The organism is Microcoleus sp. FACHB-1515 (assembly GCF_014696105.1).
Lineage (GTDB): Bacteria > Cyanobacteriota > Cyanobacteriia > Elainellales > Elainellaceae > JAAUTJ01.
This window is the reverse complement of the sequence record NZ_JACJPO010000020.1, coordinates 1-56,984: the sequence shown is the minus strand read 5'-3', so window position 1 is coordinate 56,984 and position 56,984 is coordinate 1. Positions and strand designations below refer to the sequence as shown.

Below are 56,984 nucleotides of genomic sequence, written 5' to 3'. Positions count from 1 at the left end.
GAACGTCAATCCTGCGGATGCGCCTGAAGTGACCAGCATTCAACTCGGCTTCATTCCGATCGTTGAAGGTGCGCCGCTGATTGTCGCTCAAGAAAAAGGATTCTTTGCCAAATATGGCATGACCGGAGCCACAGTTGCGAAACAGGCAAACTGGGGTGCAGCGCGTGACAACGTCGAAATCGGCTCAGCAGGCGGCGGCATTGATGGCGGACTGTGGCAAATGCCGATGCCGCACTTGATTAGCGAAGGCTTGATCACAAAGGGCAATCGCAAACTCCCAATGTATGTGCTGGCGCAACTGAATACGCAGGGTAATGGCATTGCGATCGCCAACAAGCACACAGGCAAAAATATCGGTCTCGACCTGACGAACGCCAGAGATTACATTCTCGGACTCAAATCGGCTGGAACTCCCTTCAAAGCTGCCTATACTTTCCCTCAAGCCAACCAAGAATTTTGGATTCGCTATTGGTTTGCCGCAGGCGGAATTAATCCGGATACTGATGTGCAACTGCTGGTTGTTCCGGCTGCTCAAACAGTGGCAAACATGCAGACGGGCACAATGGATGCCTTCAGCACAGGCGACCCCTGGCCTTACCGAATTGTCAACGACAACATTGGCTTTTTGGCAGGTTTGACCGCAGAAATGTGGCAGTTCCACCCTGAAGAATACCTGGCAATTCGAGGTGACTGGGTCGATCAGCACCCCAAAGCAACTCAGGCCGTTTTGAAGGCTGTGATGGAAGCGCAGCAGTGGTGCGATGATCCGGCCAATCGCGCTGAACTGGCAACCATTCTTGCTGGCCGTGAGTTCTTTAACCTGCCCAAAGAAGTTTTGGAAGGACCGCTGAAAGGTGTCTACAAAATGGGCGACGGCAAGCCGGAGGTGAACAACTTCCAGAGCGGCCCCCTCTACTGGAAAGACGGTCGCGGCAGCGTCTCCTATCCCTACAAGAGCCACGACCTCTGGTTCATCACCGAAAGCGTCCGCTGGGGCTTCATGCCAGAAAGCACCTTGGACAACGCCGATCGCATCATCAACGCGGTCAACCGCGAAGATTTGTGGAAAGAAGCGGCTCAGTCTTTAGGTGTTGCCGCCGCCGATATTCCCACCAGCACCTCGCGAGGTGTCGAGCGCTTCTTCGACGGTAAGGAATTCGATCCGGCCAATCCGAAGGCCTATCTCGAAAGCTTGGAAATCAAGCGCGTTTAACTCTGAAATTCACACTCATTCACCTGGATCGCGCTTCCTCACTGCTTAATTACTGGAGAACTTAGAAAATGGTTGCCGTTTCACGCCGCCCCTCACGCTCGATCGACTTTCGCAAGGTAGTCAACAACGTACTGCCGCCCCTGGTTGCGATCGCTCTGTTCCTTATCATCTGGCAGCTTTTCTCAAGCTCTGGCCTGACCCGCCTGCCGGGACCTGCCAGCTTGATCACCGATGAGCGCACCCGCGAAATGCTGCTGTATCCGTTCTTCGATCGCGGCGGTTTGGACAAAGGCTTGTTCTGGCAGACCTTGGCGAGCTTGCAGCGCGTTGCGATCGGCTATTCGTTGGCGGCGATCGTGGGCATCGCGGTCGGCATCGTCATCGGCCTCAATCCGCTGATTAACAAAGGCCTTGACCCGATCTTCCAATTTTTGCGGACGGTTCCGCCTTTGGCCTGGGTGCCGATCGCGCTGGCTGCTTTGCAGCAAAACGAACCCGCTGCTTTGTTCGTGATTTTCATTACGGCGATCTGGCCGATTCTGATTAACACGACAGTCGGCGTTCAGCAAATTCCGCAAGACTACATCAACGTCCGCCGCGTGCTGCAACTCTCGAACCAAAAGTTCTTCTTCAAGATTCTGTTGCCCTCTGCGCTGCCTTACATCTTCACAGGTTTGCGGATTGCGATCGGTCTGGCTTGGCTGGCAATTATCGCCGCTGAAATCGTGATGTCGGGAATTGTGGGAATTGGCTTTTTCATCTGGGATGCCTACCAAAACAACTTCGTCAGCGAAATTATTTTGGCGCTGTTCTACATCGGTGCGGTGGGTTTGATTCTCGATCGATCGATGGCTTGGCTGCAAAACAAAATTGTGGCAAGCGATCGCCGCTAGTTCCGATGATGTTTGGGAGGTGCGATCGATGCCTCCCAAACATCCCTAACTCCTAATCGCCAACTCCTCATTCCTCAAGTGCCATGACTGCATTCGTCGCTGTAGACCAACTCGAAAAAACCTTTCCGCTCGCGGGAGGCGGAGAGTATATCGCCCTCAAAGGCATTGATTTACAAATTCGCAAAGGTGAATTTGTCTCGCTAATTGGACACTCTGGCTGCGGCAAGTCCACCCTCCTGAACATGATTGCAGGTTTGGATTTGCCGACCGAGGGAACCGTCTTGCTCGAAAGTGAGCAGGTGAAGCGTCCCGGACCCGATCGCATGGTCGTCTTCCAAAACTATTCGCTCCTGCCTTGGCTGACCGTCCGCCAAAACATCGCGCTGGCCGTTGATGAAGTCCTCTCGGATCTCTCACCGGAAGAGCGCCGCGATGTGGTTGAAAAGCACATTAAGCTCGTCGGTTTGGGTCACGCTGCCGACAAGCCGCCCGGACAGCTTTCGGGGGGGATGAAGCAGCGGGTGGCGATCGCTCGTGCCCTTGCTATCCGTCCGAAACTGCTGCTGCTCGATGAGCCGTTCGGCGCTCTCGATGCGCTCACCAGAGGCAATCTGCAAGAGCAACTGATGAAAATCTGCGACGAGAACCACGTCACAGCCGTAATGGTGACGCACGATGTCGATGAAGCGCTGCTGCTGAGCGATCGCGTCGTCATGCTCACGAACGGCCCCGAATCGAACATCGGCCAGATTCTCGAAATCGACATTCCCCGCCCGCGTCAGCGCATGGAAGTCGTCAACCATCCCAGCTACTACAGCTATCGCAGCGAAATTATCTACTTCTTGAATCAACAGAAGCGGATCAAGCAGCTTCGGGCACGCAAGCAAGGGGCGATCGCGCGTCACGGCTTGGAGAAGGTGAATTTGGAAATCGGGTTTGTGCCGCTGACGGCTTGTGCACCGCTGGCGATCGCTAAGGAAAAAGGCTTCTTCGTCAAGCACGGTCTTGAAGAAGTCTCGCTAGTGCGGGAAGCAAGCTGGCGCGGTATCCGGGACGGAATTGCAGGCGGCTACCTCGATGCAGCCCAAATGCCTTCTGGTCTGCCGCTGTGGATGACCTTGGGCGGCAACGACAATAAGCCGATGCCTGTTGTTACCTCCTTGACCGTGACGCGCAACGGCAACGCCATTACCCTCGCCAAGCGCTTCTATGATCAAGGCGTTCACAGCCTGCCTGCCCTGAAGCGAATGCTGCTAGAAACGCCGGATCAGCGACACACGTTCGGCATGGTGCATCCGGCCTCAATGCACAATTTGCTCTTGCGCTACTGGCTGGCAGCGGGCGGCATCAACCCAGATAAGGACGTGAACCTGACGACGATTCCGCCTGCTCAGATGGTGTCGAACCTGCAAGCCGGAAACATCGACGGCTACTGCGTCGGGGAACCCTGGAATTTGCGGGCAGCGGTGGAAGGCATTGGGTTTACGATCGCCACCGACCTGGAAATCTGGCTCGGCCACCCCGGTAAAGTGCTGGGCGTCCGCGAAGATTGGGCAAACGCCTATCCAAATACGCACATCGCTCTTGTCAAAGCATTGCTGGAAGCTTGCCAGTTCTGCGCCGATCCGAATAATGCTGAGGAAGTCCGCCGAATTCTTGCCCAGCGCGAATATCTCAGCACTGACCTGAGCTACATCCAGCTTGGCGACGACAATCCGAACGTCTGCACGCTTGACCACCCGATGCGCGAATTTGCCCACCACCAGTTTCACGGCGTTGGCGTGAATCGTCCGAGCCGCACCGAGCAGTTGTGGATCATGACGCAGATGGCACGTTGGGGCGATACGCCGTTCCCGCGCAACTGGGTGGAAGTGCTAGAGCGCGTTTGTCGCGTCGGTGTGTTCAGCACCGCTGCCCGTGAACTCGGTACATTCGATGTCAGCTACAAGCGCGGTCCGATCAAGCTGTTTGACGGCGTTCAGTTCGACACCGATGACCCGATCGGCTACCTCAACAGCCTCAAGATCAAGCACGACATCTACATGGCCGAAGTCCATCTTGACGCGCCCAGAGTCGCGGTTTAACGAACGACAAAGTAAGGGTGGATGAACGAATTTTTCATCCACCCTTTCAAGGATTCGGAACTCATGCGAAATTAAGAAGCATAAGGCTAACCATGCAGACTATCAAAACGACCGACATGACCCAATCGATCGCGCAAACTCAAGCTTCCGCAACCGTCGATCGCAGCGAATTTTTGGCGATCGATAACGTCAGTAAAGTCTATCCCACACCGACAGGCAGCTACACCGTTCTTGAAAATATCAGCACTGAGATTAAAGAAGGCGAATTCATCTGCCTGATCGGACACTCTGGCTGCGGCAAAACCACCCTGCTGAACATGGTGTCGGGCTTCAACATTCCGACGACGGGAGAAGTGCGTCTGCGCGGTCAGCGCATCACGAAACCCGGTCCCGATCGCATGGTTGTCTTCCAAGGCTATGCCCTGCTGCCCTGGCTGACTGCCTTCGAGAATATCTACCTCGGCGTCGATCAGGTCTTCCCGAACAAGTCGCAAGGCGAAAAGGCCGCGATCGTGCGGGAACACCTGGCAATGGTGGGCTTGGCCGATGCTGCCGACAAAAAGCCGCCGCAGCTATCGGGTGGAATGAAGCAGCGGGTTGCGATCGCGCGTGCCCTTGCCATCCGTCCGGAAGTGCTGATTCTGGATGAACCGTTTGGCGCACTCGACGCGATCACCAAGGAAGAACTGCAAGAAGAACTGCTGAAAATCTGGAACGACCACAAGTGCACCGTTCTGATGATCACGCACGACATTGACGAAGCGCTGTTCCTGGCCGATCGCCTGATCATGATGACGAACGGTCCTGCCGCGACGATCGGTGAAATCATCGATATTCCCTTTCCGCGTCCGCGCGATCGCGCCCGGATCATGGAAGACCCGGAATTCTACAACCTCCGCAACTACGCGCTAGATTACCTCTATCGTCGCTACGCTCACGATGATGACGCCGAGTAAGGCTTCACAGTTGCTCAAAACCTGGTTCAAGGCGCGGCCACTCGTTCTGGCAACGATGCACCGCAAAGAAGAAGCGATCGCACCAATTGTTGAAGCTGCGCTGGGAGTGCAAGTCGTCCTCCCAGAGGGCTTTGATAGCGATCGCTTTGGCACGTTTGCCGGAAATTGGCCGCGCCCTGCCGACCAGCGCACCACTGCTTTGATCAAAGCGCGGGCTGGGCTAGAACTAGTAGGCGGCGATTTGGCGATCGCGAGCGAAGGCAGCTTTGGCCCCCATCCTGTTATGCCGTATCTGCCCTGCGATCGCGAGATGGTGGTGCTGCTCGATCGCCGTGACGGACAGGAATTTATTGTCGTGGGTGAAGATCTCACGGTCGAGACAAATTTTCGCCGCGAGACGATTCGATCGCCAGATGAAGTGGAAGCCTTTTTGCAGCAGGTCGGATATCCCAGCCATGCCGTGATTGTCAAAACGCCCGGAGGCGAAGTCTTCAAAGGAATTACGCGCTGTAGAGATCTACGAGCCGCCGTTGACCGCTGCTTGCAGCAAGATGGAATTGTCATGCTGGAAACGGATATGCGAGCGCTCTACAATCCGACGCGAATGCTGGCGATCGCTCGTGCTACTCAAGACTTGGTCAGCAAGCTGCAACAGATTTGCCCAAAATGCAGTGCGCCCGGATTTGCAGCGATCGATCGACTTCCCGGACTGCCCTGCGGATGGTGTGGTCAGCCGACGAGTTTGACGCGATCGATTCGTGCCCGCTGCCAGCGCTGCGAATTTTCGCAAGAGACTTTGTTTCCTGATGGGGTGCAGACTGCTGACCCGATGCACTGTGCATTCTGCAATCCTTGAATGATTCGATCGCTCAACTGCAACTGAGTTGAGCAGGCGATTGCCGCGAATTTTTTCACGATCTACCTATGGCAGGAGGAGGTGAATCGATCGATTCATTCTCTTGAGTGAGTTGACTGCAATCGGGGATCGTTAACGTAGAGACAAAGCGTACAAATACTTAATGAGGAACCAAAATTATGAAACGCTCTGTTAGCAAATTGGCTGGTGCGGCTGCATTGACGCTTGGCTTGGCCGTTGTGCCCGCGACTCTTTCCGCTTCGGCCACCACCACCGCTCCTGCGGGCAACGCAGGCGGCAGCGCTGCAACTACCAACACAAATCCTGCCACCAGCGATCCGGCAACTGTGCCTTCTCCTGACGCCACCGTCAGCCCTGCTGCACCCGGACAAGCCGTTGGTGACGCCGTGAACGACGCCGGACAAGCCGCTGGCAATGCTGCGAATGATGCTGGAGCCGCTGTTGGCAATGCTGCTAACGATGCTGGACAAGTTGCAGATGAGGCGGTTGATGAAACCACCGACAACAACTTCTCGGATGGAGATTGGGGTCTGTTGGGTCTGCTCGGTCTGTTTGGTCTGTTCGGTCGCCGCAAGCGCACCGTGACCGCTTACGAAGATCCGGCTGTTCGATCGACCACGACGAACCGCTACTAAGTTCGCTCGATCGCTCCCGGCGAAGTAATGGCGAACGGGAACGATCGCAATCCAGGTAGAATCTGCTGGTAGAGACGCTGGTTTATAGTGTCTCTACCATTTCGCGTTTTTAAGATTATGGATGCGACTCAAGCCGTTTCTGCCTCAATTCAAATTCAAGCGATCGAATCTGCTGATCTCGATCGCTTTCTCGATGTTCCGCAGCGCGTCTACCAAACCGATCCCAACTGGGTTCCGCCGATCCGCAGCAGCATCGCCAAAGAGCTAGCGCCCGACAATGGCTTTCGCGAATACGGACGGCTGCAAGCGTTCATCGCCGTTCAAGATAACGTTCCGGTCGGGCGAATTGTGGCCGCTGTGAATCAGCGCTTAGTCGATCGCGAACAGCAATCGATCGGTGTGTTTGGCTATTTCGAGTGCATCGAAGATTTTGCGATCGCGCAGGCTCTTTTCGCGGCAGCTTGTGACTGGCTGCGATCGCAGGGCATGACCAGAGTGCGGGGGCCAATTGATCTATCCACTCACAATCGCTGCTTGCTGCTGGCCGAAGGCTTCGACTCGCCGCCGCTGCTGATGATGCCCTACAATCCGCCCTACTACGGAGAATTTTTGGAGCGGGACGGCTGGGAGAAAGCGAAAGATGCGTATGCCTACAAGCTGCCGCTCGATCGACCTTTGCCGCCAGAATTCGAGAAGGGCTACCGGATCGCCAGCAAGTCCGGCGTTCAGTTTCGCCCGCTCAATCTCAAAGGCGAAGCGTTTACCGCTGATGTGGAAGCGATCTACACCCTGTTCAATGAGGCGTTTGCCAACAACTGGAGTTCTGCCCCGCGAACGCTGGAAGAATTTATGGAAGAGGCGCGATCGCTCCAGTCCGTTGTCGATCCGCAAATCTTTTGGCTAGCCGAATATGAAGGCAAGCTGATCGGTTTATTCATGGCCTTGCCGGACTACAACATTGCGCTGAAGCGAGTCGGCGGCAAGCTGGACTTGATCGGAATTCTCAAGCTGTTGTGGTATCGCCGCTCGATCGATCGCGCCCGTGTCTTAGTGATCGCCTCTTTGCCGGAACATCGTCGCCGCATGGTTCCACTTGCGCTGATTCACTTGGGCATGAACGGCGGCATCCAGCGCAAAAAGCCGTACCAATGGGCAGAACTCGGCTTTGTCTATGAAGATAACTGGCCGTCGCGCAAAGTGATCGAAGCGACCGGAGCCACGATCTACAAAACCTATCGCGCTTACGAAAAAAATCTATGAAAGCACTCGTCACCGGAGCGAACGGCTTCACCGGATCGCACTTGGTCAAAGCGCTGCTCGATCGCGGCCACACGGTTACGGCATTCGTGAGGAAGTCGAGCCAGATCGATCGCATCGCCAATTTGCCGATCGAATTTGCCTACGGCGACATTTGCGATCGCACCACCCTCGAAACTGCGATGCAGGGAATCGACTGGGTGTTTCACACTGCCGCCTATGTCGAGTTGGGCTTGGTGGATGCCGCCAAGATGGAGCGCACCAACGTCGATGGCACGGCGGCAGTTTTGGCAGCGGCAACGGCGGCCAAGGTGGCGAAAGTCGTGTATTGCAGCACGATCGGCGTCTATGGCGATACGCAAGGCGAAACGATCGACGAAACCTTTAAGCGCCGCCAAACCGATTTTTCTTCGGCTTACGATCGCACCAAATTTCGAGCGCAGCAGTTGGTCAATCAAGCCGTCGCCCAAGGTTTACCCGTTGTCAGCATCATGCCGTCGGGCATTTTTGGCGCAGACGATCCGCATTTTGGTCCTGTCATGGCGCAGTTTTGCAAAGGCGGGCTGAAAGTGTGGGCGGGCGGCGATCGCATTACGGGAATTGTCCATGTCGATGACTTGGCCTTGCTGATGATTCTGGCAGCGGAAAAAGCACCAGCCGGAGCGCACTACATCGCCTCGACTGCCGACATGACGACGCGCGAGATGTTCGACTTTCTCAGTCAGCAAACGGGAATTCCGGCTCCTCGTGAAATTCCAGAACCGATCGTCCGATCGATCGGCAATCTGCTCGACCCGATCGGGCGCATCTTCAACTGGCAACCGCCAATCAGCCGCGAACGAGTGCATTATCTTTACGATCGCTGTGTCCGCGTCGATGGCAGCAAGGCCAGAAGGGAACTCGGCTGGCAACCGCGATCGATCGAGGCCACGCTGCGAGACAGTCTGCCAGCCAAAATCTGACGATCGAATCAAGCCAGGATGACCTGCAAGCGGTAATCTAATCAGCATCGATGCTTGAGCGCTGTTATGTTTGCCCGATTCCTGCGTGTTGTGCTGCGATCGCTGCTGCCCCTGCTGTTGCTAATTGGCCTCTCCGGTTGCAGTTTGCCGCGTGTGAGCGCCGAGGAGCGATTGTTTCTTGATTTGTCGATCGATTTCCTTTCAGCCTACGAACTGCCGCGCACGGATTTTGAGGGAACGCCTGTGCGCGGTTTGTCAGGTATCACTTACGATCGCCAGCGCGATCGCTTTTATGTGCTGTCGGACGATCGCAGCGATCAAGCTCCCGCCCGCTTCTACACGATGAAGCTCAACCTCGATCAAACTGCGGAGTCGCCGCAAATTGCCAGCGTCGAGTTTGAGCAGGTGACGACGTTGCAGGCGGATGGGGAAAGTTTTGCCAGGGGGTCGATCGATCCGGAGGGCATCGCGCTTTCTCCCCGTCAATCCGTGTTCATCTCCAGTGAGGGCGTAGCACGAGACGGTGTTGCGCCGTTTATCGATGAATTTGATTTGGCAACCGGAGAGCGGCGAGAGCAACTGCGAATTGGCGATCGATTTTTGCCCAAAACCGTGAACGACCAGCCGCAGGGCGTTCAAGATAACCTTGGCTTTGAAGCGCTGACGATTAATCCAGGTGGCTACAGTACCGCTTGGCTAGAGCCGTTTCGGTTGTTTGCGGCGACGGAAGATATTTTGGTGCAGGATCTCGATTCGGAGGAGGTCGATCGCGAAGCGCTCCCGGAACGGTATCGCCCCCGCTACAGCCGCTTTCTGCACTATTTAATCGGTGAACCGCAAACGACGCTGATTTCGGAACATCTCTATCCGATCGATCCGCCGCCGCTGGGTGCAGCCACCAATGGCTTAACTGAACTGGTCGTTCTCGATCAGGCCGGACATTTTCTGACGCTAGAGCGCTCTTATGGATTGGCGGGATCGGGCGCGAGAATCTATCAGATTGCCACAGGCGGCGCAACGGATACTTCAGGAATTGTGCGGCTGCCAAGCGATCTAACGGGCATTAATCCGATTCGCAAGCAGCTTGTGCTCGATTTGGGGACATTAGGAATTGAGCTAGATAATTTGGAGGGGATGGCGATCGGGCCGCAGTTGAACGATCGATCGATTAGTTTGATTTTGGTGAGTGACGACAACTTTAATGATGAGCAAGTGACACAATTACTGCTGTTTCGCCTGCGCGGAGTGGATAGTGAGGGGTAAGTTTTTGCAAGGATTTCACCCTCTGTACTTCCAAAGGGATTGCTCGGTGCGCTGTCTAAGACCTTCTGTTGTTGCTTGGCTTCCTAAATCCCTAGGTCGTGTTTTCAAACCGCATGATCCTCCCCAATCCTCCTTCCAAAGGAGGGAGTCATCCTCAAAGTCCCTCTTATCAAGAGGGATTTAGGGGGATCTCAGTCGAGAAATCTAACCACCAAGAGGTTTGAAAACACACCCTAGACCCTAACCCCCGAACGCTTTTCTACCGACGCCTCGATACTCCTCAACGCACTTGGATTCGAGAAAGCTGAGTGCGCTGGTAGTAGTGAGCGAGAATCTGCTGATAGTTGTTGCCTTGGCGGGCGAGGGCATAGGCTCCATACTGGCTCATGCCGAGGCCGTGTCCGAAACCGCGTCCAACGACTTGAAAGCCAACGGGAGTGGAGGGGACGGATTCAGTGCTGGCGATCGATCCCAGGTTGGGGGCGATGCGGAAATAGGTGCTGCGGAGGTTGAGGGCTTGGCGGATTTGGTCGCCCGTCATTTCGCGAGTTCCGGCACTGCCGACAACCAGCATGCGGCGGACGCGGCGATCGCCAATCATTTGCACAGGTCGAAACTCCAAAACCGTGCCGATTCCGGTAATGCGAGCGCTCATTTGGTCGGCGCTAAAGGTTTCTTGCCATTGAAAAACGGGAGCGTCGGTGTCGTAGTCTTCAACGGCTCTGAGGTAAGGAAGAGCTTGCACCCAGACATCTTCTGAGTTTTCCGTGTGGCCGCCCGAAGACGAGTGGAAGACGGCGTTGATGATTTGTCCTTGGTAGGTGAGGACTTGTCCGGCTGTGGCATTGACGGCGGCGATCGTGCTGGGTGCTTCTTCTTCCACGCCTTGATAAAACTGCCAGCGGGTCGTGTCGCCCATATCAAAAACGCTGTTTGCGCCGCTTTGTCGCTGATAGAGCGCGTAGGAGCGGGCGGCAACGGCTTGGGCTTTGAGCGCTTCTAGGCTCCAGTTGGTGGGCATTTCGCCGCCAACAACGCTGTAAAGATATTCTTCAAGATCAACGTAGTTTACTGCTGTCAAGCCGTCAGCGGTGGGAACCACGAGGGTGCGTCCGCGATACCATTTGCTGTTGCTGACCTGAGTTCCGATCGAAACCAATCCGCTTTCACCGCTCGGCTCAACCCAAAGCTGCCCAGTGCGATAGCTTTGCTGGCCGTTGTCGATCAAGATTGCGCCATTGCCGTCCGATCGCGCTTCGACGGCTTGACTGGCTCCCAATCTTGCCAGCACTTGACCTTGGGCATCTTTGACAACGGCAGGCGTGGAACTGCCGACCACAACCGAACTGGCATCCTGCTCGATCGCCACGCGCAACTCTAGCTCTGCGGCTTTGGCAGGTGTGAGGGAAACCAGCCAGAGCAGCAGCGTCAGCCACCAAGATTGTTTGCCCAAACGCAAAACGGTTTGCAGCCAGCGGGACGAGGGGATAGCGGTTTGTGCAGCCGTCATGAATCTTCACTCCTCCTAAAGAAGCTGTGGTTGTGCAGCGATTGTCTGTCGATCGCCAGGTGTCAAGTTCACAATTTCGTTGCAATCTTAATCAATCTACTGCAAGTTCTGTGAACTTGCGGCGAATTTTGCATTGAAAGTTTGGCAATTGTGAATCACCGAATGCCGAGACTGAGGCGATCGCTTGGATGTTTCCGCGATGTTTGCGCTGCAATTGCCACGAACTACTATGGAAAAAGGTGATTTAATCAGCGTCAACCGTGCAAATTACGTTTTTGGGAACCAGTTCTGGCGTGCCGACGCGATCGCGCAATGTCTCCAGCTTGGCGCTGAGGCTGCCGCAGCGATCGGAGGTGTGGCTGTTTGACTGCGGCGAAGGCACACAGCACCAAATTCTACGCAGCGACGTTCGCATCAGTCAAATCACCCGCATCTTCATCACCCACATGCACGGAGACCATATCTACGGCCTGATGGGACTGCTGGCAAGCTGCGGACTCGCCGGAAATCCCAGCCGCATCGACATCTACGGTCCGCCCCGCCTTGAAGACTACTTGCGGGCAGCCGGAAAATTTTCCCAAACTCACTTTGGCTACCCTGTCAAGGTGCACACCGTTCAGCCCGGCATCGTGTTTGAAGATGACGAATTCACCGTAAGCTGTGCCGCCCTGGAACATCGCGTCCCCGCTTTTGGCTATCGCGTCACCGAAAAAGACAAACCTGGACGCTTCAACGTCGAAAAAGCGATCGAACTTGGCATTCCTTCTGGCCCCCTCTACGGCAAACTGAAGCGCGGCGAAACTGTCACTTTACCGGACGGTCGATCGATCGACGGCTCCACCCTCTGCGGCCAAACCGAAATCGGACGCAAATTCGTTTACTGCACCGACACCATCTTCACCGAAAACGCCATCCCGCTCTCCCAGGATGCCGATGTTCTCGTCCACGAAGCGACCTTCGCCCACCAAGACGCTGAACTCGCCTACCAGCGCTTACACTCCACCTCCACAATGGCCGCCCAAGTCGCCCTCCTCGCTCAGGTGAAGCAATTGATCATGACCCACTTCAGTCCGCGCTATGCTCCCGGCAATGCTATCCAGCTTGAAGATCTGCTGACCGAAGCGCGATCGATCTTTCCCAACACGATCATGGCGCACGACTTCCTCACCTACAGCATTCCCCGCCGCACTGAACAAACCTTGGCAGAAGCAGGGATTGGAAGTTAGAAGAAGGCAAGGACAATTCATGCAAAAAAGCCCAGCGATCGCTCACTGGGCTTAGCCAATCAAGTCAGCACAAATTACTTGTTCGGCTGCGGCGTCATCCGCAGATAGGGCTTAATTTCCGTGACGCCTTTGGGGAATTTCTCGCGAGCTTGGTCGGTCGGAATCGACGGCACAACGACGCAGTCGCCGCCATCTTCCCAGTTGGCCGGAGTTGCCACGCTGTAGCCATCGGTAAGCTGAAGCGAATCGAGGACGCGCAGAATTTCGTCAAAATTGCGTCCTGTACTGGCCGGATAGGTGAAGGTGAGGCGCAGTTTCTTTTGCGGGTCGATGATGAACACCGATCGCACCGTCAGCGTATTGTTGGCGTTCGGGTGAATCATGTCGTAGAGATCCGACACTTTGCGATCGGGGTCGGCCAAGATCGGATAGTTGAGCGTGGTGCTTTGCGTTTCGTTGATGTCGCCAATCCAGCCTTTGTGCGATTCGGCGGTATCCACGCTTAGCGCAATCACTTTGGCATTGCGCTTGTCAAATTCGGGCTTGATCTTAGCCACCATGCCAAGCTCAGTCGTGCAAACGGGCGTATAGTCGGCGGGGTGCGAAAACAGCACTACCCAGCTATCGCCTGCCCAATCGTAAAAGTCGATCGTGCCTTCGGAAGAATCTTGCGTGAAATTGGGAACTGTATCGCCTAGTCGAAGTGCCATGTTCTGACTTCCTGTAACCTCTAGTACAATCTCAAAAAGCAAAAAATGCTGAAGCTTACCGAGATATCATCCCACAAAAAGAAGCGAGCAAGTGCCTTAACTCCAGTTTTCCGATTGGAGTATGGCACTTTGCTATTTTAGCGCAGCGATCGATTGACACTCCGCTCAACAACTTTCGGCGCGGACTGTCGCTGTCCCAGTGCGATCGTGAACGACCCCGCCACCACCAAAACTGCGCCTGCAAATCCCAATCGGGTAATTTGCTCGGCAGCGATCGAATTGGGCAGCAGCTTGGCCGCGATCGCAACTGCGCCCAGCGTCACGATCGGCGTTAGCGATATCACGGCACTGACGCGAGACGCTTCCCAATGATTGAGCGCTTCGGCAAACGCGCCGTAAGCCAGCAGGGTATTCAAAGCAGCAAACATCAACATTCCCCACTGAAACGGCGTTAAATCTAGTAGCTGTTCTGGCGAGCTTAATGGCGTAAATATCAGCGCACTTCCACCGTAAATTACTAACATAATGGTGGCAGAAGGTAGCTGTTGCAAAAGCTGTTTTTGCGCCAGCGCATAGATCGCCCAAGTTGCTGCGGCTAAAACTAGAATTCCGCTGCCTAGCAAATAGTTGGGCGAAGCAACGGCTAGTTCGCGAAGCTGATCGTTGAAAAATAAGCTCATTCCAGCAATCAGCAAACTGAGTCCAAGCCATTGCGATCGCGTATAGCGCTCCTTGAAAATCACCAGTCCGCCCATTGCCAAGAAGACAGGCGAAAGCTGAATAATCACCTGTGAATTTGCAGGCGAAGTGTTAATTAAACCCAGCACAAATAGCAGGTAGTTTGCTGCTAGGAAAACAGTGGCGATCGCCAGCAGTTCTAGGCGTGCAGCTTTGAGAATTTTCCAGCTTGGCAACTGGCCGCGCAGTCCCAAAAATCCAAACAGCAACAGAAACGAAACCAGAAAGCGAAACCAAGTGACGGTGTAGGGATCGATCGCCTGTAAAGCAATCGTGAGGGCGATCGGCAAAACACCCCAAAATGAAACAGTCACTAGCGCGAGCGCTAAGCCCAAACGCCAGCGGCCAGAGTTTTGATGAAGCGGCATTGGTATCCTGTTTGAAGTGGTAGTTTGAAGCGGGGCAATCGCTGTATTGAATTTTGCAGCAATTTGTAAAGTTTTTGTTCTCTTTTGGACGAATGATTTCAGGTGAAATTCTGTCAATCGATTCACCTGATAGTAGGATGACAACCTATCGATCGGTTGAGGTGCGATCGCGATTCGATTCGCGAGAATAAACTTAATTTGATTCTCATGCCGTAATGATTTTGTTTGAGTTCGTGATTAGTCTAGCGCTGTGGCTTGTAAACCTGCTTCAGCCGATTATTGTGCCACTGTGTTTTTTATTCGCTTGGGGACTAGTTGGCATGTCGGTTTGGAGTGTCTGGTCTGCCTGTCGAGATGGTGTTAAAAACACGCGACGAATGCACCAGATTCCCTGTGCAAACTGTCAGTTTTTTACAGGGGATTATCACTTGAAATGTGCAGTTCGTCCGGATATTGCCTTGTCAGAATCGGCGATCGGCTGTCGCGACTACGAGCCGTTCTAACTTCAATCAATTCAATAAACGAATGCTGATTAAAAAGCTGAATGATTGCCCGGAATTTGTGGCGGGAGATGGAACGCAATTGCGCGAATTGCTGCATCCCGACAAGCAGCCGATCGACCTGCGCTACAGTTTGGCTCATGCGATCGTTGCGGCTGGGCAAACTTCAATTTTGCATTCGCTCACAACCAGTGAGGTCTACTACATTTTGAGCGGACGGGGCGAGATGGAGATTGATAGCGATCGCCAAATCGTGGAACCTGGAGACGCAATTTACATTCCGCCCCACGCGAAACAGCGGATTACGAATACTGAAAACGAGCCGCTGGTGTTTATTTGCATTGTTGATCCGGCTTGGCGGCAGGAAGATGAAACGGTTTATTGAAGAACAATCCACAAACTGTTATTTGTCAAGTCAAAAAAATCAATAGTTTCTACAGGAATTATTAGAATCTTTAATATATCCCTTTCACTGATTTAGGTGAAATGTATAAGAGATTACAGAATGAGCTTAATAAGAATTGATGAAATCTTAAGCATTCCATCTAAGATCAACGCTGTCTAAATTCTTGCTTTTCGCGACGTTAATCGATCGCTGGCTAGCTGAATTTCTGGCATCTGAGCCTTCAAGCCTTTTCTTGCAGGTTGCTCTACCGTTGTGCTGCTAGCTGTCGTCGGTTAAGCGGCTTGCTTTGATGCTTTTTCCTCAAGGAACCCATTGCTATGTCTAGGTTTTTGTATCGAAGGAGAGGTAAGCGGCCTCTCGATTTGCGGGCGGTTGTGCCGTCGATCGCCACTGTCCGCAAGCTGGGCGACGTGAATGCGATCGCTCGACTCACCCCCACTTGGCAAGCTTGCATTCCGCTCGCCGTTCTAATCGTTTTGGTGGCCTGCTTCTCGGCTTCTGCCCAAGATGCCGCCCCGACAACGGAAGAGAGCTTGGCAGAACTCAAAGTCGGCCTGGATACGATGTGGGTGATGGTTGCAGGAATGCTGGTGTTCTTCATGAACGCGGGCTTCTGCATGTTGGAAACGGGCATGTGCCGCCAGAAAAATGCGGTCAACGTGCTGGCGAAAAACCTAATCGTGTTTGCGCTTTCGACGATCGCATTTTGGGCGATCGGCTTTAGCCTCATGTTCAGCACAGGCAATGGCTTCATCGGCGGCTTGGGCGGCATGTTCCTCGCAGGCGCAGACAACAGCCCCGCAACGGGCGACGCCTACCAGGGCATTTTCAGCTCGCTAAGCTGGACTGGCGTTCCCCTAGCGGCGAAGTTCTTCTTCCAGCTTGTGTTTGCCGGAACCGCAGCGACGATCGTGTCGGGTGCGGTTGCTGAACGCATCAAGTTTGTGGACTTTTTGATCTTCAGCTTGCTGCTCGTCGGAATTGCCTACCCAATCACCGGACACTGGATTTGGGGCGGCGGTTGGCTGGCTGGCGCTGGTTTTTGGGATTTTGCCGGATCGACGGTTGTTCACGCAGTCGGCGGCTGGGCAGCACTGATGGGCGCGGCCATTCTTGGCCCCCGCATCGGCAAGTACAACTCAGACGGCACAGCCAACGCGCTTCCCGCTCACAACATGAGCATTGCCACCTTGGGCGCTCTGATTCTGTGGCTGGGCTGGTTTGGCTTTAACCCCGGTTCGACGATGGCTGTTGGCGACGGCAGCTACATCGCCCACATCGCCCTCACCACCAACACCGCAGGCGCATTCGGCGGTCTTGCAGCCACGATTACCGCTTGGCTGCTGTTGGGCAAGCCGGATCTGTCGATGATCATCAACGGCGTTCTGGCTGGCTTGGTAGGCGTTACGGCAGGCTGTGCTTTTGTGGATGGCTTTGGTGCAGCAGTGATCGGCATCATTGCTGGAATTCTTGTGGTGTTCGCAGTTGGATTTTTCGATCGCCTCAAGATCGACGATCCGGTCGGCGCGATCTCAGTTCACTTGGTCAATGGTTTCTGGGGAACGCTGGCAGTTGGCTTGTTTGCCCTCGGTCCCAGTGACGCAGAAGGCGCACTTTACTCCGCAGGTCCAAATGCTGGATTGCTTTATGGCGGCGGCATTGCTCAACTGTGGCACCAGTTTGCAGGCAGCTTGGCTGTGGGCGGCATGACTGTGTTGCTCTCGACGATCTTCTGGTATGCGCTCAAGGCGATCATGGGCATCCGCGTCACCGAAGAAGAGGAAATGATCGGCCTCGACATCGGCGAACACGGCATGGAAGCTTACGCAGGCTTCACCAAAGACGCAACGGGCATGGCATCAGGCATGTCTTACCCGTCTTCTAGCGCTCGCATTGTGGATAGCAATCCATAGTCGATCGACTCTGAGAACTCAACAGCAGCTTCCAAACGGGGGCTGCTGTTTGCCTTTAACCATCAAGAAATATAGAGCAAACTTCATTAAACTCTACGCAGATTTACCTATGCCAATAGAGATATAAAAGCTTTATTACGGTTCCTTGAAAGAAAATAATTTGTTATCGCCCATACAGTTTTACCCCGATCGAAATTGATGCAATGCAAAGTTGAAGCAACTTTCGGCGTCAAGGGGTAACTGAACTTGCTGAAAAAATTCTTATTTGCTGGTGCGATCGCGTGCGGCTTGAGCTTGTTCATCATGAACAGCGCTTTCGCTCAAGATGCACCGACGCTTGAATCAGTCGCAGCGGCAGCCGCCAATGCTCAGGTATCCGCTGATACAGGATATATGCTGACCTGTGCGGCAATGGTGCTGCTGATGACTCCGGGTTTGGCATTCTTTTATGGCGGCTTTGTGCGATCGCGCAACGTTCTCAACACCATGATGATGAGCTTTTTGCTCATGGGCATTGTCAGCGTGACCTGGGTGCTGTGGGGCTACAGCCTCGCCTTTGCACCGGGAAACCCGCTGATTGGCGGCTTAGAATGGCTGTTTCTGCACAACGTCGGCTATGAAACCACCGACTACATGCAGACTGCGGGAGCCGGAACGGTGGCAAGCTATGCCCCAACGATTCCGCATCAGACATTCATGATCTATCAGGCCATGTTTGCGATCATCACCCCGGCTTTAATTTCGGGGGCGATCGTCGAGCGGATTAACTTTCGGGCTTACGCTTTGTTTGTGCTGCTGTGGTCTACCTTCATCTACTCCCCAATGGCGCATATGGTTTGGGGAAATGGTGGCCTGCTGGGACTGTATGGCGGCATCGGCTCGCTGGACTTTGCAGGCGGCACGGTCGTTCACATCCTTTCTGCCGTTTCTGCGCTCGTGGCCGCGTTCGTGATTGGTCCTCGCAAAACCTATCCCAATCAGCCCGCGCCGCCGCATAACGTCACCTACATTTTGCTGGGTGCAGGTCTGCTCTGGTTTGGCTGGTTTGGCTTTAATGCCGGAAGCGCGTTGGCCGCTGGCTCGTTGGCAACGGCGGCTTTTGTCTCCACCAACACTGCCGCAGGTGCGGCTACGCTCACCTGGCTGATTCTGGAGACGGTTTTGCGTGGCAAGGCGACCGCAGTGGGAGCTGCGACTGCCGCTGTTGTGGGTCTGGTGGCGATCACGCCTGCTGCGGGTTTTGTCGATCCGATCGGTGCAATTTTGATCGGCAGCATTGGCGCGGTTTGCTGCTTTTATGCCGTCAGCCTCAAGGCCAAGCTTCAGTTTGATGATTCACTCGATGTGTTTCCGGTTCACGGCGTTGGCGGCACGGTCGGCGCACTGCTGACTGGCATTTTTGCAACGAAAACGGTGAATGCAGCGATCGAAGGACACGAAGGCTTGCTGTTTGGCAATTTCCGCCAGCTTTTCCTGCAAATCGCTGGGGTCTTGATTGCCTACATCCTGGCAGCGGTTGGCACGTTCGTCATCCTCAAAATTCTCGATGCTACCGTTGGCCTGCGCGTTCAGGAGGAATGTGAGTTCCAAGGACTCGACATCAACGAACATGGCGAAGAAGGCTATGGCGAAGAAATCGGCTTGGGTTCACGGTTGGAAGGTGATCTGGGCTTAAGCGGACCTTCCGCAGAACTACGATAAACTCGATCGCATCTTGTGCAACTTGCGCCTACACTGTAATACACCAGTCTGAAGCAATTCGGGCTGGTGTCTGTTTTGGCGACGATACCCGCTATGAAATCGATGCGTGATCGCCCGCTACGTCCGCTCAAACCCAGGTTGCGATCGGCCAAGCCGTCGCGCTGGCAGTCTCAACCGCTATGGGTGCTGGTTTCGCTGCTGGTCAATGGCTTTTTGCTCGCCATTTTGATGCTGATCGCCCTGCGCGATCACAGCCTGTCTACGACTGCACCGCCTGCTGTTCCGCCACCGTCTGCAATCGCCGCCATGCCTGTTACGAACACCGCTCAATCGGCCAGCTTTGGAGAGCGACAGCAGCTTAACTATCAGCAATGGCTGGATTTATTGCAGCAAGAAGCTCGCGCTGTGGCGGCCAATCCTCCTCAGCGATTGACGGTTTTGGCAGGTGATTCGCTCAGCTTGTGGTTTCCGCCCGATTTGCTGCCATCCGATCGCGCCTGGCTCAATCAAGGCATATCGGGCGAAACTTCAGCAGGACTTTTGCGCCGTCTTGATCTGTTCAAAGACACGCAGCCGCAAACAATTCTTGTGCTAATCGGCATCAACGATCTGATCCGCCAAATCAACCCAGAAACGATCGTGGCAAACCAGCGACAGATCCTCAAAGATCTGCGCCGTCAGCATCCCGGAGCGCAAATTGTGCTTCAGTCGATTTTGCCGCACGGCGTTGATCAGGTGACGTGGGAAGGGCGCGATCGCCTTTTGGCCGTGACGAACGATCGCATCCGTCAGGTGAACCGGGAACTGGAGGCGATCGCCCGCGAAGAAAACGTTTATTTTCTCGACCTCAATCCGCTGTTTGCCGATGCTGAAGGCAACCTGCGACCTGCCCTCAGCACCGACGGGCTGCACCTGAGCGCTGAAGGCTACATCGTTTGGCGAACTGCGCTTCAGCTTTACAGTCAGATGGAGCTTGAAAAATAAATTGGCTCAGTCGTGGTAGTCATTCGGCGTTTTCTCGATCGAGACCTTGATCAAGTGGTCACTCTATGGTTTCGCAGTTGGACACAGACCTTTCCAAACCTGCATCATCCGCAGTCGATCGAGCAGTGGAAACTGCGCTTTGAGCAAGAATATGTTGGACAAGCGGCGATTTGGGTTGCGGCGGATGGCGATCGAATCCTGGGGTTTATCGTGGTGGGTGCAGGCGCGATCGAGCAGCTTTTTGTAGCAGGTGATGCTCAACGAAACGGAATCGGAGCCGCGCTACTCAGTCAAGCGAAGCAAATGAATCCAGACGGTTTACGACTAACCACGCTGCAACAAAATCAGCAGGCGCGTCGATTTTATGAAAAGCACGGTTTTGTTTCAGGAGAAACAGGGGTCAATCCAATCAACGGCCAGCCCAACATCGCGTACTACTGGAATCAATGATCCCGCGACCTGATACGATCGTTTGGTGGCGGGATCACTGATTCTAGAAGTTATGGTTTTCGCGTCAGGCGATCGATCGCGTCCACTTCATCTGCTGTCAGCAGCCAGCCGAGCGCTCCGGCATTTTGGCGCGACTGGTCGGCATTTTTTGCACCGGGAATCGGGATAACGTTGCCCTGAGCAATCAGCCAGTTGAGCGCAACTTGGGCGGGAGTGCGATCGTATTTCTGACCGATTTCGCGCAGGAGGGCAACGATCGGCTGAATTTTCTCTAGCCCCTCGCGGCTAAACTGCGGATTCAAGCGTCTTGCTCCAGACGGGCGCACTTCGTTTTCGGGCGCGTACTTTCCGGTCAGCAGACCTTGGGCGAGCGGACTGTACGCCAGGATTGTAATGTTCAGATCTCGTGCAGTTTCAATCACGCCATTGGTTTCGATTTGGCGACCCAAGAGCGAGTAGGGCATCTGGTTGACGGCCAAGGGAACGCCGCGATCGCTCAAAACCGAGTGAGCATAGCGCATCTGTTCGGCTGTGTAGTTGCTGACACCGATCGCCTGGATGCGGCCTTGCTGCACTTCATCCGCCAAAGCATTCATCAGCGTTTTTTTGCCCATGAAAAAATCAAACGGCATGTGAACTTGGTACAGCGCGACGCTAGGAAGCTGCAAGCGCTTTAAGCTGCCGCTCAAAGCATCCGCAACCGCATCGCCATTGAATCGCCAGGGAAACGGAAAATATTTGGTGGCAATTTGTACAGGCTGATTGCGCTCTTTCATAAAGCGACCAATCAGCTTTTCAGAATCGCCTGTGCCGTAGATTTCTGCCGTATCAAACAGCGTAATGCCAGCCTCGATCGCAGTGTTGAACGCATCGCGAAGCTGATTTTCGTCATAGTCTTTGCCGTAGTTCCAAAATAGCTTGTCGCCCCATGCCCAAGTGCCGATTCCCAAGGGTGCGGTGCTGACGTTGGTGTTGCCTAAGGTGATGCTTTGAGTGGTGGTTTGCACGGGTCGCTTCCTTCACATTTCTTCATTTTCGAGTGTAGCGATCTTGACTGTGAATCAACCTCTACCAAATGACAAATCGCCCGCAACCAAGGTTACGAACAACCTAAAGTTACGGGCGATCGCATTTTGCTACAGCTTTAATTTAGCCTTCGCTGGATTTTTCGATCGACTTCGCCACCTTGTGCAGCGCTTTACCCAAATCGCGCAGTTGGCCTTTTGTGCCGCGTTCAGCCTCGTTAGCCGCTTCGTCGGTTTGGTCGCCCAGTTGCGTTAGGATCTCGGCAATCTTTTCGGGGTTGCCGCGCTTGAGGCCAAGCTGATGCTTGAGGTCTTTGAGGCTGGCCGAGATTGCTTTCGAGCCTTCATCTTTGGAGCCTTTGAGGATTCCTTGCCATGCGTCGATCGATTCGATCGCAGCTTCGGGTTCGATCGAAGTCACGTCACCGTGCAAAATTTCAATCAGACCCGCGATGTCGGGACCGCCTTCGACTTCATCCGTTTCGGAATCCGCGTGCTTGCTGCTCGCCTTGGATTCTTGCTCGCCTTCTTCCATCGACTCTAGGGACTTGCCAATTTTGCTGAGCGCTTTGCCCAAGTTGTGCAGATGACCTTTGTGGCCGCGTTCGGCTTCGTCGCCTGCCTTGTTGGTTTCTTCGCCAAGCTGAATCATCACTGCGCCAATTTCCGAGGCTTTCGCCTTCTTGCGACCCAGCAATTTCTTGAGTTCTTTCAGGTGCGTGGAAATTTCTTCGTAGCCTTCAGCACCGGAGCTTTTGATCGCTGCAATCCACTCGTCGATCGACGCGCTTGCGCCTTCGGGATCGATCGAGGTGACATCGCCGTGCAGCACCTCAATCAGTTCTGAAATATCTGGCGTTTGCTGTTGATTTTCTTGAGTCGATTGGTTGTCGCCGCTCTTAACCATTTTTATGAGTCCTGTGTTGCAAAAAATACAAACTGCATAGTTAGCAAGATTAAAAGCGACACAGTTTTATTTCCTCTCTCGATCGATGCACTTGTGAATTGCTCACAAATCCCTCGATCGAGAGACGACTCTTTTAAGTTTTGTTTCAGTTTCTCATCAAAATTTCAGAAATCAAAATCACGATCGCCCCAAGGCAGCGGCGGCGGATCGATCTTGGTGAAATCATTGGGTGGGCGATCAGTACTCCATGCCCACCAGACATTGCCACACTGACACTGATAGAACTCTTGCCATTTGCGGCGGTGGTCTTCGGTGAAGACAGGCGATCGCCGATTGATCCAAACTTGCTGAGCTTCGGTCGCGGTGGCGCGGCAGGAAGGACAGCAGAAATTGTGGGCATGAACTGCCGCTTGTGTCCAGTTGGGCGGAATCGGAGCAAAGGCATCCATGCGAAATCCTCGTAGCGCTTTCTTTTATTATCAATGGCGGTTTGAAGGGTGGCGATCGACCCTGCTTAACAAATCATCACTAGACGCAAGTTCCCGCGTGCATTAGGCTAAAATCGGCCTGTCGTTTTGAATACTTGGTCGCTTCATCAGATGCCAGTGTTCATTGTTGATTGAAACGATTGTCGAAGCAGGCAACTTGATAGACCGAGACACCAACTGCTCATTTCACCCTTCACGTCTTATCTTAGGAAGGCGCAATGAACCTTGACATTCCCTTAAACGCGATTTCGTTTCTTGGAATTTTTGGACTGTGCGCGATCGCTTGGTTGTTTTCGGAAAATCGCAGCTTTAAATATTTCCCTTGGCGCGTCGTAATCATGGGAATTTTGCTGCAATTGGCGTTAGGCGCACTCGTCTTTTTGCTGCCGCCGACTCGCGACGCGCTTCAGGTTTTTAGCAACTTATTGAATGTTGTATTTGACGCCGCTGATGCTGGAGCAAGATTTGTCTTTGGTCGCAATATTGTTCCCGTTCCCGGTCAAGAGCCGCTGATCTTGTCGCCCGTTGCCCCTGGAGGAACCTGCGCCCCAAACACTGTAGGCGAACTGGTTCCCGGATTTTGCGGCATTCAGCTAGGCTATATTTTTGCATTTCGCGCTTTGCCTGCGGTGATTTTCTTTTCCGGCTTCATCGGACTGCTGTACGCGCTGGGGATCATTCAGTTCATCACCAATATTTTTGCCAAAATTTTCTACAGCGTGATGCGGCTGAGCGGCGCAGAAGCACTCAGCGGCGCGGCGAATATTTTTGTGGGAATTGAGGCGGCGATCGTCGTCAAACCCTACCTCGCCAAAATGACCCGCAGCGAACTTTGCGCGATTTTGGCTTGCTGTTTTGGAACAGCGGCATCGTCCACGCTGGCGATCTACGTCAACTTTTTGCGTCCGGTTTTTCCAAACATTTTGGGACACCTTGTTTCCGCTTCGATTCTGGCGATTCCTGCCTGCTTCGTCCTGTCCAAAATCTTGATTCCCGAAACGGAAGTTCCGCTGACGGCAGGCGGCATTCCCAGCGATCGCAATTTGCGCGAAGACGATACCGTTCCGGGAGCGCAAGGCAATCGCGTTGATCGTGCCGTTGACGACGCTGATCAGGATGCAGCAGGCGAAACCGTTGGCGGCGAAGTGATGCAGCGCATGAGTCCCTTGGATGCAGCGATCGTCGGTGCGCTGGACGGCGTGAAAATGGCGGTGGCGATCGCTGCCGTTCTCATCTTGATTCTCGGTTTGGTCTACCTGATCAACCAGCTTTTTGCTGGCCTCGCGAGTTTGCAAAACTTAAGACCTGAACAATTTCCTGGGTGGGTGCGATTGATAGTCGTGCCGCTACTACCGCTGCTCAACGGCATCGGAGCGGTCTTCAGTGTTGTTACGCTGCAAAACATTCTCGGTGCGCTATTTCTGCCCTTGACAGCTTTAACGGGCGTTTCGCTTGACTGGCAAGAGCTTTGGCAGTCTTCCGTCATCATCGGGCGTCGCTTGTTTGAAACGGCGATCCCGCCCTATCAAACGCTGGGTGCGGCAGCAGCGTTGCCAGTTGGTGAACGGGTGATGAGCGATCGTGCCGTCTTGATCATCAGCTATGCCCTTTCCGGCTTCGCGCACCTCGCTTCAGTTGGCATCTTCGTCGGTGGAACCTCTGCTCTCATTCCCTCCCGCCGCCGCGAAATTTCAGATCTCGGCTGGAAAGCGCTGTTCGTTGGCACATTGGCGACCTACATGATCGCCTGCATCGCCGGAGTGTTCGATACGGGAAACGCCAGCATCCTCGGCACACCCGCCGCAACGCCGCCCGCAACGGCTCCCGCTTCTCCCACGCCTGCCACGAGTCCAGCCGTCAGCCCGACCGCCAATCCTGTGCAGACGGCTCCCGCTGTTGCTCCGACTCGATCGCCTGCCGCTGCGCCAACCGCTTCACCTACGCCCGCTGCGTCTCCGACAGCGCTTCCGGCTCCACCGCCCCCGCCAAGACCTTCGCCTTCATAAACAGCAACGGTGTTCTCCGCAGCACCAAATTGTTACAATCGCCAGTCAACTTGTCCGATAGGATACTGTCCGATAGCTTACAGTGGCGCGATCGGGTGAGTGAGTCATGTGGAACGAGATTGCCAACCGAATTCAAGCGGCGACCGGACGAGCCTTTCGGGTTCAGCATCAGCGATCGATCGGGGGAGGCAGCGTCAATCAAGCCTATGCGATCGTTGATGGCGCTCAAGCCTATTTTGTCAAGCTCAATCAGGCCAGCCGCCTTGCCATGTTTGAAGCCGAAGCGATCGGACTGCGCGAAATTGCCGCCACGCAAACGATTCGCGTCCCTCAAGCGATCTGCTGGGGATTCACCGACAACTCAGCCTACATCGTTCTCGAATGGCTTGATTTTGCCTATGGCACACATTCCGCTTGGGAAGCAATGGGGCGCAATCTGGCGGCAATGCATCGTGTCACCAGCGAAAACGGCTTCGGCTGGCATCAAAACAACACGATCGGCTTCATTCCACAGCGCAACGAATGGACAGCGGACTGGACAGAATTTTTCACTACACAGCGCATTGGCTATCAGCTTGAACTGGCCCGCAAGCGGGGCGGACGCTTTCCCAAAGGCGATCGCCTCCTCGCCGCAATCCCTGCCATCCTCGCCAACCACCAGCCGCAACCGTCCCTCGTACATGGCGATCTCTGGACAGGCAACGCCGCCGCTACGCAAACCGAAGAACCCGTGATTTTCGATCCCGCCACTTACTACGGCGATCGCGAAGTCGATCTCGCGATGAGCGAATTATTTGGCAGCTTTCCACCCAACTTCTATCGCGCCTACGAACAAGCATGGCCGCTCGATCCGGGCTACGATCGCCGCAAAATCCTCTACAACCTCTATCACATTCTCAATCACTACAATCAGTTCGGCGGCAGCTATGAAGCGCAGAGCGATCGGATGATAGGAATGTTGTTGGAGTAGTGGCTGTCGGCAAAAGGCAAACGAGCAGAAGGCAGCGGTTCGGAGACGAGGGACGCGGACGGCACACCGATGTGGCGCACATTGACACCCACAGATATGACCTTTGGGAGTCCAGAGGGTGGAACCCTTTGGTCGGGGTTGGAGGTGTGGAGGAGGGGTGGCCCTAGCCTCCACTGGCTCGGCGGATCGAAAAAGCAAGAGAAAGCAAAATCTCGATCAATCCATCACTCCGATCGATCCCATCACCAAGGCAGCGCATCTTGAACCTGATACGCCAAATAGCTCGATCGCAAATACCACAGTCGCAAATTCGCTAGCGGAAATTGTTTTAGCGGCTGCGTCACAATCGGACAAAGCCGATCGATCGTCGTCTTGCCCGTGATCAGGTGAGCGATCGTCCGCCCTGTCCAAGTCCCCATCGCCACTCCATTGCCGTGATATGCCAATCCATAAAACACGCTGGAATCATCTGGAAACTGATTGATATGCGGCGTCAAGTTCGCTGAAAGTGCCGCCAGTCCGCTCCAAGAATGCGTGATTTCAATGTCTTTCCAGCCTGGGAAAATTTGAGCGAATCGATCGCGCATTTGGCGCAGACGGCGATCGCGCTCCGCCAAACTTCCCGTTGTGCCGCCCCGCGCCCCTAACAAAAACCGTCGATCGTTCAGCAGTCGATAGTAAAAGAGCAGATTGCGCGTATCCCAAACAGGCGTTTCACAATGCCAGCCTTGTGCGGCCAGTTCCGCCTCGGTCAGCGGGCGCGTCGTGATGATGCTAGACAGGACGGGCAGAAGCCGATCGCGCAAATTTGGATGCAGTGAATCTTCGGTATAGCCATTCGTGGCAACCACAATCGATCGGGCTTTCACTGTACTGCTCGGACTGTGCAGCACATGCTGATCCCCAACTTTTTCCCAGGTTTGTACGGGACTATGAGCATACAGCTTCGCACCCTGCCGCATCGCCGCCAGAGCCAAAGCGCGACCGTATTTGGCGGGGTTGAGGCCAAAGCCGACGCTAACATGTAGTGCACCGTAGGCGCTGTGTGAGATGCCTCGATCGCGCAGTTCCACAGCAGGCCAAAGGGCGCATTTGTAGCCGGGAATCGCACTCAAAAATTCCGCTTCATTTTCGAGCGCTTGCCAGCGAGAAGGATGATGCGCCACCTGAATGCAGCCATCGCCCTGAATGTCGATTTCCATTTGTTCTTCAGCCGCAAGGCGTCTAACCAGTTCGATCGCCTGCTGCTGTTCTTGAAAAAATCGCTGCGTTTGTGGCAATCCAAAGCGACGAACTAAAGTTTCATTTGATAGTTTGGTCGCGCCAATGCAGCAAAATCCGCCATTGCGACCAGACGCGCCCCAACCCGGAACACCTGCTTCTAAAACGGCCACTTCCACACCCGATCGCGCCAGATGCAAAGCAGCAGATAGCCCGGTGAAACCTGCCCCAATAATTGCGACATCACAGCTTTGATTTCGCGTCAGCGATTCAAATCGAAGTGGTGGAATTGTCGTTTCCCAATAGCTTTGAATCGGCAAAGTGCGATCGTAAACAATTGAATCGTACAAACTCATTTCAAGACAGTTTTTCAAATAGAGCCGTCAGCACAACATTAGAGAACAAAAAGCCTTCGGGATCGCTAAGCCGTAAACAATTCTCATCACGAATCAACCAGCCTTGCTGTTCATAGGGCTGCAAAATTTTAAGAATTTGAGTGAGCGTTGATTGATCGATTCGATCGCCCAACCGCTCTAGATTCAATCCTTCTGCTAAGCGAAAACCCAGCATCAATGTATCCAGAAGCTGTTCTTCAGCAGGGGTTGGCGGGCAATCGATCGCGCCTCCATTCGCCACGTAATCTTTTACCCACTCAAAATATTCATTGCGTTTGCGTGGACGAGTAAACCGCTGCCCATTCACATAGCTAGCTGCGCCCATCCCGAAGCCGTAATACGATCGATTTTCCCAATAAACGCGATTATGGCGACACTGGTATCCCGATTTCGCATAGTTTGAAATTTCATAGTGCTCATAGCCTGCATCCGTGAGCATTTGCTGAGCCAGTCGATACATCTGTGCCGTTGTTTCATCGTCGGGCAGTGGAGATTCACCAGGACGATATTGCCGACCAAAAGCCGTAACAGGTTCGAGGACAAGATCGTAGACCGACAGATGCGGCGGATCGATCGCAATTACACCCGTTAAAGAAGTTTTCCACTGGTCGATCGACTGTTTGGGCAGTCCAGAAATTAAGTCGAGGCTGAACGATGGCACTTCCACAGTGCGAATTATTTCGACGGCTTGATACACATCATCTGGTGTGTGAGTTCGACCGCAGATCCGCAATAAATCAGCATCCAGCGATTGCACGCCCAGGCTGACACGGTTCACGCCTGCTGACCTATAGCCTTGGAGCTGAGCGCGATCGAACGTGTCCGGATCGATCTCTAGGGAAATTTCGGCATCGGGTGCGATTGAAAACTGCCGATCGAGTGCCGTCAAAATTTGCTCAAGCTGGCTGACTGACAGCAGTGAGGGTGTGCCACCCCCGAAAAAGACGGTTTGCAGCGGTTGATTCGATCGCGGCGTTGCCGCAATTTCCGTACAGAGCGCTTCGACATATGCACGCATCGTGCCGGACTGGTCGCCCCGCGATCGATCGCCCAAAATCGAAACAGGAAAATCGCAGTAAAAGCAGCGTCGCCGACAGAATGGAATGTGGATGTAGGCAGCGATCGGCAAATTGGCTGGGGTGGTGGAACAAAATGCAGCGGAAGCGGTCGGCCAGGCCATTACTTAAGAAATTGAAAAGGGTACAAATAAGAATTTGTCAAGATCTGGTTCGGAAAATACCGTCATTTGCATGGTTTTCAGCTTCTGCAAATCCGCGATCGCGCTCAAATCAATCGATCGCGAAGGATATAATGAGGCCAGCGCGGTTCGGACGGCTGCCTTTGCACATCGCCTCTCGATCGACTTCCGGCAGCTAGCTGAATTCTAGCCATCCATCCATATCCGAGTCGAAAATTATGCTCGACGCAATTATCATTCTTTCTTTCATCATAGCGGGAGCGGGGATCGGCTTTTATGGCGTAGACCTGCTGCCGAGTCAAGCGCTGTCACAGGTCAGCAACTTGGAAGCTCTCAGCACCGTCGTCGCTGCATTTGGTGCGCTGATCGGCTTCGCAATCGGTCTGACGGCTCAAACCACCTATCGGCGGTTGCAGCGGCAGGTCAGCGAAATGCCTGTTGATGTGCTGCTGAGTCGATCGATCGGGCTGGTCATCGGACTGCTGGTCGCCAATTTGATGCTGGCTCCGCTGTTTCTGCTGCCAATTCCCAGCGAAGTTGCGTTCATCAAGCCGCTGGTTGCCGTTGTGGGCAGCATTATCTTTGCGTTTTCTGGCGTCAGCCTTGCTGATACACATGGGCGATCGCTGCTGCGGCTGATTAATCCCAACAGCGTAGAATCAATGCTGTTGGCGGAAGGAACACTAAAGCCATCCAGCACCAAAATTTTGGACACAAGCTGCATCATTGACGGGCGAATTGAAGATCTGCTAGCAACCGGATTTTTGGAAGGTCAAATTCTCGTGCCGCAGTTTGTCTTGCAAGAGCTTCAGCAGGTTGCTGATGCTTCCAACGACCAGAAGCGAGTGCGCGGACGGCGCGGTCTGGACGTGCTCAATCGCGTTCAAGAAGCGTTTCCCGATCGCATCGTCATCCACCCTGCCGATTACGAAGACGTGGCAACCGTTGACGCCAAACTCGTCCGACTGGGACAAGACATCAACGGCACATTGCTGACGAATGACTACAACCTCAACAAAGTCGCCAGTCTGCAAAAAGTCGCCGTCCTCAACATTAACGATCTCGCGCAGGCCATTCGTCCGACCTATTTGCCCGGAGACAGCCTTGCCCTCAAAATTCTCAAACAGGGCAAAGAACCCGCTCAGGGCGTTGGCTACCTGAATGACGGCACGATGGTTGTGGTGGAAGAAGGCGGCGAATATATTGGCGATGAGTTGGCGGTTGTTGTAACCGGAGCGCTGCAAACTTCGGCGGGACGGATGATTTTTGCTCGTCCACAAACTTCTGTCGTTGCCTAAAGGCGGCCTCCAAGCAATGTATCGCTTTGCCGCTGCCAGCCCGATCGATTCCACTGTCTTGAGTGCATCTGTCTTTGGCGCGGCTCGACCCGGATACAAAGCCAGCGAACTGCAAGCGTGGCTCTCCTTCATGCAGGCGCAGCAGATTCGCCGCGTTTGTTGTTTGCTCGAAGCTCGATCGATCGCCCGCTACGAACTGGATTTACGAACGGCTTACGAGCAAACCTTCGATCGCGTCTGCTGGAGTTCGATCGAGGATTTTCGCATTGCCAACAGCAATCAATTGACTGAAACAATTCTGCCGTTTCTGATCGAGGCCGATCGAGCAGGCAATCGCGTCCTTGTTCACTGTGGCGGCGGCATTGGGCGGACAGGACAGGTATTGGCCGCTTGGCTCGTCGTTCGACACGGGTTCTCGAATGCACAGGCGATCGCCACCGTCCGTCAACAGAAGCGAAATCCCTATGAGGCGGCGATCGCAGCTCCTTTGCTGGGACGGAACCCGATCGCAACGGTTCGTCAGCTTCACAATTTGCTGGACGCCTGCCGCGATGCCAGCCTAAGCGGTTGGAAAAGGCTTTGACAAGTCTGGAGTAGATCGGTAAGATGTGAGAACCCAAAAGAGCAAATTTAGGTTATGTCCACATCCAACAATGTAGTCGCCATAATCGATTTGAACATTACGATCGATCGCATCATCAAGGTTGAGGCGGATCAACCGGAAGCCGCCGAAGAAAATGTGAAAAGACTCATTGACCTACTTACGGATTTACAGCAGCTACTCAGCCGCCATACCTAGTCGTTCTTCGACTGCTTGAAGCCTACGATTGAGGTTGTACAAAGATAGCTTGTCCTCATCGTTCAAAAGGTAAGCTCGCATTCCTTCATTCACCAGTTGAGTGAAAGTCATTCCGGTCGCTTCAGTTGCTTTTTGCAGCGCTTCTTCTACGTCGTCGTCAAATCGAATCGATCGCTTTCCCATAAATTCCGTTCAAGTTTTGCCTGACAGTGTATCAGGTGAGAGCTTGGTGAGAAACCGATCGCCACTGCTAACCCAAACTGAGGCGGCGGACTTCTTCATTCGCTTCGAGTTCCTGGCGAAAATGGCGATTGCGCTCTTCGATCGATCGTAGTTCCGAAATTTTGGTGAGAATTGTGCCCGTAAAGTCGTGTGCGTCCGGTAGCTGATCGGCCAGATAGGACGTTTCCAGTTCAATTTCGATCATGCGGCTGGTCTGCTCATACTGTTCGACCAAATCGCGATCGTGCTGCGTCCGCTGCTGCAACAGCACAACGGCGCGATCGATCCGCTGAATTCGCGTCGCATAAATTTGCGAATCAAAGCGACGCATCTTTTCCTGGAGCGATCGCAACTGCTTGATCAGCGATTGATTTTCCTGGCCTTCCTGCCGCAAAGCTTCCACCCGCTCTTGAATCAGCAGCTTTTGACCGAGCAAATTGCGCTCCTCGATCAGTCGGGCTTCTTGGCGATCGTGCGGCTGCAATTCCGGCGTGCTCAGTTCGGCGTTGTCCATAACGCGAGTCGCAACCAAAAAGGCAATTCCGCCCAATGCCGTTGTCAGCCAAAAGCCGTAGCCGGAAAAGCGCACACAGAAAAACAAAGCAATCGATAGCACGCTCAACGCCCGAAATGTCGTGCCCGTTGTGGGAATCGGTCGTGGCAGACGATAGGTTTTGCCAACGGTGTGATTGCTGACCGAAATCAGCTTTTTCATCATGCTGCCGCGCATCGCATACAGCAGCGAAATTCGATCGCCCAGCCGGACGGGGACGCGATCGCCCCGTCCCAAAGTCGAAAATTTCAGCACTTTCAGGTCGCGTCCGGGCGTGGTGATTCGCAGTTCATAGCGCCGCTTGTAGAGGCTGGGCAGCTTTGCCGTTAGATACAGAACGGCCTCCCAGCGAGAAGCCCGCCCGGAAACTTTACCGTAAACGATGCCATAGCTGCGACGGCAAGCCGGACAGTCGATCTGCAACTGACCGTCAGTGTTGATCTGCCCTAGCGATCGAGAGCAGGAGGGGCAGCGAACAGAAGGAAACATGAAGCAAGATCGAGTCGGGGGTGATTTTGATCTTAAAGATTTGATTTGGCTTTGTGGAGGGCGATCGCCATTATCTCCACGCTTCGTAATGTTTGAGGGCGATATGCTTGAGGGCGATCGCGCCACCAAACTGCCTCAGATGCAACTTTCAAGCTAGAAGGGGCGAACCAACTCGCGTGCGGGCACAAGCGTTTCGGCTTTGCGAAGCAGCGCTTGGGAAAGGACAAAGCTAGTAATGATGCTCATCACGATCAGTTCGCCGCCGTCTTCCAGCACAATCAGCAGTGAATTGAGAGAAGTGAACATCAGCACAACGTGCAGCATGTCGATTCCAATGCCAAAAAAGACCAGCGCCAACAGCAGCATTGCTAATGTTTTAGAAACTTTGCGAGCAGCGCGATCGCTACGACGATGCGTGGTTGCGATCGCCGCAAAAAAGCAAACTCCGGCTGTTGCAGCAACGCAAAGTTCGCCAAAATCAGTGGGTCGCAGTCCAAACAAACTGCCAAACGCGAACTTTTGACCGATCGAAAATCCAAGTTTTTCATGCAGTTCCGCCGCATCATCCAGCAGTAAAAATGCAAACAGCAGCGACCAGCTTAGATACAGCAGCGATCGATTTCGGAGAGCAAACAAACCCAAAAGCAGCACAATCCAATATTGCTTGATGTACTGAAACAGTTCAGCATATCCCCGGTCTGTTTCCAGCGAAAAAACGCTAGCCGGAATCATTTTATCTAGCGTCAGCAGGGAAGTGTGAGCGTGAATCAGATGCAAAGCAATAAATCCAACATCTGTAGCAAGCAGCAAAAAGAGAAGAACAACTCCCCAGTGACTCAAGTTGAGCATTGCTAAAACTGTTGCTTTTTTGCTTTGCATAACATCAACCCCCGTGAAAGCTGTGAGCTAAAAATTTGGACAAGCAGTCTCAATCGATGGAATGAGCCTTTTGGCGTTTCAAGTTGCAACAGCTTAACGTAGCAAATCTAAACATAATCTTTTCATAACTCCTTCTTTGCCGTAACTTCACAAAGCTGCTCGGTAAATTCCCCGTTGGCGGGCGAAATTAGCCGGAGAAAGCTTTGATCTGTAAGGGAGGTTGAGAATCCGTACGATCGCCTAGGATCAAGATAAGATTTCACGAAAAATTCATGCAGTTTATCGATCAGGCCGAAATTGAAGTGCAAGCCGGAAAAGGCGGCGATGGCATGGTGGCCTTTCGGCGCGAAAAATATGTGCCTGCGGGCGGACCTGCGGGCGGCAATGGCGGCAACGGTGGCTCCGTCATTTTAGAAGCGGCAGAAAATCTGCAAACGCTGCTCGACTTTCGCTATGCCCACATCTTCAAGGCCGAAGATGGCGATCGCGGTGGCCCCAAAAACATGACCGGAGCAGCAGGACGCGATCGCCTCGTGCAAGTGCCCTGCGGCACCGTCGTTTATGATGCCGAAACCGACGAGATTTTGGGCGATTTGACGCGATCGGGTCAGCGGCTCGTCGTGGCGCAAGGCGGCAAAGGCGGCTTGGGCAACAAGCATTTCTTGAGCAACCGCAATCGCGCTCCGGAACATGCGCTGCCCGGATTGCCCGGAGAACATCGGCTCTTGCGGCTCGAACTCAAGCTGCTAGCAGAAGTCGGCATCATTGGCTTGCCCAACGCCGGAAAGTCAACGTTGATTTCCGCTTTGTCTGCTGCCCGTCCTAAAGTGGCCGACTATCCGTTCACCACGCTGATCCCCAATTTGGGCGTCGTCCGCAAGCCGACAGGAGACGGCACGGTTTTCGCTGATATTCCCGGATTGATCGAAGGCGCCCATCAAGGAACCGGATTGGGACACGACTTTTTGCGGCACATTGAGCGGACGCGCCTGCTGCTGCATCTGATCGATGCAACGCAAGACGACCCGATCGCCGCCTATCACACCATTCAATCTGAACTCGAAGCTTATGGACGTGGCTTGATCGATCGCCCCCAAATCGTCGCGCTCAACAAAATCGACGCGATCGATCCTGACACGATCGCCGCTCTCAGCGCAGAATTGCGATCGATCACGTCTGCCTCGGTCTTCGCGATTTCTGCCGTTGCTCAAACCGGACTGGATACGCTGCTGCAAGAACTCTGGCAAATGCTGGAGGAAGCTGAACCGCCTGTATTCGTCGGCACGGCTGAATTATATGCGGGCGACTTTTAGGGCGATCGCGCCGGAACTCGTTTCTGACCTATCGCTTGTCTTGCTGCGCCTGTGCCGCTACAAGAACTACACTGCTTTGAGTTTGAAGTGTAGTTCTTGTAGACGGAACTAAGGCGATCGAAAATTTCCACGTTAATATTATTTAGCATTTAGTCGGACGAGGATCATAGCTCTTGAAAACATGCTCTAATTTTCATGTGCCAAACTTGCTCCTGCATGGTTGTCTTTTGAGCCTGTGAATAGCAAGCTGTGAGTGGGCAAACTCAAAAGGAACAAGCGAACGCTTGCAATCGGAACTGGCAAGCTGTGAATACATGGCTACAAGAGTGCGATCGAATTCGATGATTTGAGGTTGGTCGGCTTAACGTATTAAAAATTACATACTCTCTCAAAGAATTTACTAAACCTGAAAGTAAAATAGCGTTAGATAATTCGGATCAATCCCGTCAATTTTAAGTTGAGCATTGTTCATGAAGCTTTCTGCCCCTGCCGACTGCGAAGCAATGCTGAACGAACTTTTCAACCAGTCGATCGCCCTCATTTCCACCTATCAAATCAAGGCTGGGCGATCGCCAAACTCCCATTCCGATTGCTGGCAGGTCAGCGCTCTTTCACCTGCCTGTGCCCCGATTTACGGATACAGCGCAGACGAACTCATTGCCGATCAAGCGCTGTGGCGATCGCGGCTGCATCCGGCAGATTGGCTCGCTCATCAAACGGCAAATCAAACGGCAATTGATCGATCGCTGCAAGCCAACGGTTCATCGATGACGCGAGACTATCGTGTGCATCATGCCGATGGCAGCGTGCGCTGGCTGCGGGAAAACCTCACCTTTCGCCACAGCGCAGACGGCTGGATCGCAACGGGAATCGCGGTTGAAATCACGGACTGCAAGCAGATTGAACAGCAACAGGCTGACGCGATCGCTCAGCTTGAAGCGCAACTGCAAAGCTTGATTGCGGGAACGGCCATCGTCACGAGCGAAGATTTTTTTTCCGCCCTAACGCAGCATATCGCCGCTGCGCTGGATGTGGCTTTTGTCGCCGTCTCAAAACTGATCGATCGCGGCGTTCCACAACACTATCGCGCTCCAACCCTGGAGACCTTGGCATTTTGGGCACAGGGCGAACTGCATCCAAATCTCAGCTATCCGGTGCAAAATACGCCTTGCGAAATCACGATCGCTCAAGGTTTTTTTTGCTGTTCGGCAAACGTGCAGGCGGCGTTTCCCGCAGATCTTGATTTGGTCGAAATGCAGGCGGAAAGCTATTTGGGCATCGCGCTCAAAAACGCGCAGGGACACACGATCGGTGAACTGTGCTTGATTGACACAAAACCGATTGAGCCGTCGCAGCGGACAGAAGAAATTTTGCGCGTGTTTGCAACTCGTGCCGCTATTGAACTGGAACGACAACGTGCAACGACTGCGCTGGAACAACTCAATGATGCACTCGAAGCGAAAGTGATCGATCGCACCCAACAGCTTCAGCAGAGCGAAGCGAAACTGCAAGATGTTTTGAACGGCGCGATCACCACGTCGATTTTTAGCTGCTTTTTGTTTGCCGATCGCACCTGGAAATACGACACGATTTCGATCGGGTGCGAAGTCGTGTTTGGCTACACCCCTGCCGAAGTTTCGGCTGATCCGTCCTTGTGGTCGGCGCGAGTCGTTCCCGAAGATATGCAGTTGCTCATTCTGCCTGCGATCGATCGGATGTTTACCGAAGAAACCACGACGATCGAATATCGCTTTCATCATTTGGATGGCTCGATCCGCTGGATTTCTGCTGTTTACACGGCTCGACGCGACGACGCAGCGGACTGCTGGCGCGTCGTCGGTGTGAGTACGGACATCACCGATCGCAAACGGCTCGAAGTCGATCGCCAGCAGGCACAGCTTGAACTGCAAGCTCAAAAAGATTTTCTTCAGCGGGTGATTAATTTTGTCCCAGGCTGCATTTTTGTCAAAGATACGCAGGGTATTTTGCAGGTTGCGAATTTGGCAACGGCTGAGCTATACGGCACGACGGTCGAAGATGTTCTCGGCAAACGAATCACCGAATTCGCTTCGCATCTGAGTTCTGCCCAGCGCAGACAGTTTGAGGTGGAAGATTGTCAGGTCATGCAGACCAAACAGCCTTTGGTCAAACAAGACTGCATCTCCACTGTGCAGGGGCAAGACCGCTGGTATCAAGTGACACTAAAGCCGTTTGTTGATCCGCAGGGACAAGTGCAGGGTGTTGTTGGCAATTCGATCGACATCACCGAGCGCAAACGGGCTGAACTCGCGCTGCAACAAAGCGAAGAACGCTTCCGACAGCTTGCCGAAAGCATTCAAGATGTCGTTTGGATGAGCACTCCGACTAGCAACGAAGTGATCTACATCAGCCCGATGTTCGAGCAAATCTGGGGCTATCCCTGCGATGCGCTCTATGCATCGCCTTTTCTGTGGATGGAAACGATTCATCCGGACGATCGCTCCACGCTGCGGCTAGCCTACGAACAGCAAGTCTTGACAGGCTATGACGAGCAGTACCGAATTGTTCGCCCTGATGGTGAAATTCGCTGGATTCGCGATCGCGCGTTTCCGATTCGCAATGCCGCAGGCGAAATTTATCGCATCGCCGGAATTGCTGCCGACATCACCTCTTTCAAGCAGATTGAAAGCGCGTTGCAGCACTCGCAGCAGCAGTATCAAATGCTGGTCAATTCGATCGATGCGATCGTTTGGCAAGGTGAACTGCACGGTTCAGAATTTGAGTTTACGTTTGTGTCGCAGCAGGCCGAGCGAATTCTCGGCTATCCGCGCGATCGCTGGTATGAAGCGGATTTTTGGTCAGCCCATGTGCATCCTGATGATTTTGATCGCGCGATCGCTTACTGCACAAGCTGCATCGAAGCTCATCTCGATCATGTGCATGAATATCGAATGCAAGCCGCAGACGGACGATTTGTTTGGATTGAAGACAAAACCAAAATCATCGTTGAAAACAATCAAATTCAGCAAATCATTGGCCTGTTTACCGACATCAGCGATCGCAAACAAACCGAGCTATTGCTGGAGCAGCAGCAGCAAACAATGCGAGCCATTATTGATCATGCGCCGCTGTGGATCTGGATGTGCGATCGCGATCGCAAAGTGCAACTGGTCAACAAAATGCTGGCTCAAGATATCGGCGTCACCAAAGCAGCGTTTTTAGCAGCGGATGATTATGTAGACCTGTTGGGAGCGTCAGCGCAGCCCTGCATCGAATCGGATGCGGTCTGTTGGGCAGCGGATACGCCTGTGCGATCGATCGAAACGCTGGTGCTGACAGATGGACGAGAACACACGCTTGAAGTCATCAAAACGCAACTCAAAGATGCAGACGGAACGGCCACCCATTTGATTGGAATTGCGCTGGATGTGACCGATCGAATCGCGGCAGAAGCCGCCCTGCGGCACAGTGAAGAAACGCTGCGGCTCGTTGTGCAAAACATGCCCGTGATGCTTGATGCCTATGACGCTAACGGCAACTTGATTGTGTGGAACCGCGAATGTGAACGTGTGACGGGTTTTAGTGCCGAAGAAATTACGCACAACCCCAACTCGCTAGAACTGCTGTATCCTGACCCGGACTATCGCGCCCAAATGCTGCGGCAGTGGACACAGCACGCGGGCAACTTTCGCGATTGGGAATGGGACATTACCTGCAAAGACGGCAGTCGCAGAACAATCCTTTGGTCAAACGTGTCGCAAGAATTTCCAATTCCGGGCTGGGCAGGCTGGGCGATCGGCATTGACATTACCGATCGCAAAATCGCAGAGCGATCGCTGCGCCAAAGTGAAGAGCGCTATCGCACCCTGGTTGATAATCTGCCGGGAGTGGTGTATCGCTGCAAGAACGACCAAGCCTGGACAGCGCACTATCTGAGCGATCGCATCTTTGAACTGACGGGCTATTCTGCCAGCGAACTGACGGCTTCAGGCAAACGCAGCTTTGGCAGCATCATTCATCCCGACGATGTTGAACCGATTTGGAGCGAAACCCAAGCCGCGATCGATCGCGATGGCTGCTACCAAAACCAGTACCGCATTGTTCATGCCAACGGCGAAGTTCGCTGGGTCGCTGAATATGGAAGCGGCTGCTATGCGCCGGATGGCACGGTGCTTTGGGTAGACGGCATCTTGTTCGACATTACCGATCGCAAACGGATCGAAACCGCCCTGCAAGAAAGCGAAGCCCGCTATCGTCGCATCGTCGAAACCGCAGGGGAAGGCATTTGGATGATTGATGCAGAGGGAACTACAACCTTTGTGAATGAGCGGATGGCACAAATGCTTGGGCTAACGGTTGCTCAAATGGTTGGCAAATCAATGTTTGATTTCACCGATGCCGAAGGCCAGTACATTGCCAGAAGAAATCTCGATCGCCGCCGTCAGGGAATTGGAGAGCAGCACGACTTCAAATTCAAGCGGGCTGACGGATCGGATCTGTGGGTAATTTTAGAAACCACGCCGATCTTTGATGCAGCAGGAATTTATCAGGGTGCGTTAGGAATGCTCACCGACATTACGGCTCGCAAGCGGGCAGAAGAACAACTGCTTGACTTGTCCGATCGCTTATCGCTGGCGCTCAAATCCGGCGCGATCGGCGTTTGGGAATGGGACATTGCGGCGGACGCGCTGATTTGGGACGATCGCGTTTGCGAACTGTATGGTGTCGATCGATCCAACTTCACCGGAACTTTCTCAGATTGGAGCAAGCGCGTTCATCCGGACGACTGGCCGGAGGCCGAAGCCGCCACGCAAAAAGCGCTTCAGAACGAACAGGATTATGAGACAGAATTTCGCGTTGTTTTGCCAGATGGCAGTATCCGCTTTATCAGGTCATCCGCGATCGTGCAGTGCAACGAGACAGGCGAATCGCACCGCATGATCGGCATCAACATCGATGTGAGCGTGCAGCGGCAGGCCGAAGCAAAATTGCGACAGGCCAATGAAACGTTGGCGATTGCCAACCTGGAACTGGCGCGAGCCAACCGCCTCAAAGACGAATTTTTAGCCAACATGAGCCACGAGTTACGCACGCCGCTGAGCGCCATGCTCGGCTTGTCCAGAGCGCTGCAAGAAGAAACGTTTGGCTCGCTCAATGACAGGCAGCGGCAATTTGTCGAAACGATCGCCAGCAGTGGCGATCACCTCCTCGCCTTAATCAACGACATCCTCGACCTTGCCAAAATTGGCTCAGGCAGATTTGAGCTTGAATTGGCCGCCGTCCCGATCTACGGCTTGTGCCAAACCAGCTTGGCTTTTGTTCAACCGCTGGCCGAACAAAAAAATATTGCGATCGATGCTCATCTGCCGCCTTCCTCTTGCCTCGCCGTCTTGGATGAACGCCGCATCTGCCAGGTTTTGATTAATCTTTTGAGCAACGCCGTCAAATTCACGCCTCCCGGTGGTCGCGTAACGCTCAGCGTGAAAGTCGATCCGCAAAGCAGCATTCGCTTCTCGGTCAGCGATACGGGCATTGGCATTGCACCTGACGACCAAACCTTGCTGTTTCAGCCGTTTGTGCAAATCGACAGCAGCCTATCGCGCCATCACGACGGCACAGGATTGGGACTCGCCCTCGTCAAGCAGATTGTGGAACTGCATCAGGGCAGCGTCAGCGTTGAAAGTCAACTGGGTAAAGGCAGTTGCTTCAGCGTCATCCTGCCGGATCGCAGTTTGCTCTGATGTCGCGAACTTGACAGCAATTCCATCTCAGGCTAGGGGATGCGCTCAGGCTCGATCGATACACTCACGAAGCAATCGATCGAAGGAGCCGGAAATGGAATATCGGCAGTTGGGTAAGCACGGCGTTCGCGTTTCGGAAATTTGTCTAGGGTCGTGGCTCACGTATGGCGGCGCAACTGCTTCAGATGCTGCCCGAAGCTGCATTGAGCAAGCGTATGATTTGGGCGTGAATTTTTTTGATACCGCGAACGTGTATGCGCGGGGGGCAGCAGAAAAAATTGTGGGCGAAGTGCTGCGCCAATATCCCCGCGATTCTTATGTGCTGGCGACCAAGGTGTACTTTCCGATGGGAGACAGACCCAACGATCGCGGCTTGTCGCGCAAACATATTCTCGAACAGTGTGATGCCAGCCTCAAGCGGTTGGGTGTGGACTACATCGATTTGTATCAGGCGCACCGCTATGATCCGACCGTGCCCCTGTCCGAAACCTTGATGGCGTTCGATCATCTCGTGCGGCAAGGCAAGATTCTTTACTATGGCGTGTCCGAGTGGAGCGCGAGTCAAATTGCTCATGCTGCCGACCTGACGCGAGTAGCCGGACTGTATCCGATCGCTTCTAACCAGCCGCAATACAGCATTTTGGAGCGCAAAATTGAAGCGGAAGTGATGCCGCTCTGTCAGCGCGAAGGCATCGGCATCATCAACTGGTCACCTCTGGCGCAAGGCATCCTGACCGGAAAATACAAGCCAGGTGAAGCGTTGCCCGAAGGCTCTCGCGCCAGCGATCCGCGTCAAAATGCGTTTATGCGACTGGATGACGAGCAGCTTACACGAGTGCAAAAGCTGGGATCGATCGCGCAGTCCGAAGGCTTGAGCATGAGCCAGCTTGCCCTTGCTTGGTGTCTTCGCAATTCCGCCCTGAGCAGCGTGATCATCGGCGCAACCAAACCTGCTCAGGTTGAAGAAAACGTGGAAGCAGCGGGCAAAAAGCTGTCGGCGCAGTCGATCGCTTCGATCGACAATCTATTTGGCACGCCATAAATTGTCGTCGGGGCGTGGCAATGCCGTGACTCTTGATATGCAACACAGGATCTACTAGGGCGACCGCAATTCGATCGACCTTGGCGGTCGGGTGCATCCGAAGCTGTCAGTCAGATCGGTGGGTCATCCAGGGGGCTTGCTTTTCTTCAATTCCTCACTCCTACTTGCCCATTTGTCGCTTGAGCTGATCGAGTTCTTCATCCATTTCCCAGCGACGAAAAGTTTGCTCTAGCGGGTCGGTGGGATTGGTGAAGGTGGGGTTCCAGTTTGTGTTTTGCCAAGCTTGGCTAGCCTGTTGTGCTTTCGCTTTGGCTTTGGCAGCTTGAGCTTCGGCGACTTTGGCAGTGACTTCTTTGCGCTTCAGTTGAATTTGGGCGTTGAGGTCGATCGATTGCTTGATGCGGTCTTTAACGGCTTCCATTTGTCCCCAAAGCTGGTTGCCTTGACGCAGCAGGGCGGCTTCACGTTCTTCGGCAGGCGTGACCAGATCGGTGCGTCCGGCTGCTTTGGCTTTGTCAATGCGGACGTGCCAGCGCTGCACTTCTTGGGCTGTAGCCAGGATTTCGTCTTGAAGCTGGCGTTCGCGGCGGCGCAGTTCGGCCAGCAGGCGGACGGTTTCTTCTTCTTGTTCGCGCAACTTTTCGGCCAAGGCTTGAAGTTCAAGATCCGGATTGTCGCGCAAAAATTCTTCGAGTCGCGCTTCGAGGAAGTTGCTGAAATCTTCAAACACGCCCATGCGGTGAACTCCTTGGCTTCGTATGGCTCGATCGTAGCAAGTTACAACAATTGCGCGATCGCGAACCGTCCACCTCTATCGGGGGTGAAATTCCACGACATCTTGGCGAATGAGCACGTCAAAATTGCCAAAGAAATCATGTCCTAGCAAACCAATGTCGAGTTCGGGACCAGCAACCGCCACCAGCATGTCAGAGGCGATCGCGCCGTCCACTTCGACCGACTGCACATAGCCCAGCGGAAATATGACGTTGCGGGCACTAGCCGTGCTTGCGGTGGCCTGCCCGACCGGAACCACATTCAGCGCGGCGGCCATGTTTGCCGTAATCAGCGTGCCGCTCGCTCCGGTATCGACGATCATTTCATACTGCTGAGTGCCGTTGAACGTGACGGCAATTACCGGAATGCCGCCGACTCGTCGGAGAATGGGTGCTCGAAATATTGTGTTTGCGGGTGCGGGAGCGATCGCAGGTTCTGGCGCGGGTGCGGCGACGGGAATGATGTCTGCTGTAACGCGCACGACGCCATCCGGATTTTGCAGGGCGGTCGATCGATTGGCCTGCCGCTGAGCGTAAGCCAAATTGCGCTGATATTCTGCCACTTTGGTTTGTGCCTGGGCGCGACGCGGATTTCCGGCTGGAATCGCTTTCATTTGGTCGATCGCCTGCTGCCAGCGGCTCACCACCAAGCGCCAATCATCTTGCGACTGAGCCGCCTGCGCCATCGTTGCGGCACTCATCGCTCGCCGCAAGCCTTGCTGAAACGGATCGGGTGCGGTGGGTGTGGGTGCAGCCGGAGCAGGTGTCGGGGCGATCGCCGCAACCGGAGACGCGACTGGTGCAGGCGGTGCAGGCGGAGTGACTGAAGTGCTACAGCCGCATAAGGCGAATCCGGTTAGCACAACGGCTCGAAGAGAAAACTGACGCATGGAAAGAGGGAAATAAGGATCTGGGGATGGAGGATCAAGGTTGGGGCAGCAAAAGCCGACATCCAACCACCGATCTTTGACACCCAATTGTTTCTGATTGAACGGAAGCAAACCCGGAGCAGATGCCACAATGCTTGAAGGTTCGATCGCGCACCCACTGCGGATGATCCAATTATTCCCTTATTCTGTCTGTTGATGGACGCCCTTTTCGTAAAGTTGTTCTAAAGATCATGCTGCCTTCTTCTGCTCCTGCTTTGTTGGTTTTGGCAGACGGTACAGCCTATCGAGGCTGGTCGTTTGGCGCTTCGGGAACGACGATCGGTGAAGTCGTCTTCAATACCGGGATGACCGGATATCAAGAAGTTCTCACCGATCCGAGCTATCGCGGCCAGATCATCACCTTCACCTATCCTGAACTGGGCAATACGGGTGTGAATCCCGACGACGAAGAATCGATCGCTCCTCAGGTGCGCGGTGCGATCGCCCGCAACATTTGTCATCGTCCGAGCAACTGGCGATCGACCCAGTCGCTGCCCGACTATCTCAAAGCGCATAAAATTCCGGGTATCTACGGCATTGACACGCGCGCCCTGACGCGCAAATTGCGATCGAGCGGGGCGATGAACGGGGCAATTTCGACAGAAGTTCTCGATCCGGCAGAACTGCTGTTGCGGGTTCAAGAAGCGCCCAGCATGGCCGGATTGAACCTGGTGCGGGAAGTGACGACGCGATCGATCTATGAATGGTCAGACCCGACCGATTCCACCTGGGAATATCGCCCGACGCTCGCGGATTCTGATGTAGAACCATTGACCGTTGTGGCGATCGATTTTGGCATTAAGCGCAATATTCTGCGTCGTTTGGCAAGCTATGGCTGTCGCGTGATTGTTGTTCCAGCCGATACGCCGCCCGAAACGATCCTCAGCTACAACCCCGACGGCATTTTCTTGTCGAACGGCCCTGGCGATCCGGCTGCCAATATCGACGGCATTGAAACGACGAAAGCTCTACTTTCGAGCGACAAACCGCTGTTTGGCATTTGCATGGGTCATCAAATCCTCGGTCTTTCGCTGGGCGCGGAAACGTTTAAGCTCAAGTTCGGCCATCGCGGACTGAATCAGCCCTGCGGCCTAAGTCAACAGGTGGAAATTACCAGTCAAAATCACGGTTTCGCGCTGACAGTCGATTCAATTCCGAATGCAGATGTTGAAATCACGCATCTCAACTTGAACGATCGCACCGTTGCTGGACTCCGCCACAAAACGCTGCCGCTGTTCTCTGTGCAGTACCATCCTGAAGCGAGTCCGGGGCCGCACGATGCCGACTATCTGTTCGATCAGTTTGTGCAAACGATGCGCGAGCAGAAGAAATGACGGCAAAAAGCAGGGCGATCAACTCGATCGCCCTGCTCACCATCAGACACTCCGTTCGGCCTGTCGATCGCCCAACCTAAACTGAGTCAGTTTTGGGTTTCTTGATCGGCTTCGAGATCGGTTCCCGCCGGACAGGAGGCGTCACAGCAGCGGGACGATCGGGACGTTGCGGGCGGCCAGCGGCGGGGCGGCGTTGTCCGCCTCCGGTGGGGCGGCGACGGTCTTGGCTGCGATCGCCTGCTTTGCGCTTCTTGGGCGGCACTAAGCCGATGACGTTGGCTTCGCGCACGACTAGCGTGTTGTCCTTGCGCTCGACATGCAGATCCCAGAAATAGCCGACCGACTTGTTGCCCGGAAGTTCGCCAATTAAGTTGAGCTTAAAGACTTTGCCTTCTTGCGAACCGGGACGCGGCGACTGCTGAATTTTCACGATTAGCCGCTGGTTTTCGGCAGCATAGAACAAGACTTCGCCACGAATTGAAAAGTAGCCGTCTTGATTGACATCGGCGGCTTCGGGTTCGGGCGTTTCCGATTCAACGGGCGCTAGCTTTTCGGGTTCCCACACGCCGACCACCTGCATGTGGAGATTCTCGCTTTTCTCGCGCGTGCGGGGATACACCACCCACAAATGATTTTGTTCAAGATCAATATGTTTACGCACCAAGCTCATGACGCGACCGAGCAGCACGGCGTCGATCGCAGTGCCGTCGTCGGTGTGCAGCATTCCGCGCGTAAACTGTTCTGGTGACGCTTCATAGCGGCCTTGAATCAGCCCGATCGCGCGATACTGCATGGGTTCGCTAGCGGGCGGAATCGGCTGCTGTCTGGGCGTTGAACTGGGCGATCGCGCGGGCGTAATGGGTGTCGGTGGGGGTGCGGGCTGGGGTGCGGTCGCATCGAGGTTGGACAAAATGCGCTCGGCGGAAGGTGATGGCGGCGAAATCATAGGTGGCGAATTCGGAACGACGGAAGAGTCTGCGGATGAAGCAGCAGAATTAGAATCGTTCTGCTGCGAGGACGAACTAGCGGCAGATGACGGCGACCGTCCGGGTTGGGGAACTTGGTTCTGAGCGGAACTCATTCAACCTCCTAGCGAGACTGTCCACTCACCGCTGGGCGATAAGCAGATGACCATGACAAAGCTGAGGCGATGGCCTCGATCGCAACAGGCAAACGCTGTTTGCTTCTCTTTACAGCAGAATACCAACGCAGGTTACACACTAGGTTAGCATCCGCCAGAATTTTACCGAGTCTCCATAAAAAGACGGCCATCGTTTCCCTGAATCACGGTTCAGTTTGTTTATACAGACAAGATCTTCAACGTCAGGCAAATTCACGCAATGCTTATGATTGGCAGTCGAATTGCGTTGCTGAATTTTACAAAACGAGTCTTGCGATCGAGTCAATGTCGTTAATAATAGGCATTGGTTAAGATGACAGTTATTTGGGAGCGATCGCCCGTGCTATTCGATAAACGCAACCGCTGGCTCATCAATAGTGTTTTGATCGTTGCCGTTCTCGCCTTTATCGGCGTGGCGATCTATCCCGCCGTTGAAGCATGGCGCGAAAGCAGCCGCACTCCAACCGCCACCAGCAGTCCTGCCGCTCGCCAAGCCGAACTTGAAACGCAAGCACGCGGCTATGAACTGGCGCTAGAGCGCGAACCAAATAATCAAACGCTATTGCGCGGCTTGGTGGATACGCGCATCGAAATGGGCGATCTCAAAGGTGCGATCGACCCGATCAAAAAGCTGGCTGAACTGAATCCGACCGATTCGAGCTACACGATTTTGCTGGCGCAAGTGCTGCTGCGGTCGGGCGATCGCGAAGGTGCTGCCCAAGCCTATCGGGAAATTCTCAGCAAGCGTCCGGGCGATATCGGGGCGCTGCAAGGCTTTGTGGAATTGCAGCTTCAGCAAGACCGACCCGAAGCCGCCGTTGGCCTGTTGCAAGACACGCTGCGATCGGCAGATGCCGCCAACAAAGCTCAGCCCGGCAGCATCGACGTAACCTCAGTTCGCCTGCTGCTCGGTCGCGTCTATGCCACTCAAGAGCGCGATGCCGAGGCGATCGCTGTTTACGACGAAGCGATCAAAGGCGATGCCGAAGATTTTCGTCCGGTTTTAGCAAAAGCTTTGGTGTTGCAGGCGCAGAACAAAAACGAAGAGGCGCGATCGCTCTTTAACCAAGCCGAAGCACTCGCCCCCGCTCAATATAAAGATCAAATTCAGCAACTCGCCCAAGGTCAACCGTCTCCCACTGCCTCGCCTTCACCCGGAACCGCGCCAGAAGCTGCTCCGACTACACCAAGTTCGCCCGCTGCCTCGCCCAGTGCAGCAGAATCTCCGCAACCAGCGGCAACTGCTCCGGCTGAACCCTAGATTTCGATCGACCGTTCATACTGGGAAAAGAACCTGTAGCGGGAGCTTGAAGCAGTTCCATGAATTTTTGCAGTGATAACGTCACGGGCATCGCACCGGAAATTTTGGCGGCGATCGCACAGGCCAATGCGGGCGCGGCCATGCCCTACGGCAACGACGAAATTACCCAGCGGCTTGAAACGCAATTTAGCGACTTATTTGAAACTCCGGTCGCCGTTTTCCCCGTTGCGACGGGATCGGCAGCCAATGCGATCGCCCTTTCAGCCATTTCCCCGGTCTACGGCGCGATCTACTGCCACAGCGACGCGCATATTCACGTGGACGAATGCGGCGCACCCGAATTTTTCACCGGAGGCGCAAAGCTGGCGACGCGATCGACCCCCAACGGCAAACTCACTGGGGACGATCTCGCGGTTGTCCTGGCAAAAGCCGGAGCAGGCGTGGTGCATCACGTGCAGCCAGCGGCAATCAGCATTACGCAGGCAACCGAGGCGGGAACCGTCTATTCGCGATCGGAAGTGGCGGCGATCGCACAGGTGGCGCAGTCACACGGCCTGAAGCTGCACATGGACGGGGCGAGATTTGCCAATGCGATCGTCAGCTTGGGCTGTTCTCCGGCTGACATTACCTGGCGATCGGGCGTGGATGTGTTGTCGTTTGGCGCGACGAAAAACGGCGCGATGGCCGCAGAAGCGGTTGTGTTTTTCGATCGCGACCTGGCAAAAGATTTTGAGTATCGCCGCAAGCGGGGCGGGCATCTGTTCTCGAAAATGCGCTTTTTGTCGGCTCAGCTTGAAGCTTATTTGCAAAACGATTTGTGGCTGCGTCACGCCGCTCACGCGAATCAGATGGCGGCACGATTGGCGCAGGGATTTGCCGAATTGCCGAATGTGCGCTTGTGTTTTCCGGTTGAGGCGAATGAAGTGTTTGTGCAGTTTCCGACTGCGATCGCTCAATCTTTGCAATCTGAAGGCTTCCAGTTCTACGCCGATTTCTACCCTGATCAAACAGGCAACACCACAACGGCGCGACTTGTGACGGCGTTTGATACCGATCCGGCCAGCGTCGAAAAGCTGATTGCCGCCTTGCAGCGATTGACCGCGCCGATCGAAGCTTCGGTGTAGTCGATCGTGCCACTTTTTCTGGAATCAGTGGCAACATCCAGGGCAGTATCCCCGACAATAGAAAACAGCACTGCTACTTTCGATCGCGCAGCTTACGGAACGCGATCGTGCCGCTTGCCCTAGGGTCTCGTCCATGACTTCCACCCCCGCCGCTAAGGGGCTGGTTTCGCCTGAGCCTGTTGCGCCCAGCAATCCAGCTTCACGTTTGAAGCATCTTCTCACGCGCCTGCAACCGTCGCCCGAATCCGTCGTGCTGCTGTTGGCTGTGTTAATTGGCACAGGTGCAGGCGTCGGCGTTGTCGTGTTTCGAGCGCTGATTCACCTCATTCACAATTTGATGCTGGGGGAAGTGCTGAGCTTCCTTTCCGTTTGGGGCGCGTGGACGCTGGCCTTCATTCCAATTTTGGGCGGCTTGGTAATTTGCCTGTTGCGCTGGCGGATTCGCGACTTTGGCCCTGGACTGAGTACGCTGATGGAAGCCGTCCAGAGCGGACGGGAATTTTTGCCGCTCAAGCCGATCGCCAAGATGGTCGCTGCCTCGATCTCGCTCGGCAGCGGTGCTTCCCTCGGCCCCGAAGGACCCAGCGTGGAAATTGGCGCAACGTTCGGCCTGCTGCTGGGACAGATTTTGCAAGTTTCGCAGGAACGGCAGCGGCTTTTGCTGGGCGCAGGCGCGGCGGCAGGATTGGCAGCGGGGTTCAATGCGCCGATCGCCGGAGTGTTTTTCGCCCTCGAAGTGGTTTTGGGCACGACGTTCGCCACGTCTGCCGTCAGCGTTGTGCTGCTGGCTGCTGTTGTGGCCGCTTGGATCGCGCAGATTGGACTGGGTTCACAGCCTGCCTTTGCCCTGCCTGCTTACGAGGTGCGTAGCCTGCTGGAACTACCGCTGTATGTGGGTTTGGGCGTGTTGGCAAGTTTAGTGTCGCGGCTGTATGTGCAGGCGTTGCGGCGATCGCAGCAGTGCTTTCAGGGGCAAGTTCCCGCGTTCGCGTGGCTGGTTCGCATTCCCCAACCGCTGCATCCGGTCTTGGGTGGTTTGTGCCTGGGAATCGTTGCCCTGTGGCTCCCGCAGATCTTGGGCGTCGGCTATGAGACGGTCGAATCGATGCTGCAAGATGTACAGTTTTCGCTGTCGTTGGTAATCGCCCTGCTGGTCGTGAAGCTGATCATGACGGCTGTGAGCTATGGCAGCGGCTTTGTCGGCGGGATTTTTGCGCCTGCTTTGTTTCTCGGTGCCTCATTGGGCGCGACTTACGGCAAGGTGTTGGCGATCGCGCTTCCCATGCTTCACCCCTACATGGCTTCACCCCCTGCTTATGCAATGGTCGGGATGGCGGCTGTGCTGGCGGGCAGCGTCCGTGCGCCCCTGACGGCAATTTTGCTTTTGTTTGAACTGACGCAGGACTATCGAATTGTGCTGCCGCTGATGGCTGCGGTCGGACTGAGCGTTTGGCTGGTGGAATGGCTGGAGCCTGTCAAACGAAGTGAGCCGAGCAAGTCTGTCGTTTTGCCTGCCGGAGCGATCGACCCTGCCACAGAACTGCCTGAATCCGATTCTGCCGAGCTTCGTGAACCTGTCCGTGAATCGGTTCCGCCTCGTCCTGCGCCTGAGCCGTTGCCGCTCCGGTCAGATTTGCATTCCGCTTGGGACGAACTGCCGCCCTTGCAGGTGGCCGCTGCGCTGCAACCTTTGCCGCTGCAAGTTGCTGGTGACGCGACGCTGGCAAGCGTCGGGACTGCCTTGGTGGAACAGCGCTGCCACACGGCGTTTGTGATGGCGGACGATCGACTGGTCGGACTGGTGACGCTGCACGATGTCGATCGCCTGCTGATGCGAGCCAAATCCGAAGGCGAAACCAAAGCGCTATTGGAAACCCCGATCGCCCAGCTTTGCACCACTGATATTTTGCTGGCCTACCCCGATGAACTGCTGAGTGAGGCGATCGCACGGATGGCAACGCGCGGCCTGCATCAGTTGCCGATCGTGACTCGCGAATCTCCCAATCAGGCGATCGGCGTGCTGACTCAAGAAGGCATCACTCTGGCGCAAGGTCTGCACCGCACAGGCGAACTGTTGCGCTCGCAGCTTGCCGTCGAAGCGGACGATTTAGAAGAGGCGATCGAACCGGAAGCCGCGCTACTTTAGAATCGCTTTACCGATGTACATCACAGATAGATCGTCGCTGATCGAAGCGCGAAAATTTTTGGTTTTGCGGTAGTAGCGATAGGCTTCAATTTGTTCGGGAATCGTTTCTCCTAACAGGTTGAAGCCGTGCAAAGTAATTTCTGAAAACTGCGATCGCTCCAGATAATTCCTCAATTCTTGCGGCAAAATAAACTGATGCCAATCATGAACACCACGCGGAATTTCACCAAGCAAATTCTCCAGCAGCCAAATCATCACAACTTTTGATTTCCAGGTGCGATTAATCGTATCAAATAAAAAGATGCCACCGGGTTTAAGGACGCGCTGAATTTGAGCGATCGATTTTTCCACATTATCGACATGCTCCAACACATCCACACAAATCACGACATCAAAACTGTCATCCAAATAAGGTAATTTCTCTGCAAATCCCTGTTGATACTCGATCGAATAATCCTGCTTCGCATGTTCGATCGCGCTGTTGATGCAGGCTTGTGACTGATCGATTCCTGACACGATCGCCCCCCGACTCGCTAGAAACTCACAGGTGTAGCCGCCACCGCAGCCGACATCAAGAACGCGCAGCCCCTGCCAATCGGGAACGAATCGATCGAAATACTCAAACCGGAGCGGATTCAAATGATTGAGCGCAAAGATTTTGGCCGATCGATTCCACCAGTGCGGAGCCATGCGATCGTAAAAGGATAGATCGTTACGTTGGATCGACATTAGGAGTTGATGATTGGCTGCCGTCTACCTAGTGAATGATGCTGAATTTTCAGCGCAGACTTTTAGAATGTCACTAACAATCATATCGGTACGAATGTGTTTCGATCGCTCTTTTGGCAACTTCTCAAACGTCAAATTCGCACCAAGTTTCCACAAGTTAAGCAGCTTTCAACTGAGGAACTTGCGAAACAAATCGAAACGAAACCGCCTGTTTTACTCGATGTGCGAACTGAGGCCGAATTTGCTGTCAGTCATCTTTTAGATGCAAGACAAATAAATCCGAGAATCGAGGATTTTTCTAGCTTGGATTTGCCGCTCGATACGCCGATCGTGGCTTACTGTTCGGTGGGCTATCGATCGTCGCGACTGGTCGATCGCTTGCAGCAGGCGGGCTACACGCAGGCGGTAAACTTGGAAGGCTCGATTTTTCAATGGGCAAACGAAGGGCGGCCTGTGTATCGCAACGGTGAGATTGTGCAGCAGGTTCACCCCTACAATCGCGTTTGGGGGCAACTGCTCAAGCCGAATTTACGCAGCTAGTGCGGCTCTTATGTGACAGCAAATTTTATTCGATCGATCTGCGCCAATCGACCAAACTTTGCGCGAGGGCATCGGCAAGGCGTTCTTGCTGCTGCGGATCGACGATCCACTCGAATTCTTCCGGGTTGATCATGAAGCCAAATTCGAGCAAAACGCTGGGGGCAACGGTGGGACGAGTGAGGGCAAGATTGTTCCAGTACACGCCATACGAAGGGCGATCGAGCCGCTGCACCAGTTGATCGTGGATCACCTGCGCCAGATCGTGCGCTTGAGCGTTGTACCAGAAGGTGCTGATGCCTGCGGTGTCTTCGGCGTTGCCCTCATCCGGCAGGGCGTTGTAGTGGAGGCTGAGGGCGATCGTCGGCTCCAATTCGTTGATTAAGTTCACGCGGTCTTGCGGAAGCAGATCGGCATCGTCTTCTCGCGTCATCAAGACCGTTGCGCCCAAAGCTTCCAGACGCGGGCGAATTAGATTGGCGATCGCGAGCGTTTGTGCCTTTTCGGGATATCCGGTGGGGCCACGTGCGCCAAAATCTTCGGGGCCACCATGACCGGGATCAAGCAAAATTCGCATTCCGGCAAGAGGCTGTTGGCGAGTTCCGGGTTGGGGCGGATGCCGCAGTGAGAGGATGAGGCTGGTTCCTTCATAGCGCAGCTTGTAGCCCCACTGCTGAGCGGATTTGAGGTTGAAAGTGTACTGCACGCGATCGGGCGCGATTTGCTGCCAGTCGAGTCGATCGATCACCACATCCGCATCGGCGCGAATCGTGTCGGTCTGCGCGATCGTGTTGTGCAGCGTCAGGGTGAAGGTGCGATCGCCCTGAGTGACGCTGACGGGAACCGGAACCTGCAAGGGGAAAACCACTTCTGTCCAGCCGTTTGCCTGTCGAGTGGTGACGCTGCGGATAATCGATCGCGGCAGGGCGGCACTCTCCACCGTGCGGGTTTCGCTGGCTCGAATCCACGCGCCATAGTCGAGGCGCAGCCATTCGCCTTCGCGTCCTGTCACGCTGGCTCTGGTGCCTTGCGGAAGCGGGGTCAGGCGGGAAAAATCGGTGCTTGCGCCCGATCGCGCTGTTCCCGATGCCGCCGTCACTTCAATCACTGGTGGATTCACAGGCGAGAGCAGTTCAACGCGACCTGTTCCGGTTTGCGTCACCGTTTCGCCGTTCAACCGCAATTGAAATTCGGGCTGTCCCAAATCGCCGGATGTGGCAGGAGCGATCGCCGCTAAATTGTTGCCGTAGAACAGCGCTCCTGATGGTGCATTGAGTGGAGCGCAACCGCGATATTGCTGAGCCGTCAGGGAAATCGGCTGATTTTGACTGGTGAGAACGGCGGAATTTGGCGGCAGATCGATCGCCCCCGATTGCGGCAATAAGGGAATTTGCGCTCCGGCAATCTGTACGGAAACCGTCGCGTTAGGAGGCGCGATCGCCCCAAAGCAAACGGTTTCACCGGGCATTCGGGCAATATCCACAGCAGGCGAGAGCGATCCTTCACCGAAAGAAACACCAACCGGGGCGGGCGGTTCGCTCGGATTGCGGATCACGCGGATTACAACGGTTTCTGAGCCGTGTTGCAGTGTAAACGTATTTTCGCCAAGCGCAAGCGGAAAGCTCGGCGCGAAATGTCCGGCGGGAGAGCGATCGATTTGCTGCCCGTTCACCGTGACTTCTCCGGTTGGTGCAGCCGTGCCGATCAGAAAAATTTGCGCTGCCGTTGTTTCGTGACCATCCGGCGGATAGACCACGCCGAGCGGCTGCTCTGTCTGGGCGATCGCTGCTGGAGTTCCAATCACCGTCATGCCGCCAAATGCCAGCCACGCTAAGCCTTTCATCATGTTCGATCGAATATGCAGCGCTTTCGATTATCGGATGTTTTGAGAGATCTACGTGAACTGCTGACTGAGGGCGACAGGATTGTGGACGGTGATTTTCTTTTTGTGGATTGAAATCATTTCGTCCTGACGCAGATCGCCCAAAAGTCGCGTTACGGTGACTCGTGTGGAGCCGATCGCCTCGGCAATTGCCTGATGGGACAGCTTCAGATCGATCGTGATGCCTTCGTTGCTGGGCACGCCAAAATCGCGACAGAGAATGAGTAGGAAGCTGACCAAGCGCGACCCCATATCGCGATGCGCCAAGGTTTCGATCATCATTTCGGTCTGCAAAATTCGCGAAGACAAACCTTGCAGCAGAATCATCGACAGGTCGGGATTGTCTTTGAGCGCTTTTTCGACCTGCTCGATTGGAGCAGAGAGCAGTTCAACTGGAGTGAAGGCAACGGCGTGATAGAAGCGATCGGCTCGCTGTCCGGTAATCAGCGACAGCACGCCAAAGACCGAATTTTCGCGCAAGAGGGCAACCGTGATTTCTTCTCCGGCTTCGTAGACACGCGAAAGCTTGACTGCGCCTTTGACCAGAAAATAAACGCGCTCAGCCGGATCACCGGGAAAGAAAATGGTTTTGCCGCGATCGAACGTTTCGACAACGGGCGGAAACGCGCCGCCGCCGATTTGCCGAAATACACTTGCTAGCGGTCTATCTTCCACCACAACCATACCCGCTCTACTCCGCTGGTTTTCAAGTTTCGATCGTTGGCATAGTGACAGGTTGCCGCAACGATTTTGTAACTCTAGTACACTAAAACGTAACTGCGGGCGCAGTTTTTGTATCGACCGTCACAAATTGCGATCGCACCGCCTTGCAATTCCCAGAAATCGCTTCAAACTCTTGCCATCTCACCGCTCACATCCTGCGGACATGCGATCCCCAAGCCCCGACACCCTATCCCCGGTCTCCATTTTTCAGTATTCTCAAGTGGCAAAGCAGCGTTTCAACAGCTAAAGACATTATGCTAGACCTGACTGGAAAAAACGCCCTGGTAACGGGCATTGCCAACAATCGATCGATCGCCTGGGGCATCGCGCAGCAGCTTCACAAAGCAGGTGCAAATCTGGGGATCACCTATTTGCCGGACGACAAGGGGCGATCGGAAAAGAAAGTCGCAGAACTGGTTGAACCGCTGTCGCCCAGCTTGTTTTTGCCCTGCAACGTGCAAGACGACGCGCAGCACCAAGCCGTCTTCGATGCGATTCGCGACAAGTGGGGACGGCTCGACATTTTGATTCACTGCCTCGCCTTTGCCAACCGCGACGATTTGACAGGCGACTTTAGCAACACGAGTCGATCGGGATTCAACCTGGCACTGGATGTCAGCGCCTATTCGCTGATTCAAATGAGCCACTTTGCCAAACCGCTGATGACCGAGGGCGGCAGCATCATCACGATGACCTATTTGGGCGGCGTCAAGGTGATTCCCAACTACAACGTCATGGGCATCGCCAAAGCTGCCCTAGAAATGAACGTCCGCTATCTCGCTTCCGAGTTGGGGCCACAAAATATTCGGGTCAATGCGATCTCAGCAGGTCCAATTCGGACATTAGCATCCAGCGCGATCGGCGGCATTCTCGACATGATCCACCATGTTGAAGCCGTTGCGCCCTTGCGCCGCACCGTCACGCAAACCGAAGTCGGCAACACCGCCGCTTTCTTGTGCAGCGATCTCGCCAGCGGCATTACCGGACAGGTGGTTTATGTCGATGCGGGATATGAAATTATGGGCATGACCGGAGGCGCACCCAAGAGTGAAGCGTGAGCAGTGTGAAGCGTGAGCAGTAGGATGAGGAAGTATTTGATCTCCTCCGCCCTATGCAGATTCACGATCGCCCCCCTACCCTTGACCTTCAGCGCACGGCCAGCGTCAGCCGCAAAACCTCAGAAACCGACGTGCAGGTGAGCCTCAACCTCGACGGACAAGGCCGCTGTGAAGCCAAAACGGGCGTTCCCTTCCTCGACCATATGCTGCACCAAATCGCCTCACACGGCCTGATCGATCTGGACGTGCAGGCAGTGGGCGACATTGAGATCGACGACCACCACACGAACGAAGATGTCGGCATTACGCTCGGTCAGGCATTGGGGAAAGCACTGGGCGATCGCAAAGGCATCGTCCGCTTCGGCCACTTTTTCGCCCCGCTCGATGAAGCCTTGGTGCAGGTGACGCTCGACTTTTCCGGGCGTCCCCACCTCAGCTATGGCCTACAAATTCCCACCGATCGCGTCGGCACCTACGACACCCAACTGGTGCGCGAATTTTTCGTGGCGATCGTCAACCACGCCCAACTGACGCTCCACATTCGCCAGCTTGACGGCATCAACTCCCACCACATCATCGAAGCCACCTTCAAAGCCTTCGCCCGCGCCCTCCGCATGGCCGTCGAGATTGATCCGCGCCGTGCCCACACCATCCCCAGTTCCAAAGGCGTTCTTTGAGGGCAGGAGGTAGAAAGCAGAGAGCAGGAGGCAGAGGTTCGGAGACGAGGGACGCGGCGGAAAAGCCGATGCGAAGCGCTCTAACGCCTCTCACCGATCGACCCTTGCGTGGGGGTCAGGGGGAAGGCACTCCCCCCCTGTGGGGTTGGAGGTTTGGAGGAGGGGTGAAACCCCTAGCCTCCAATGGTTCGGAAACCAAAAGTAATTCAAAAGGCAATCGAGCCACATCACCCTAAAAAGATCTACCCAATGCCCGAAGGTCCCGAAATCAAACGCGCCGCCGATCGCATCGCCCGCGCCCTCGTCAACCAGCAAGCGATCGAAGTATTTTTTGCCTTCGATCGCCTCAAACCCTTCGAGTCCCTGCTCAGCGGACGAACCGTGATCGCCGTCCAGCCCAAAGGCAAAGCCCTCCTCACCCGATTCGACAACGACCTGACCATCTACAGCCACAATCAGCTTTATGGCCGCTGGGAAATTCGATCGGCCTACCGCTACCCCGAAACCAAACGACAGTTGCGCCTCGCCATCCACACCGCCAAAAAATCCGCTCTGCTCTACAGCGCCTCAGACATTCAAGTTTTAGACCCAGAAGCGATCGCCCTCCACCCGTTCCTCAATCGCCTCGGCTTGGACGTACTCGACCCCGAAACCACAATAGAGCAGGTGATCGATCGCTTCACCGACAAGCGCTTCTACCGCCGCAATTTTCTCGTCCTGCTGCTCGATCAAGGCTTCTTAGGCGGATTGGGCAACTATTTACGCAGCGAAATTTTGTTTGTTGCCCGTTTGCATCCGAGCCTGCGCCCGATCGACTGCACTCCCGACCAAATTGCTCGACTCTCTGAAGCCGCGATCGCTCTACCTTGGCAGTCCTACAACACCGCAGGCATCACCAACGATTTGCAGCTTGCCGAAACGCTCAAAGCCCGAGGCTATCACCGCAGCAGCTATCGCCACTGGGTCTTCAACCGCGAAGGAAAACCCTGTTTCGTTTGTGAAACGGCGATCGTCAAAGCATTTTCGGGCGGACGCCGCTACTACTACTGTCCGGTCTGTCAGGCTGCTCCGCAAAAAGATGCCGCGATCGATTGACAGTTCTGAAAAATTCAGGCATTATAGGAATTGCGCCAATTAAGGGACTGTAGTTCAATTGGTTAGAGCACCGCCCTGTCACGGCGGAAGTTGCGGGTTCGAGCCCCGTCAGTCCCGTTTAAAGGTTCAAAAATTTGCATTTTTCCTCTGAAACAGCGAACACTAAGCAGTTGCTTTTGATCGTCATTATAATTGACTGAAGCGATCGAGCCTAGGTCGGAAACTTAGTGGCACAATCAACTGCTGTCCAAATTTAGATTTTGAGCGCTAAATTTTGGGTTTGCTGCTGCGATCGCAGCCCGTACTAGTTTGGGTAGAGATGTAGAAGTAATGATTCAGGGTTGTAAACTCGCATTGTAGTGGTGGATGAAGTACCAAATTGCTCCAATATGGTTAGCAAGCTTCTTTGAGAACGAGAGTGTCTT

General features: G+C 54.3%; 51 protein-coding genes, 1 tRNA gene and 1 pseudogene (1 of these 53 running past the window's edge). 35 read left to right on the top strand and 18 right to left on the bottom strand.

The window, feature by feature from the left end:
- From H6F67_RS05870 to H6F67_RS05830, 9 genes are all read left to right on the top strand, one after another.
- Positions 1 to 1,213, top strand: the 3' portion of a protein-coding gene (locus tag H6F67_RS05870; protein ID WP_190764296.1) for a CmpA/NrtA family ABC transporter substrate-binding protein. It extends 149 nt beyond the left edge of the window; the window shows 1,213 of its 1,362 coding nt (coding positions 150-1,362); its start codon lies off the left edge, out of view; its stop codon occupies positions 1,211 to 1,213.
- A gap of 68 nt (positions 1,214 to 1,281) precedes the next feature.
- The gene (ntrB, locus tag H6F67_RS05865; protein WP_190764294.1) at positions 1,282 to 2,106 is read left to right on the top strand and encodes a nitrate ABC transporter permease; all 825 of its coding nucleotides are present in this window, start codon (positions 1,282 to 1,284) and stop codon (positions 2,104 to 2,106) included.
- 83 nt (positions 2,107 to 2,189) lie between these two features.
- Positions 2,190 to 4,190 (top strand): nitrate ABC transporter ATP-binding protein, encoded by a 2,001-nt coding sequence (locus H6F67_RS05860; RefSeq protein ID WP_190764292.1) that lies wholly within the window; start codon positions 2,190 to 2,192, stop codon positions 4,188 to 4,190.
- Between the two features lie 116 nt (positions 4,191 to 4,306).
- A complete protein-coding gene (locus tag H6F67_RS05855; protein WP_242020535.1) occupies positions 4,307 to 5,146 on the top strand; it encodes a nitrate ABC transporter ATP-binding protein in 840 nt (279 codons plus the stop codon).
- On the top strand, positions 5,130 to 6,002 hold the full coding sequence (locus H6F67_RS05850) for a DUF6671 family protein (protein ID WP_242020522.1): 873 nt from the start codon (positions 5,130 to 5,132) through the stop codon (positions 6,000 to 6,002). The genes H6F67_RS05855 and H6F67_RS05850 overlap by 17 nt, the downstream gene beginning before the upstream one ends.
- 179 nt (positions 6,003 to 6,181) lie before the next feature.
- Complete coding sequence (locus tag H6F67_RS27285) at positions 6,182 to 6,658, top strand: WGxxGxxG family protein (protein ID WP_199304257.1); 477 nt, start codon at positions 6,182 to 6,184, stop codon at positions 6,656 to 6,658.
- Positions 6,659 to 6,775: 117 nt separating this feature from the next.
- Positions 6,776 to 7,918: a hypothetical protein gene (locus H6F67_RS05840; protein WP_190764289.1), complete on the top strand. Its 1,143-nt coding sequence runs from the start codon at positions 6,776 to 6,778 to the stop codon at positions 7,916 to 7,918.
- Complete coding sequence (locus H6F67_RS05835) at positions 7,915 to 8,877, top strand: NAD-dependent epimerase/dehydratase family protein (RefSeq protein WP_190764288.1); 963 nt, start codon at positions 7,915 to 7,917, stop codon at positions 8,875 to 8,877. The genes H6F67_RS05840 and H6F67_RS05835 overlap by 4 nt, the downstream gene beginning before the upstream one ends.
- Before the next feature lie 66 nt (positions 8,878 to 8,943).
- Complete coding sequence (locus tag H6F67_RS05830) at positions 8,944 to 10,140, top strand: esterase-like activity of phytase family protein (RefSeq protein ID WP_190764286.1); 1,197 nt, start codon at positions 8,944 to 8,946, stop codon at positions 10,138 to 10,140.
- Positions 10,141 to 10,420: 280 nt separating this feature from the next.
- Here H6F67_RS05830 and H6F67_RS05825 read toward each other — a convergent pair whose 3' ends face one another.
- A complete protein-coding gene (locus tag H6F67_RS05825; protein WP_190764284.1) occupies positions 10,421 to 11,650 on the bottom strand; it encodes a SpoIID/LytB domain-containing protein in 1,230 nt (409 codons plus the stop codon).
- 260 nt (positions 11,651 to 11,910) lie between these two features.
- On the opposite strand from H6F67_RS05825, the gene H6F67_RS05820 reads away from it, so the two are divergent.
- Complete coding sequence (locus tag H6F67_RS05820; protein ID WP_190764281.1) at positions 11,911 to 12,876, top strand: ribonuclease Z; 966 nt, start codon at positions 11,911 to 11,913, stop codon at positions 12,874 to 12,876.
- A 74-nt stretch (positions 12,877 to 12,950) separates the two neighbouring features.
- On the opposite strand, the gene H6F67_RS05815 is transcribed toward H6F67_RS05820, so the two are convergent.
- A complete protein-coding gene (locus H6F67_RS05815) occupies positions 12,951 to 13,586 on the bottom strand; it encodes a peroxiredoxin (protein WP_190764279.1) in 636 nt (211 codons plus the stop codon).
- A gap of 137 nt (positions 13,587 to 13,723) precedes the next feature.
- Positions 13,724 to 14,692: a DMT family transporter gene (locus H6F67_RS05810; RefSeq protein WP_190764277.1), complete on the bottom strand. Its 969-nt coding sequence runs from the start codon at positions 14,690 to 14,692 to the stop codon at positions 13,724 to 13,726.
- A gap of 215 nt (positions 14,693 to 14,907) precedes the next feature.
- Between H6F67_RS05810 and H6F67_RS05805 the strand changes: the two genes are divergently transcribed.
- The 6 genes from H6F67_RS05805 to H6F67_RS05780 all read left to right on the top strand — a co-directional run bounded on the left by H6F67_RS05805 (position 14,908) and on the right by H6F67_RS05780 (position 20,646).
- The gene (locus H6F67_RS05805; protein ID WP_190764275.1) at positions 14,908 to 15,195 is read left to right on the top strand and encodes a hypothetical protein; all 288 of its coding nucleotides are present in this window, start codon (positions 14,908 to 14,910) and stop codon (positions 15,193 to 15,195) included.
- 22 nt (positions 15,196 to 15,217) lie between these two features.
- Positions 15,218 to 15,577: a cupin domain-containing protein gene (locus H6F67_RS05800; RefSeq protein WP_190764273.1), complete on the top strand. Its 360-nt coding sequence runs from the start codon at positions 15,218 to 15,220 to the stop codon at positions 15,575 to 15,577.
- A gap of 338 nt (positions 15,578 to 15,915) precedes the next feature.
- Positions 15,916 to 17,511: an ammonium transporter gene (locus H6F67_RS05795; protein WP_190764271.1), complete on the top strand. Its 1,596-nt coding sequence runs from the start codon at positions 15,916 to 15,918 to the stop codon at positions 17,509 to 17,511.
- A gap of 303 nt (positions 17,512 to 17,814) precedes the next feature.
- Positions 17,815 to 19,212: an ammonium transporter gene (locus H6F67_RS05790; RefSeq protein ID WP_190764269.1), complete on the top strand. Its 1,398-nt coding sequence runs from the start codon at positions 17,815 to 17,817 to the stop codon at positions 19,210 to 19,212.
- 93 nt (positions 19,213 to 19,305) lie between these two features.
- Positions 19,306 to 20,196, top strand: a complete 891-nt coding sequence (locus H6F67_RS05785; RefSeq protein ID WP_242020521.1) for an SGNH/GDSL hydrolase family protein — start codon at positions 19,306 to 19,308, stop codon at positions 20,194 to 20,196.
- Between the two features lie 54 nt (positions 20,197 to 20,250).
- Positions 20,251 to 20,646: a GNAT family N-acetyltransferase gene (locus H6F67_RS05780; RefSeq protein WP_190764267.1), complete on the top strand. Its 396-nt coding sequence runs from the start codon at positions 20,251 to 20,253 to the stop codon at positions 20,644 to 20,646.
- A 50-nt stretch (positions 20,647 to 20,696) separates the two neighbouring features.
- Here the strand turns inward: H6F67_RS05780 and H6F67_RS05775 are convergent, their stop codons facing one another.
- The 3 genes from H6F67_RS05775 to H6F67_RS05765 form a co-directional block, all read right to left on the bottom strand.
- The gene (locus tag H6F67_RS05775; RefSeq protein WP_190764265.1) at positions 20,697 to 21,653 is read right to left on the bottom strand and encodes an aldo/keto reductase; all 957 of its coding nucleotides are present in this window, start codon (positions 21,651 to 21,653) and stop codon (positions 20,697 to 20,699) included.
- Positions 21,654 to 21,795: 142 nt separating this feature from the next.
- Entirely contained in the window at positions 21,796 to 22,578 is a 783-nt protein-coding gene (locus H6F67_RS05770) for a hypothetical protein (protein WP_190764263.1), read from the bottom strand.
- 164 nt (positions 22,579 to 22,742) lie between these two features.
- The gene (locus H6F67_RS05765) at positions 22,743 to 23,027 is read right to left on the bottom strand and encodes a hypothetical protein (protein ID WP_190764261.1); all 285 of its coding nucleotides are present in this window, start codon (positions 23,025 to 23,027) and stop codon (positions 22,743 to 22,745) included.
- 257 nt (positions 23,028 to 23,284) lie between these two features.
- On the opposite strand from H6F67_RS05765, the gene H6F67_RS05760 reads away from it, so the two are divergent.
- Both H6F67_RS05760 and H6F67_RS05755 read left to right on the top strand, forming a co-directional pair.
- Positions 23,285 to 25,072: a NupC/NupG family nucleoside CNT transporter gene (locus H6F67_RS05760; RefSeq protein WP_190764259.1), complete on the top strand. Its 1,788-nt coding sequence runs from the start codon at positions 23,285 to 23,287 to the stop codon at positions 25,070 to 25,072.
- A gap of 106 nt (positions 25,073 to 25,178) precedes the next feature.
- Complete coding sequence (locus tag H6F67_RS05755; RefSeq protein ID WP_190764257.1) at positions 25,179 to 26,042, top strand: fructosamine kinase family protein; 864 nt, start codon at positions 25,179 to 25,181, stop codon at positions 26,040 to 26,042.
- A gap of 242 nt (positions 26,043 to 26,284) precedes the next feature.
- Here H6F67_RS05755 and H6F67_RS05750 read toward each other — a convergent pair whose 3' ends face one another.
- Positions 26,285 to 27,613 carry an FAD-binding oxidoreductase gene (locus H6F67_RS05750; RefSeq protein ID WP_206753889.1) on the bottom strand — a complete coding sequence of 443 codons (1,329 nt, stop codon included), beginning with the start codon at positions 27,611 to 27,613 and terminating at the stop codon, positions 26,285 to 26,287.
- A 7-nt stretch (positions 27,614 to 27,620) separates the two neighbouring features.
- Positions 27,621 to 28,838 (bottom strand): radical SAM family heme chaperone HemW, encoded by a 1,218-nt coding sequence (gene hemW, locus H6F67_RS05745; RefSeq protein ID WP_190764253.1) that lies wholly within the window; start codon positions 28,836 to 28,838, stop codon positions 27,621 to 27,623.
- A gap of 34 nt (positions 28,839 to 28,872) precedes the next feature.
- Between hemW and H6F67_RS05740 the strand changes: the two genes are divergently transcribed.
- Genes H6F67_RS05740 through H6F67_RS05725 form a run of 4 tightly spaced genes read left to right on the top strand, consistent with a single transcriptional unit; the run spans position 28,873 to position 30,953 of the window.
- Entirely contained in the window at positions 28,873 to 29,046 is a 174-nt protein-coding gene (locus tag H6F67_RS05740) for a hypothetical protein (RefSeq protein WP_190764251.1), read from the top strand.
- 28 nt (positions 29,047 to 29,074) lie between these two features.
- Positions 29,075 to 30,154 carry a PIN/TRAM domain-containing protein gene (locus tag H6F67_RS05735; RefSeq protein ID WP_190764249.1) on the top strand — a complete coding sequence of 360 codons (1,080 nt, stop codon included), beginning with the start codon at positions 29,075 to 29,077 and terminating at the stop codon, positions 30,152 to 30,154.
- A 16-nt stretch (positions 30,155 to 30,170) separates the two neighbouring features.
- The gene (locus tag H6F67_RS05730) at positions 30,171 to 30,737 is read left to right on the top strand and encodes a dual specificity protein phosphatase family protein (protein ID WP_190764247.1); all 567 of its coding nucleotides are present in this window, start codon (positions 30,171 to 30,173) and stop codon (positions 30,735 to 30,737) included.
- A gap of 54 nt (positions 30,738 to 30,791) precedes the next feature.
- Positions 30,792 to 30,953 (top strand): hypothetical protein, encoded by a 162-nt coding sequence (locus H6F67_RS05725; RefSeq protein WP_190764239.1) that lies wholly within the window; start codon positions 30,792 to 30,794, stop codon positions 30,951 to 30,953.
- Here H6F67_RS05725 and H6F67_RS05720 read toward each other — a convergent pair.
- Complete coding sequence (locus H6F67_RS05720) at positions 30,933 to 31,136, bottom strand: hypothetical protein (protein ID WP_190764237.1); 204 nt, start codon at positions 31,134 to 31,136, stop codon at positions 30,933 to 30,935. The genes H6F67_RS05725 and H6F67_RS05720 overlap by 21 nt on opposite strands.
- 67 nt (positions 31,137 to 31,203) lie before the next feature.
- Positions 31,204 to 32,217 carry a hypothetical protein gene (locus H6F67_RS05715; RefSeq protein ID WP_190764235.1) on the bottom strand — a complete coding sequence of 338 codons (1,014 nt, stop codon included), beginning with the start codon at positions 32,215 to 32,217 and terminating at the stop codon, positions 31,204 to 31,206.
- Here H6F67_RS05715 and H6F67_RS05710 point away from each other — a divergent pair.
- Positions 32,216 to 32,374: a hypothetical protein gene (locus H6F67_RS05710; RefSeq protein ID WP_190764234.1), complete on the top strand. Its 159-nt coding sequence runs from the start codon at positions 32,216 to 32,218 to the stop codon at positions 32,372 to 32,374. The genes H6F67_RS05715 and H6F67_RS05710 overlap by 2 nt on opposite strands.
- Here the strand turns inward: H6F67_RS05710 and H6F67_RS05705 are convergent.
- On the bottom strand, positions 32,371 to 33,096 hold the full coding sequence (locus H6F67_RS05705) for a hypothetical protein (RefSeq protein ID WP_190764231.1): 726 nt from the start codon (positions 33,094 to 33,096) through the stop codon (positions 32,371 to 32,373). The genes H6F67_RS05710 and H6F67_RS05705 overlap by 4 nt on opposite strands.
- A gap of 272 nt (positions 33,097 to 33,368) precedes the next feature.
- Between H6F67_RS05705 and obgE the strand changes: the two genes are divergently transcribed.
- The 3 genes from obgE (at position 33,369) to H6F67_RS05690 (ending at position 41,171) form a co-directional block, all read left to right on the top strand.
- Complete coding sequence (gene obgE / locus H6F67_RS05700; RefSeq protein WP_190764229.1) at positions 33,369 to 34,409, top strand: GTPase ObgE; 1,041 nt, start codon at positions 33,369 to 33,371, stop codon at positions 34,407 to 34,409.
- A gap of 470 nt (positions 34,410 to 34,879) precedes the next feature.
- Entirely contained in the window at positions 34,880 to 40,129 is a 5,250-nt protein-coding gene (locus H6F67_RS05695) for a PAS domain S-box protein (protein ID WP_190764227.1), read from the top strand.
- Between the two features lie 94 nt (positions 40,130 to 40,223).
- Positions 40,224 to 41,171: an aldo/keto reductase family protein gene (locus H6F67_RS05690; RefSeq protein WP_190764225.1), complete on the top strand. Its 948-nt coding sequence runs from the start codon at positions 40,224 to 40,226 to the stop codon at positions 41,169 to 41,171.
- A 160-nt stretch (positions 41,172 to 41,331) separates the two neighbouring features.
- Here H6F67_RS05690 and H6F67_RS05685 read toward each other — a convergent pair whose 3' ends face one another.
- Both H6F67_RS05685 and H6F67_RS05680 read right to left on the bottom strand, forming a co-directional pair.
- Positions 41,332 to 41,907, bottom strand: a complete 576-nt coding sequence (locus tag H6F67_RS05685) for a TIGR04376 family protein (RefSeq protein WP_190764223.1) — start codon at positions 41,905 to 41,907, stop codon at positions 41,332 to 41,334.
- A 75-nt stretch (positions 41,908 to 41,982) separates the two neighbouring features.
- Complete coding sequence (locus H6F67_RS05680; protein ID WP_190764221.1) at positions 41,983 to 42,834, bottom strand: TIGR02281 family clan AA aspartic protease; 852 nt, start codon at positions 42,832 to 42,834, stop codon at positions 41,983 to 41,985.
- A gap of 230 nt (positions 42,835 to 43,064) precedes the next feature.
- Here H6F67_RS05680 and carA point away from each other — a divergent pair, with 230 nt between their 5' ends.
- Positions 43,065 to 44,207, top strand: a complete 1,143-nt coding sequence (gene carA / locus H6F67_RS05675) for a glutamine-hydrolyzing carbamoyl-phosphate synthase small subunit (protein WP_190764219.1) — start codon at positions 43,065 to 43,067, stop codon at positions 44,205 to 44,207.
- Between the two features lie 76 nt (positions 44,208 to 44,283).
- Here the strand turns inward: carA and H6F67_RS05670 are convergent, their stop codons facing one another.
- A complete protein-coding gene (locus H6F67_RS05670; RefSeq protein ID WP_190764211.1) occupies positions 44,284 to 45,288 on the bottom strand; it encodes a hypothetical protein in 1,005 nt (334 codons plus the stop codon).
- A 352-nt stretch (positions 45,289 to 45,640) separates the two neighbouring features.
- On the opposite strand from H6F67_RS05670, the gene H6F67_RS05665 reads away from it, so the two are divergent.
- From H6F67_RS05665 to H6F67_RS05655, 3 genes are all read left to right on the top strand, one after another.
- A complete protein-coding gene (locus H6F67_RS05665) occupies positions 45,641 to 46,588 on the top strand; it encodes a lipopolysaccharide assembly protein LapB (RefSeq protein WP_190764209.1) in 948 nt (315 codons plus the stop codon).
- 59 nt (positions 46,589 to 46,647) lie between these two features.
- Positions 46,648 to 47,712, top strand: coding sequence for a low specificity L-threonine aldolase (locus H6F67_RS05660; RefSeq protein ID WP_190764207.1), 1,065 nt, complete (start codon positions 46,648 to 46,650; stop codon positions 47,710 to 47,712).
- A 133-nt stretch (positions 47,713 to 47,845) separates the two neighbouring features.
- Positions 47,846 to 49,858 (top strand): chloride channel protein, encoded by a 2,013-nt coding sequence (locus H6F67_RS05655; RefSeq protein ID WP_190764205.1) that lies wholly within the window; start codon positions 47,846 to 47,848, stop codon positions 49,856 to 49,858.
- Here H6F67_RS05655 and ubiG read toward each other — a convergent pair.
- Positions 49,850 to 50,587: a bifunctional 2-polyprenyl-6-hydroxyphenol methylase/3-demethylubiquinol 3-O-methyltransferase UbiG gene (ubiG, locus tag H6F67_RS05650; protein ID WP_242020520.1), complete on the bottom strand. Its 738-nt coding sequence runs from the start codon at positions 50,585 to 50,587 to the stop codon at positions 49,850 to 49,852. The genes H6F67_RS05655 and ubiG overlap by 9 nt on opposite strands.
- Before the next feature lie 96 nt (positions 50,588 to 50,683).
- Here ubiG and H6F67_RS05645 point away from each other — a divergent pair, with 96 nt between their 5' ends.
- Positions 50,684 to 51,127 (top strand): rhodanese-like domain-containing protein, encoded by a 444-nt coding sequence (locus H6F67_RS05645; protein WP_190764203.1) that lies wholly within the window; start codon positions 50,684 to 50,686, stop codon positions 51,125 to 51,127.
- A gap of 25 nt (positions 51,128 to 51,152) precedes the next feature.
- On the opposite strand, the gene H6F67_RS05640 is transcribed toward H6F67_RS05645, so the two are convergent.
- Together H6F67_RS05640 and ntcA are read right to left on the bottom strand one after the other, a co-directional pair.
- Positions 51,153 to 52,970 carry an N-acetylmuramoyl-L-alanine amidase gene (locus tag H6F67_RS05640; RefSeq protein WP_190764201.1) on the bottom strand — a complete coding sequence of 606 codons (1,818 nt, stop codon included), beginning with the start codon at positions 52,968 to 52,970 and terminating at the stop codon, positions 51,153 to 51,155.
- A 48-nt stretch (positions 52,971 to 53,018) separates the two neighbouring features.
- On the bottom strand, positions 53,019 to 53,690 hold the full coding sequence (gene ntcA, locus H6F67_RS05635; RefSeq protein ID WP_190764199.1) for a global nitrogen regulator NtcA: 672 nt from the start codon (positions 53,688 to 53,690) through the stop codon (positions 53,019 to 53,021).
- A 293-nt stretch (positions 53,691 to 53,983) separates the two neighbouring features.
- Here ntcA and fabI point away from each other — a divergent pair, with 293 nt between their 5' ends.
- The 4 genes from fabI to H6F67_RS05615 all read left to right on the top strand — a co-directional run bounded on the left by fabI (position 53,984) and on the right by H6F67_RS05615 (position 56,676).
- On the top strand, positions 53,984 to 54,787 hold the full coding sequence (gene fabI, locus H6F67_RS05630) for an enoyl-ACP reductase FabI (RefSeq protein WP_190764197.1): 804 nt from the start codon (positions 53,984 to 53,986) through the stop codon (positions 54,785 to 54,787).
- A gap of 53 nt (positions 54,788 to 54,840) precedes the next feature.
- Entirely contained in the window at positions 54,841 to 55,464 is a 624-nt protein-coding gene (gene hisB, locus H6F67_RS05625) for an imidazoleglycerol-phosphate dehydratase HisB (protein ID WP_190764195.1), read from the top strand.
- Positions 55,465 to 55,713: 249 nt separating this feature from the next.
- Positions 55,714 to 56,559, top strand: coding sequence for an endonuclease VIII (gene nei / locus H6F67_RS05620; protein ID WP_190764193.1), 846 nt, complete (start codon positions 55,714 to 55,716; stop codon positions 56,557 to 56,559).
- A 43-nt stretch (positions 56,560 to 56,602) separates the two neighbouring features.
- Positions 56,603 to 56,676 (top strand) — tRNA-Asp (locus H6F67_RS05615).
- A 218-nt stretch (positions 56,677 to 56,894) separates the two neighbouring features.
- Here H6F67_RS05615 and H6F67_RS05610 read toward each other — a convergent pair.
- Positions 56,895 to 56,984 (bottom strand): annotated as a pseudogene (locus tag H6F67_RS05610) (IS1 family transposase); the annotation flags it as partial.

Excerpts from the sequence above, each read along its gene's own strand:
- ntrB (WP_190764294.1), top strand. The coding sequence starts at position 1,282 with ATGGTTGCCGTTTCACGCCGCCCCTCACGCTCGATCGACTTTCGCAAG.
- H6F67_RS05860 (WP_190764292.1), top strand. The coding sequence starts at position 2,190 with ATGACTGCATTCGTCGCTGTAGACCAACTCGAAAAAACCTTTCCGCTC.
- H6F67_RS05855 (WP_242020535.1), top strand. The coding sequence starts at position 4,307 with ATGACCCAATCGATCGCGCAAACTCAAGCTTCCGCAACCGTCGATCGC.
- H6F67_RS05850 (WP_242020522.1), top strand. The coding sequence starts at position 5,130 with ATGATGACGCCGAGTAAGGCTTCACAGTTGCTCAAAACCTGGTTCAAG.
- H6F67_RS27285 (WP_199304257.1), top strand. The coding sequence starts at position 6,182 with ATGAAACGCTCTGTTAGCAAATTGGCTGGTGCGGCTGCATTGACGCTT.
- H6F67_RS05840 (WP_190764289.1), top strand. The coding sequence starts at position 6,776 with ATGGATGCGACTCAAGCCGTTTCTGCCTCAATTCAAATTCAAGCGATC.
- H6F67_RS05835 (WP_190764288.1), top strand. The coding sequence starts at position 7,915 with ATGAAAGCACTCGTCACCGGAGCGAACGGCTTCACCGGATCGCACTTG.
- H6F67_RS05830 (WP_190764286.1), top strand. The coding sequence starts at position 8,944 with ATGTTTGCCCGATTCCTGCGTGTTGTGCTGCGATCGCTGCTGCCCCTG.
- H6F67_RS05825 (WP_190764284.1), bottom strand. The coding sequence starts at position 11,650 with ATGACGGCTGCACAAACCGCTATCCCCTCGTCCCGCTGGCTGCAAACC.
- H6F67_RS05815 (WP_190764279.1), bottom strand. The coding sequence starts at position 13,586 with ATGGCACTTCGACTAGGCGATACAGTTCCCAATTTCACGCAAGATTCT.
- H6F67_RS05810 (WP_190764277.1), bottom strand. The coding sequence starts at position 14,692 with ATGCCGCTTCATCAAAACTCTGGCCGCTGGCGTTTGGGCTTAGCGCTC.
- H6F67_RS05805 (WP_190764275.1), top strand. The coding sequence starts at position 14,908 with ATGATTTTGTTTGAGTTCGTGATTAGTCTAGCGCTGTGGCTTGTAAAC.
- H6F67_RS05800 (WP_190764273.1), top strand. The coding sequence starts at position 15,218 with ATGCTGATTAAAAAGCTGAATGATTGCCCGGAATTTGTGGCGGGAGAT.
- H6F67_RS05795 (WP_190764271.1), top strand. The coding sequence starts at position 15,916 with ATGTCTAGGTTTTTGTATCGAAGGAGAGGTAAGCGGCCTCTCGATTTG.
- H6F67_RS05790 (WP_190764269.1), top strand. The coding sequence starts at position 17,815 with ATGAACAGCGCTTTCGCTCAAGATGCACCGACGCTTGAATCAGTCGCA.
- H6F67_RS05785 (WP_242020521.1), top strand. The coding sequence starts at position 19,306 with ATGAAATCGATGCGTGATCGCCCGCTACGTCCGCTCAAACCCAGGTTG.
- H6F67_RS05770 (WP_190764263.1), bottom strand. The coding sequence starts at position 22,578 with ATGGTTAAGAGCGGCGACAACCAATCGACTCAAGAAAATCAACAGCAA.
- H6F67_RS05765 (WP_190764261.1), bottom strand. The coding sequence starts at position 23,027 with ATGGATGCCTTTGCTCCGATTCCGCCCAACTGGACACAAGCGGCAGTT.
- H6F67_RS05760 (WP_190764259.1), top strand. The coding sequence starts at position 23,285 with ATGAACCTTGACATTCCCTTAAACGCGATTTCGTTTCTTGGAATTTTT.
- H6F67_RS05755 (WP_190764257.1), top strand. The coding sequence starts at position 25,179 with ATGTGGAACGAGATTGCCAACCGAATTCAAGCGGCGACCGGACGAGCC.
- hemW (WP_190764253.1), bottom strand. The coding sequence starts at position 28,838 with ATGGCCTGGCCGACCGCTTCCGCTGCATTTTGTTCCACCACCCCAGCC.
- H6F67_RS05735 (WP_190764249.1), top strand. The coding sequence starts at position 29,075 with ATGCTCGACGCAATTATCATTCTTTCTTTCATCATAGCGGGAGCGGGG.
- H6F67_RS05730 (WP_190764247.1), top strand. The coding sequence starts at position 30,171 with ATGTATCGCTTTGCCGCTGCCAGCCCGATCGATTCCACTGTCTTGAGT.
- H6F67_RS05725 (WP_190764239.1), top strand. The coding sequence starts at position 30,792 with ATGTCCACATCCAACAATGTAGTCGCCATAATCGATTTGAACATTACG.
- H6F67_RS05720 (WP_190764237.1), bottom strand. The coding sequence starts at position 31,136 with ATGGGAAAGCGATCGATTCGATTTGACGACGACGTAGAAGAAGCGCTG.
- H6F67_RS05710 (WP_190764234.1), top strand. The coding sequence starts at position 32,216 with ATGAAGCAAGATCGAGTCGGGGGTGATTTTGATCTTAAAGATTTGATT.
- H6F67_RS05715 (WP_190764235.1), bottom strand. The coding sequence starts at position 32,217 with ATGTTTCCTTCTGTTCGCTGCCCCTCCTGCTCTCGATCGCTAGGGCAG.
- H6F67_RS05705 (WP_190764231.1), bottom strand. The coding sequence starts at position 33,096 with ATGCAAAGCAAAAAAGCAACAGTTTTAGCAATGCTCAACTTGAGTCAC.
- obgE (WP_190764229.1), top strand. The coding sequence starts at position 33,369 with ATGCAGTTTATCGATCAGGCCGAAATTGAAGTGCAAGCCGGAAAAGGC.
- H6F67_RS05695 (WP_190764227.1), top strand. The coding sequence starts at position 34,880 with ATGAAGCTTTCTGCCCCTGCCGACTGCGAAGCAATGCTGAACGAACTT.
- H6F67_RS05690 (WP_190764225.1), top strand. The coding sequence starts at position 40,224 with ATGGAATATCGGCAGTTGGGTAAGCACGGCGTTCGCGTTTCGGAAATT.
- H6F67_RS05685 (WP_190764223.1), bottom strand. The coding sequence starts at position 41,907 with ATGGGCGTGTTTGAAGATTTCAGCAACTTCCTCGAAGCGCGACTCGAA.
- H6F67_RS05680 (WP_190764221.1), bottom strand. The coding sequence starts at position 42,834 with ATGCGTCAGTTTTCTCTTCGAGCCGTTGTGCTAACCGGATTCGCCTTA.
- carA (WP_190764219.1), top strand. The coding sequence starts at position 43,065 with ATGCTGCCTTCTTCTGCTCCTGCTTTGTTGGTTTTGGCAGACGGTACA.
- H6F67_RS05670 (WP_190764211.1), bottom strand. The coding sequence starts at position 45,288 with ATGAGTTCCGCTCAGAACCAAGTTCCCCAACCCGGACGGTCGCCGTCA.
- H6F67_RS05665 (WP_190764209.1), top strand. The coding sequence starts at position 45,641 with ATGACAGTTATTTGGGAGCGATCGCCCGTGCTATTCGATAAACGCAAC.
- H6F67_RS05660 (WP_190764207.1), top strand. The coding sequence starts at position 46,648 with ATGAATTTTTGCAGTGATAACGTCACGGGCATCGCACCGGAAATTTTG.
- H6F67_RS05655 (WP_190764205.1), top strand. The coding sequence starts at position 47,846 with ATGACTTCCACCCCCGCCGCTAAGGGGCTGGTTTCGCCTGAGCCTGTT.
- ubiG (WP_242020520.1), bottom strand. The coding sequence starts at position 50,587 with ATGTCGATCCAACGTAACGATCTATCCTTTTACGATCGCATGGCTCCG.
- H6F67_RS05640 (WP_190764201.1), bottom strand. The coding sequence starts at position 52,970 with ATGATGAAAGGCTTAGCGTGGCTGGCATTTGGCGGCATGACGGTGATT.
- ntcA (WP_190764199.1), bottom strand. The coding sequence starts at position 53,690 with ATGGTTGTGGTGGAAGATAGACCGCTAGCAAGTGTATTTCGGCAAATC.
- fabI (WP_190764197.1), top strand. The coding sequence starts at position 53,984 with ATGCTAGACCTGACTGGAAAAAACGCCCTGGTAACGGGCATTGCCAAC.
- hisB (WP_190764195.1), top strand. The coding sequence starts at position 54,841 with ATGCAGATTCACGATCGCCCCCCTACCCTTGACCTTCAGCGCACGGCC.
- nei (WP_190764193.1), top strand. The coding sequence starts at position 55,714 with ATGCCCGAAGGTCCCGAAATCAAACGCGCCGCCGATCGCATCGCCCGC.